Consider the following 57,671-nt stretch of genomic DNA (forward strand, 5'->3'; position numbering starts at 1 on the left):
TAGGAAATAGCTCCGTGCCGTCTTCACCGCAGCAAGGCGGCGGAAGCGGCGGCTCAACGCCCTCACAAATAACCATTACCGTTGCGGGGGATGAACACGTTACGCTTAAAGCGGAAAAAACGTTTACGGCGGATAAGGGAAAAACATGGCACCAGTTAAAAGCTGTTGCGGAAGACAAAATCAACCAGTACGAGGCGGGGCACGAACTCGACGAATGGAAGCTTACCAATGCCGAAGGTCAATCTTTAATAGATGACTATGTTTTTGATACAAACGCAACGGTTTTTATTGTAACAAAACAGCTTCCTTCTCCTCCTTCGCCGCCTCCTCTGGCTAAAATTACAATAACGGTTACAGGCGACACAGGGGTTGCATTAAAAACACCTCCTACATTTGAAGTGGCTCCGGGTAAACGTTGGGATGAAATTGAAGAGCTTGCAAAAAAGAAAATACAAAACTATAAGCCCCATTATGAGCTTAAAAACTGGCGCCTTAACAACGCTTCGGGTGCAGTCTTAGATGACAGCTATATAACACCGTTTAATGCCAATGCAACCGTCTTTATTGAAACAAAACCGGTAGATATAAAGCTTACCATTGAAGGAGATCATGTTGATATAACTTCTCCTGCCGAAATGTATGTACCCAGAGGAACAAAGTGGAGCGAAATAAAAACTGAAGTTATGGGTAAAGTTAATCCAAAATTCGGTTTTGTCATACTTGCATGGAAAAAAGGCAGTAAAACCGGTATCGAATTTTATGATGACTTTCAATTTAGAGGTAAAACGAAGATATATGTCGAAACAAGACCGATAAATGTTACCATCACGGTAAAAGGCGACAGTCATGTTCAGATCGGTGCGTCTCCTACAATCACAAAGCCGTACGGAGTAACGTGGGGCGAAATAAAAGACGAGGCAAAAACGAAGATAACCTGCGAGCAAGGCTATGTGTTTGCCGCATGGAAAAAAGGCAGCATAACCGGAAAAGAGTTGTTTGACATCGACGAGTTTGAAGAAGACACCGAAGTCTATGCGACAACACAACAAGTTCCCGTTCCTGCCGGCGTAAAGGTAACGCCCCCTGCAGGAGGCATTATCGGACATGCCGTTTCGTATACCTTGCCCGGTACCGATACTTCATGGAAGGGTGTATTTATTAACGGGCGTACGGTTAATTTAACTGATTACACTATAGGTAAACACGAAGTTACCGTAAAACTATGGAATGAAGTATGCGAATGGGCAAAAAAGAACGGTTATTTGTTTGAATTTGAACCGGATAACCCCGATACTCCTACGGAAGAGAATCAACCGATGGCAAACATAAGCTGGACCGACTGCATAGCGTGGTGTAACGCGTATACCGAGATGACATTCGGAAACACGGAACAGTGCGTATACCGCACCGGATCGGCATCGGGGAAGGTCATAAAACATGCTTTCCACGGTGATAAAGCGTATTGCGACTTTTCAAAAAAAGGCTATCGTTTGCCGACGGAAGCCGAGTGGGAGTATGCTGCACGTTATCAGGGTAATGACAGCACCAATGCCGAACAATACGGCACTGTCTATCTGACCAATTTGAATTCAGCAAGCGGAGCGGCAAAACCTGTCGGCTTTGAGAATATGACAGTGCCGTCAGGTGAAAGTTACGAAACCTTACGCGCAGAAACCGCTCGTGTTGCAGTTTTCAATAAATGGTGGAACGGCACGGCATTTGCAACACAAACTCCGCCCGTAACCGGTAGAGCAAATGTTGGAAGCAAACCTGCAAACAAACTTGGGCTCTGCGACATGAGCGGCAACGTTGCCGAATGGTGTTGGGACTTATATACTGCAACCGTAAATGCAAGTACGAATGCCTATCCTACCGGTCCTTTCCCTGACTACGAAACAAAACGGGTGGTACGCGGCGGCAACTGGTCTGAAAATACCGAACAAGCCGTGTACGATTGCATGACCGGTAAGCGGAAATGGAAAGGTTCCAGCGGAGCCGATCCTATCAGAGGCTTCCGCTTAGTGTGGCAGGAATAGTGCATTTTTATTAATATTACCGTAAAGAAACTATAGAAACATACGGTACGGATTCCAATTGTGGCATAGAAGTTTATATGTTGACTTTTTACATTCTATTATGGTAAACTCACATAACTTATAGTTATAATATATGAGGAATGTAAATGATGAAAAATAGAATTTTTGTTATACTGTTTATATTTTTTGGGCTGTCTACTTTTTCTCAAGCTGCAGTGGATATCTTTGATCCGTTGTATGAGGATATAAAAATATGGGAAAAGATAGGTTTACTTAATGACTTGTCTTCACTACGGCCTTACCCATTACAAGAAATAAAAAGAATCTTAGATATCGTTATCGAAAAGGGAACCGGCAAACAAATAAAAAAAGCGGAACAATATAAAAAACGCTTATTTGGTAAAATCTTCCATTTTGGAGGAATGACCGAATTCGGCGTTAAAGCACCTAAGGGAAATAAAGACTTTGCTTTGGCCCCATTGATGGAAATAAATTTTTCATTGAATGAAATACTTACAGCTTCTGCTCATGTAAATTTTAGCTTATTAAACAGATTGCCAAAAGATGAATCCCTGCCGGCCTTTAAATTTTCAAAAAAAGACATATTTCCGGATGATAGCGTTGTAGGTTCTTTTACCTTATTGCCTATGTTTAACTCAGGAGTTGCAATAGGCACACCTGAATACTATTTTAGTGCGGGGATGGCTAGAACATCCTTCGGCCCCTTTGATGAAAATAATATCCTGATAGGAGAACAAGCTTTTCATTCGGGACAGTTTATATTTGTCGTCAATAAAGAAAAGTTTACATATAATCAAACTTTACTTGCGATATCAGCATCAGATGACCGAGGTGAATCTTTTTTTCCCAAGAAATTTACGGCAGCACACTCCATAACATATCGCCCCCTTCCATGGATATCGGTAGGACTTGTTGATATAATTACATATGGAGGCAGATTCGAGCCTATTTATCTTCTACCATTTTCAGTATTTTTTATAGGGCAAAGTATATACAACTTTGCTGATGCCAGTATGTTAGGCCTGACACTAGGAGTCAAACCTATCAAAGGCTTAAAAATCGATGCCGTACTCTTGGCTGATGACATAGGCTTTAATGAGATAGTAAAATTCAAAAAAGATGCAAGATGGAGGATGGCTGGTCAATTCGGAGTTTCTTATGCAATGCCTAAAGATCATTGGTTCAGCTTTGCAGATATAAACTATACTCTGGTAACACCCTACTGCTATACCAGCATCCACAATAACAACAGAAAAGAACCTAACTATGAAAATTATACACATAATGGAGAACCTTTAGGCAGCAACCTGCCTCCAAACTCTGATCGAATAAAAGTTAAAGCCCAATTCACCCCGCTGGAAGGTCTTGCAATAAATGTATCAAATACCTTTATCCGCCATGCCAATGTTACGGAAAGTGTATATGATCCTGTAATATTAAAAGAGTATCTTAAAGAAGGAAATTATTCAACTGACGGCTCGATTTTCAATCATTCAGCTGTAGTAGATAAAAATTCAAAAAGAATACACGCTTTCCGTTACTCCACACCCTTCCTAACACAGCAGACAATTCAATATGTCAATCAGCTTGGATTAGAGGGCGTAATTAATCTGCCAATTTTAAAATCAGGCGGTTCAATGCAGTTTAAAATAGGCTATACCTTTGAAACAAATATAAATCCCGGAGTTAATAAGAATATTTATGCAAAGGATCCATCAATCCATGATGGCTCAAGTCCACAGCAAGTATTGGAAGCAGCTGATGAACAGTTAAAAACTTGGAGAGAAAAAGCAGTCGGAAAAGAGTTTAATCATTACTTTAACATAGGCGTAAAAATCTCTTATTAAGAATCATTTAGCGGTCTTTTGCCAGACTTTATTTTTAATTTCCCATGTGCATAGGCCGCTTTTTTCTTCTTTAAATTCAACATCGGCATAGTACCAGCTGCGGCAGCTCAAAATTGAAAAAACAGGCAAGTTTGTTTTTTGTTTTAAGCTCTCAAGTTTTAAAAATATTATTCTTGCCTTTTCACGTGCATCACCTAAGATAAAGCCGCCATTAGCTTCAAAAGAATCGGGAGAATTACAAGGTCTTACAATTAGAGATCCTGACAAAATCGGCGGATAAATTGTAATAAAATCAAATTTTTTCTTTGTTTTAAAAAGAGGAATTGTCTTACGAAAAGGAAAAGGCAAAAGACTTTGAAGTAACTTTTGTTCCTCATAGAGAACGGCCATTAAATTATCAGGTAAAAAAAGACAAGTTTCCGTCATATTTAAAAAGGTTCATTTTCAAAATCTTGAAAAAAAGCATTGAATTTGCGCTCTACCCCTATGGAAGAAGGAGGTCCGTAAAAAGGCATAATAATAAGATTGTCATCCAAGCTCATAAGTTTTGTTTTTAAAATATTACGCAGAGTCCGCTCTGCGTACATATTTGAAGTTTGACCAATCATTCCTGCAGATAAGGATTTCCCGGTAAATATCATATTCTCAAGTTGAAATATATAAGAATATGATGAATGTGCAGGAATTGCAAAATATTTTAAAGGATAACCGGCTAAATTTATAGTTCCATCCCCTCTTAATGTATTTATTGTTGCAGTTTCAGAAAAACAGCTTCCGGCATAAACTTTTGGATTGTAAATTTTTAAAATCGTATTGAGTCCCGTTTCATAAGGGCTTTCAAGGTTATGAGTCAATAGAACGGCTTTAAGATTAAATTCGTTTCTTTCAATTTGATAGATTATCTTTTCGGTAATTTTTGCAGGGTCAATGATAACGGCTTCTTTTGTGATTTCATTTCCGATAAGATAGGTGTTTGCAAAAAGCTGGGACGAAAAGTGAAGATAAACTTTCATACAAATTCATCTCCTTCCGTAAAAACAGCCTCACGGGTATTTGATGATTTATAAGAAACGCCATCTTCTTTCGAATATAAAAACATGGTCTTTTTAAGGTTGCAGTTTTGAAAATAAACGTTTTTTAAAAACGAAAACATAAAACGTGAACTATAAAGATCCGAATCGTTAAAGAATACTTCTTCAGCCTTGATTCCGTTAAAATTATTTTGTAGAAGCTCGGAATTTTTAAAATCCGTGCGTATAATTTTTGCTCCGCCGAATGAGGAAAACTGAATATCTGAATTTTGAAAATCACAAGAGTCTATTTCACAAAAATCAAAAAAACACATTCGAAGATGCAGATTACTGCAATTACAGTTTTTAAATTTACTGTTTAAAAAACTACATCCGGTAAAAGATTTTTTTGAAAAGTCCAAGCCTTCAAATTCCATACCGGATAAATTTAAACTGTTCAAAGAATCAGATTTTTTTAAAAGTTCGAGAAAATCTTCATATTCAGTTTTTTTATCAAAATTAAACATCCGCCCCTTCTTGTTATCGTATTTTAATCTTAAAAAAATATATTTCAAGTAGTTTAAGGCCCAACTTCATATACCCTTATTCTATTATCCAAAAAATCGGATAGGACTATTTTTTTCCCGTCGAGAGAAACGTCCAAGCCTGTAGGCTGATTGCCGGCTTCAATACTTTCAATACGGGTAAAGGTTTTTGTATCGATTATATCGAGACGGCCGAAAACATAACCCTTATACAAATATCCCTTATCCGGATTATTCGGCCCCCTGCATGAAACATAGAGAAGGCTTTTATCAGGCGAAAGCTGAATAGTATTCGGATTAAAAAACACCTTGATACTTGCAACAAGCTCATCCTTATCCGTAGAATAAACTTCAACAATATCATTTCTCATATCCGAAACGTAGATTAGCTTACGCTCATAGTCGGTAACGATGTGCCGCTTTGCCCCCTTTACCCCGCCCTCGTAAACGGTTTTATAATCGGCTAAAGATTTTTTTATAAGTTTACATTGAGAATTACCGGCCGAGTCTTCAAATTGTGCACAGTAGATAAATTTTCCATCTTGAGAAAATGCCATACCTCTAGGAACGGCCTTAGTTTTTATCTTCTTTTCTTCCTTATAAGAAGAAGGATCGATAACGCTTATATCCTGTGAGGTCCAGTTACTCAAATAGACCTTATCAAGGCCGGCATTATAAGCCATTACCTTGCTCCATGTACCTGTAGATTTTATAGTCCTTTTATATTCAAAAGATGTAAGATCAAAGATATGAATTGAGGCTGTAGGCATTTGGCTAACCCATAATTCGTTTTTGTGTTTTAGAACAAGAGATTCTACAAAGCCGAATTTTTCGGCATATTCTTTTGGAGGAGAAATTCGCTTCGTCTCTCCGGTTTCAATATTTATTAGATCAAATCCCGAGCCGTCAAGAAGAGCTACAGCAACGGCTTTATCGTTTACGAAGGTAACGCTCTTAGGTTTTTTTCCTGTGGGAATAACTTTAACTACATCGTATTTTGAATCTGTGGGAGAAAGAACAACAAAGGCTTTTTTATGTTCTATCAGAGTTAAATCCAAAATATGAGTACGGAAGCCTTCTTTTTTTATCACAAGTGAAGTTGTCCTATCTTTTAAAGTAAAACTCAAATGCCCCAGAGTCTTATCGGAAGATATAAGTTTAGATTCAACTTTAAGTCCGTCAGCAAAAAATTCCGCATTTTTATAAGGCTGAAGATTAAGATCAAACGTAAAATCTGCAAAAAGTGATAGAGCAGAAATAATAAACAAAAACACAAACAATTTCTTTTTCATAAAAAATGAAGAATAAACCGAGAATCTCATAAATCCATTTTGCTTGTTTTATAAAACTTTGTCAATGGGATAAAATACTTTCTGCTGCTTTTTTAGCCTTATAAAATTTTTCTTTATTAAATTTATATTTTTCTATAGGCTTCAATAATTCATCAATAATACCCATTTTTATTTTTATTTTTAAAATATTAAATACCGCATCATCAATTCTTTTAAGAAAATCGGACTCGTTTTTCATTTTTTTTGAAATTGCTTCCACAAGCTCTTTAAACTTAGGCTCTGAACACATAACCATATCACAGCCTGCATCAAGAGCTAAAAGTACATTATCGGCTGTCGAGCGCCCATCCGTTTTAAGCGCCTTCATCGCCATATCATCAGTAATAATTAAACCCTTAAAATTTAATTCATTACGCAAAATTTTTTCTATTCCTTTTTTTGAAAAACAAAAAGGGGTTTTATCTATAAAAGAAACTTCTGCATGAGAAATTAACACAGCTTCATCGGTACCATAAAGAATTCGGCGAAAAGGAGCAATAAAATCCTTATAAAAAATATCTTCATTAACATCAATAATGCTTTTTGAAAGATGCGGATCTGTTTCTGCATTTCCGGGGAAGTGTTTAACGGTAGAAAGCACCCCACCCTTTTTCATTCCGGAAATAAAAGTATTGGAATATTTTACTAAAATATCTTCATCATCGGAAAAAATACGATCATCCAAGAAACCGGCATCTTTGGATCTTTCTTTTTCAACAATCGGAGCTAAGTTTAAATGTATACCCAATAGGTGTATTTGCTCTGCTGTATGAGTATATAGAGCTACAGCTTCTTCTTCCGTTAATGTTTCTGCTACCTCTCTAGGTGAAGGCAGGGGCGATCCTATTTTTCTGATTCGGTAAACACGCCCGCCTTCAAAGTCAGAAGCAAAAAAAGGCGGCACAAACATTTTTGATTTGGACAGACTTTGTATGGACTGTTTAACGGATTTTATATAAGAAGCACAAGCTTCAGGAGTATCCGAAAAATTGTAACCGAATAAAATAAAGGCACCTGGTGTATAAGAATCAAAATAAGAGCTTAAATAAGGAGGAAAAGTTTTTTTTCCTTCAATACTCATCATTAAAACTTGAGAAGCCTTGTCTTCTATACTCATCTTTGAAATATATGCTTTGATAGTTTCATCATCACTAAAAAGAGCCGAATAAACAAAAAAACAACAAAAAAAAATGGCGAAAAAACGTTTCATAAATATTCCAAGATTAAATAAGTTTTTGACTTTTTGCAACCTTAAAAAGTCTGGAATTCCATAAATTATTTTGCATATACTTGTCACGTATATCGTTCTCACCTATCGCCAATACGTTTTTTTGCATTGACTTAAAAGCCTTGCTTAGATAGGCAATGCTTTGAGAAGAAGTTTCCCCGTATAATTTAACGGATAAATCATAACACAGATACATATATAAAGATGAGTAAGGATCATTTTGATATAAGGATTCAACAGCCGAGGCTTCCAAATCCGATAAAAAAATCTTACACTCTTCGATATCATACATCTTTGAAAAGTTAATTTTACAATTATAATAATTATAAAAAGCATCAAACATCTTTTTTCCAATAGACATATTATATATGTTTGACCAGATCAGATCTTCAGCAATACTGAAACCTGACTTTAAGTTTATAAAATCAGTTAGACCTGAATTATTATATGCACTATAAATAGAAGATATATCCAAATCCATTTTTTCAAAATCATTATTCAAAATAGGATAAAATAAAAAAGACTCCAACAAAAATAACAAAGCATCATCAGTATAATCTATATATTTCATTAAAAGTTCCTGACCGTTTTTTATTTGCCCCATATAAATTAAAGAACGGCCATACCAAGATTTACATAATGGTTCTATTTTATCAAAATATAAATCCGCAAAATCCGATGCCGTCTTAAAATTTTCTGCAGCCTTAGTAAATTCCCCTATTTGCAAATAAACACGCCCTCTCATAAAAAGATATGGAATTTTCCAATCCTGTTCAAAATATTCATCAACAGCAGCAGCTAAGCGATCTAAAAATGTTATGGATTGTTTTAAGTTATTTTGTAAGAAGTAAACAACACTAATATTAAATAATGCATCACAGATAAAAGATGTATCATGAGAATGTTCGGCATTATCAAGAGCATAAGAAAAATAAGTAATAGCATCGGATATTTTATTTTGCGTTAAATTAAAGAAAGCAAGCAACGAAAAAGCTCTATACTCTCCCGATTCCAATTTATTTTCTTGAAAAAAACCGATTGCAGTTTTTAGATATGCATATGATTTCGCCGTACTATCATCTATGTTTGCAATAATAGAATTTTGATAATATTTTAATGCATCATAAAAAATTTCATTTTTATATTTCTTTAAATCCAAACCTTCAATAGAAGAATCCGAATAATTATGAAATATTGAAGCAAGCAAAAAATCAGGCTTACATTTAAAATTTAAAGAATCAAATACTTTTTCAGTCTCCGAATTTGCATTTAAAATTCCTTTTTTATATTTAGCCCATAAATATTCAGTTATATTTGAATCTATCATATTTTTGCTAAGATTAATACGTCTTTCAATAATTTCAGGTAACCCATAAGGTACGGCATAAATATTATTCTCGACTAAAATAATCCCCATTGAATACATCCAAGCATAAACATCATCAAAAAAGGTCTTACTTTTATTCAATGAAACTAAAAAATCTGTAATTTCATCGTAAAAAAAGTATTTGCCTGAAGAAAGAATAATATATATCAGCTGTAATAAATCATCAGGAATATTATATATTGATGGCAAAGAAGAAGCTAAAGCCTCTATTTCTATATATTTATTAACTGCATATATTTTTTCCGCTTCTTCCAAATTTTTTTTATCGCTAAGATTATCTATTAAAACTTTTACAGACCTTCCAGCATTTTGTTTTTTTATGTAATTCTTCAAATGTATTGCAGAATTTGTCAAAAAAGCATCTATAAAGTATTGAGGCATATCTTTAGAAAATCTATGTTTTTTTAAATAAATGTAAACATTTTTTGTAGCTAAAAAAGAAACTCTATCTTCATTACTCATAGCTTTTAAACAGTCATTATCCAAGGGATTAGCCAAGATAAAATTATATAGAGACCAAAAATAATTATTATTCCGATGCAGTATTATATAAGCTTTTTTTTCAATACTTTTATTATAAGTTAAATTAATATTTTCAAAAAACTTAAATGTAGCGCATAATAAAATTGAAGAATCCGTTTTATTAAAATCAATATATTTTGAAAGTTTATCGGAAGCTTCTTTTGAAGCAAAAAGCCCCATCTCAGGTATTAATTGTTTTTTATACAATGATAAAGATTCAAATAAAGCATCGTGTGAAACATCTTCTTCATAATAGTCGGTAATACATCTCACTTCGGAAATTTTATCTTTATATGAAATTAATATTTTGTTTACATTATATAAAAATCTGGCAGTAGAAAAGACATAAGCAATCGACTTTTTTTTAAATAAAAAATAAAAACCGCCTTGAACCTGTATAAAGTCTGCTCCGTTTGATAAAGCTTCTTCTTTTATTAAGTTAATAAAATCGGTAAGGATTTTTAAATTAATTTTACGTAATTGTCTTTCATATATTATTTCTAAAAAAACACTTAACATGTACTCATCCTTGATTAATTATAGCTTTTAACTGCAATTGTTTTATTGTGACCGAATTTATAAGTTACAATATCATCGATATAGTTTTCTTCCGCCTTTATATTTTCCTTTTTCCATATTTCCCATTTTTTTTCTTTTAGTTTTGAAATTACTTTACGTTTTGATGCAGCCTCAATGTAAATCTTTCTTTTTTCTTCAATAATTTGCTCTGCAATAACCAATTTTTCTAATAAGTCATCCTTTTTTTTATCCAAGAGTATAATATAATTTTGAGCATTATGAAGATCGGTTATATCTATTTTATCTGAGTCAGGATTAAATTCAGATCCCGTTTTTACTTTTAACTTAGCAATTTGTTTTAATTGAATATCGATATAATCTTTATGAGCAATAGCCTGTGCTAACTCAATTTCTGCCTGATGCTCATAAAATTCGCGTAAGTTCAAAAGTTTTTCAAGCCGAAACTCAAACCTTTTCATTACTTAACCCTCAGAATTTGATTTATACAATGCAGAGCTTTCGGAACTTTGAGCATATTTTTTTATAGCTCCTACACCCAATCCGGCCTCATCAAATTCCTCCGAAGGAATATCAATACCTGTAATATCCGAAAGTTTTTGTAATGTATCTTTCAGCTTTGCAGGATCGTCAACCTCTTGAGTTAAAAAATCATAAATACGCGGATAATGTTCTATAGCATCATCGATTGCTGCACTGCTTCCTTTTTGATAAGCGCCAAGGTTTATCATATCTTCGGATTCGGTGTAGTCTTTTAATAATGTACGCATTCGTTTTGATGCACCCTTTGTGTTCGGCCCCGATACTCTGTTGGATAATCTGGAAATACTTTTTAAAACATTAACGGCAGGATATTGTCCTCTCTCGGCAAGATTTCTATCCAAAACAATATGACCGTCTAAAATACCTCGCACAGCATCCGAAATCGGCTCATTCATATCGTCGCCTTCTACTAGTACGGTATAAAATCCTGTAATGGAACCTTTTTCGGAGGTACCGCTTCTTTCAAGCAGTTTAGGAAGGGAGCTAAAAACGCTGGGAGTATAACCGCGAGTTGCAGGAGGCTCTCCTATGGCAAGACCTATCTCTCTTTGTGCCATAGCAAAGCGTGTTACGGAATCAAAAAGAAGCATAACATCTTTTCCTTGATCTCTAAAATATTCTGCAATGGCCGTAGCAGTATATGCCCCTCTTATTCTTGCAAGAGCACTTTGATCTGAAGTTGCACTTACAATAACAGAATGCTTTAAACCTTCAGGCCCTAGATCGTGTTCGATAAAATCTAAAACTTCTCGTCCGCGCTCTCCTATAAGAGCTATAACATTTACATCGGCATTTGTGTTTCTGGCTATCATTCCAAGCAAGGTAGATTTTCCGATTCCCGTACCGGCGAAAATACCAAGACGTTGTCCGCGCCCAACTGCCAAAAGACTATCGATAGCTCGAATACCGGTAACAATTCTTTGTCTTATAGGTTTACGGGTCATAGCATCCGGAGGCGGAGCTACAACAGGATATCTTCTTGCTGAATAAGGTTCAGGTTTACCGTCAGCAGATTTACATAAGGCATCTACAACACGGCCTAGCAAAACATTTCCGACGGGGACGGATAGAATTTCTCCGCTTGCAATAACGAGGTCGCCTATTTTTACACCTTGAACATCGGTATAGCTCATCAGCTGAACGATAGTTCCGTTTAAACCTACAACCTCAGCCTTTAATCCATCAGGATTATCATCCGTAATAATTTGGCAAAGCTCTCCTACGGAAGCAACAGGTCCTTCACTTTCAATTAATTTATCATGAACACGGACAACACGTCCCGTAAATTTTATCGGATCGGTTTCTGAGACAGCATCGGTATATTTATCAAACAGATCTACCATATCGGCACCTTAAATATTTCCGGTTTTTATCTTTGTCTTAATGGGAGATATTTCCAAAATCTTTTGTTCAAGTTCGTTAAGCTGACTTGCTATGCGTGCATCTACTGCTCCGAAATCGGTTTCAATGATACATCCGCCTTGATCAACAGTAGAATCTTCAACTACCGTAATATTTTTAATATTTTCTGCAGCAGATATAAAGTTTTGGATGTGCTCTGTAGTCATCTTAACATCAGCAAGATTAACACGGATGACCACATCACCCCTACCCTTTACTTTACGCAAAGCATGAACAACGTTGGACACTACAACATTTCTCTGATTTTCGGAAATAACTTTAACAACCTTTCTTGTCATCAAAAGAACAAGATCCACTATTTGCTGCTCGGTTTCCGAAAGAATTTCTTGGCGTCTATCCATCGTCTTATTTATTATTGTATGAAGACGATCGGTTAAGCGTTGTACTTCAAGATTTCCTTCTTTAAAACCTTCTTCACGGCCGCGGTTAAAACCTTCTTTATAAGCATCACGGTTTACGGAATCTTTGTTTTTTTCGGAATCGGCTATTATATCTCTGGCTTTTTGCTCGGCTTCGGCTATAATATCCTCGGCATCTTTTTTTGCATTTTGAGCAATAACTTGAGCTTCATCTGTTTGCCTTCTTACCTCATCAAAAGCTGCATTTTGAGCATCTTCAATAATTTTATCGGCTTCAGCTTTAGCATCGGAAAGCATTTTTTCTTTTTGCTCTTCCCATTCGAGTTTAAAATCGTCAGCTTCTTTTTTTAAATCTTCAACAGTAGGACCTTCATAAACCGGAACTTCTTCTTCAATAATTTCTTCAGGTTCTTCTTGAAAAGTTTTATTGAGTTGTAAAAATACTACATCGCTATTGTTTTTATTTACCTCAAAGCCTCTAAAAATAGTCTTAGCCATAAGCAATTCTCCGTTTTATTTTATACCAATTCATCCTCTTCGGATCTGGCGATAACAATTTCACCCTTATCCTCCAAGTGTCTGATAATCGAAACAATTTTCTGCTGAGCTTCTTCAACATCTTTAACACGTATCGGTCCCATGTATTCCATTTCATCGCGGAGCATAGCACCTGCACGTTTAGACATATTCCTAAATATCTTATCTTGAACCTCAGCATCAACCTGTTTAAGAGCCTTAGCCATTTCATCGTTATTAACTTCGCGCAGAACCTTACTGATGGATCTATCGTCAAGCATAACAATGTCTTCAAATACGAACATCTTCTTCTTGATTTCTTCTGCCAAGTCGGGATCTTCGTCTTCAAGAGATTCGATAATGGATTTTTCAGAAGATCGGTCAACAAGGTTAAGAATCTCAACGATGCTGTCGACACCGCCCGCTGCAGTATAATCTTCACTTGAAACAGTAGACAGTTTCTTTTCCAAAACGCGTTCAACTTCACGAAGAACATCGGGGGAAGTTGTATCCATGGTTGCGACACGTCTTGCTACATCACTTTGAATTTCATCGGGAAGATTTTGCAAAATTACCGATGCCTTTTGCGGCTCAAGGTAGGCAAGGATCAAAGCTATTGTCTGCGGATGCTCTTGTTGAATGAAGTTCAATAAGTGCGCAGGATCCGTTCTTCGAATAAAATCAAATGGACGAACTTGCAAAGAACTTGTAAGCCTGTTTATTATTTCGATAGCTTTTTGACTGCCGAAAGTTTTTTCCAGAACATCCCTTGCATAATCTATACCGCCTGTTGTTATAAAGTTTTGAGCAGTCATTAAATCCTGAAACTCTTGGAGAACGGCATCTTTTAATTCCGCTTCTACCGTTTCGGTTCTTGCAATCTCAAAAACTATTTTTTCAACTTCATCTTCACGAAGTCTTTCCATTATTTTAGCGGAGATTTCACCTCCGAGAGATACTAAAAATATAGCAGCCTTTTGTCTTCCGGTAAGAGAATTAATATCCTTACCTTTTTTTGAACTGCCTCTTTCTTTTGCAGGTGCTACAGCCATATTATTCCTCCATGAGCCAAGTTCTAATTAAGAGAGCAACATCTTCAGGATGTTCCCTAGCCATATTAATAGCATTTTCTTGAAGCTCCTGACGTCTTCGCTCTTCAACCGTCATTGAAACATCGGCATCAGCCATTTGCTGATCATACAACATTCTTTCACGCTCCAACTGTGCCTGACGCAGAAGTTCTTCTTCGCGGAGTCTTTTTCTTCTTTCAATCTCACGGCTTATAATTCTATACAATATAAAGAAGAGCAATATTAATGCGATTCCCGCCAGTGAAAGTAAGAAGATGGTTTGTCTTTGCAGAGCCTTAAAATATTCTTTATCTTCCAATTCAAATTGAGATGTTCTATCAACCTTAACATTTACGACACTTACGGAATCTTTTCGAGTTGCATCAAATCCTATGGCATCTTTAATTATTTTTTCGGCCTGTTTTATTTCTTCAGCTGAAAGAGGTTTATATTCTCTTTCGATCATACCGTTTTTAATAATATATTTTCCGTTTACGTCTTTTTTCTTTTCCCAAACACCATCGATGTTTACAGATACGGTTCTTCTTCCCATTTTTGGAAGAAAGACTTCCTTTATCTGGCTTGAACTTACAAGATGGTTTTCCTTTGTGATTGTCTGAGTCGAGCGTCCCACTAAATTTCTTGTATCCTGGTAAGAAGGAGGAGTTTGTCCCTCGGTTCCCACAGGCCCTTGGGGATTTATTCCGCTTCCTTCCCAGATAGTGGTTGCATTTTCCGAACTTACCGTAACCGATTGAACTACTTGAGAATCATCATAAGAAGTCTCGGGATTATCTTCTTTGATAACTGTAGGGCGTATTTCGGTTGTATCGGCAGAGCGTTCAGACATATCCATATCAATCTTAACGTTTATATCTCTAACTCTGTCTTCACCGTATATTTTTTGTAAAGGAGTTAATATATTTTCCCCGTATTGCCTTTCAAGTTTAGCAATAAATTTTTGCTGCTTTTCAATTAGAGTTAAACGGTCGGCATCTTTCATACCTTCAAAATCATTTAAGGTAATACCGGAAGCATCGCTTATAGTAATATCTTCATTTTTTAATCCGGGAACCGCAAGCCTAAGCATCTTTTGAATACCTTCTATTTTCTTTCGATTGGTCGAAATATCGCTTCCGGGTGCAGGATAAATAACTACGGTCGCAGTTGCAGGAAGTTGTTCCGATTCAAATAAAGCTTTTTCGGGTATTCGGACGACAACATTGGCATCATCAATATCGTCCAATGCTTTTAAGTGTCGCTTGACTTCCTCTGTAATTGCACGGCGTACATCAATCTCGCGCTCAAAATCTGTACGAGAATAACGCTCAACATCAAAGAATGCCCAAGGACTTGTATTCTTAGGTATTAAATCTTCACGCAGCAAGATAGCCCTCATCCTTCTGGCAGTTGCTTCATCGGCAACCGAGATTATCCCATCAGAAGAGATTTCAGTTTTTACATTTTCTTCATTAATGCGTAAGATAATTCTATCCCGCAGATCAACATCGGTTATCGCCATGTCTATCACTGGTACCGATGTCGGTTTTGAAGACCATCTACCGAGAACGACAACCAACACCAGCGCAAGTACAATTACCCCGATGATGATTCCTTTTTGGAGCTTTGTCCATTTTCCCCAAAGCGTCCCAAACTTTGTTTTTAGATTGTTAAACTTTTCGTTCATGTTTCCCCCCATGTACTGAACGAGCTTTGCAAGACTTTAAGTTAAAAGTCTTGCAGCCTATTTTTATCTCGTTGTAGTAATATCATTCCAAGTTTTTACTAAACGGTCGATTATGGTTTGCGCTAATTTAAGCGACAAACTTGCTTCGGCCATTCCCATCGTTATATCATGAACATCGACCGATTCGGGATCGACAATCATTTGTTCTCCCAATTTGTCCATGTTTGTTTGCTTTGCATTCATGCTGTCGAATGCTTTTAAAATTGTCTGCTCAAAACTTGCAGCTTCTTTATTTGCAGCAAGCTCAATCATGTCGGTATTTGAAACCATTTTGGCTCTAAAATTATCGGTAACAACAGCATTAATTTTCGGAACATCCAAAAGTCCCGGTACCGAATTTACATTTGCAACATTTACAGCGTTTATCATTTTTTCCTCCCACTAAAATAATCTATCGTTCATTTTATCTTGCAATATCCAAGGCTCTTTGGAACATATCCTTTGCACCGTTTACAACGGCAAGGTTTGCCTCATAAGCCCTTGAAGCCGAAATTAAATCTACCATTTCAGTAACTATGTTTACATTCGGATACTCTACATATCCTTCCTTAGGGCCGTACTTTAAGGCCTTAGGATGTGTCGGATCATAAACCCAACGGGTATCGGAAGTATCTTTTTCTATCGAAAGAACCTTAACGCCCTCACCTACTCCTCTTTCTACATTTTGAGGAGTAAAAGGAGTTTGCCAGTCGATACCGCTTTTCTTTTGGCCGACTATTACACGGCTTCTTTTAAAAGGGCCTCCTTCTTGGGTTTCCAAGCTTGAAGCGTTTGCAATATTGTTTGATATTACATCGGTTCTAAGACGCTCTACACCCATTCCCGTAGCTGCAATATTTATACTCGTAAACAATCCCATATTTTTTCCTCCGATTCCTTATTCTACTTTAAAACCGATTGTACCTGATTGTACTGAAAACCTGCCATCATACTTAAAAGTTGATACTGCATTTGAATCTTCAATACCTTCATAGCTTCATCTTCAGGGTTTACATTATTTCCGTTTGCTTTTTCGGCAGTCAAATAATCCAAAACACGCACAGGCTCAACCGTTTTATAATCTATAGGCTCATTTGATTTTATGTGCAAGGGATGAGTTGTTGCAAGCTGAAAAGCCCCTTTTGCATTTTTTTCAGAATCAAAGGCTCTTTTTAACTCCGATTCAAAATTTACCTCAGTCCTCTTAAAATTAGGAACATCAGAATTCGCAAGGTTATTTGATGTAACGGTATAGCGTAAAGAGTTTACATCCAAGGCTCTGTGCAGTATATCCGTTGTTCTTAAAAAACTATTAAAACCCATAATTCACTCCTAAGGATATTTTCGGCAAATTTTAAATACCCCTTAACCATATTATAGAATATATCGGGATAAATCCTGATCCTGTACTATATCTTTTAACCTTTCATCCACATAGGCTACATCGATTTTTACCGTTTCGCCTCCCATTTCGCTTGCATTAAACGAAATATCTTCTAAAAGCATTTCCATAATCGTATGGAGCCTTCTTGCCCCAATGTTTTCGTTTTTGCTGTTTACATCGGCAGCCAAAAAACTCATCCTATCAATGGCTTCATCTAAAAATTCTATTTTTACACCTTCGGTTTCCAAAAGCTCTGCATACTGTTTGGTCAAAGCATTTTTAGGTTCAAGAAGAATGCGTTTAAAATCTTCTGCATGCAAGGCTTCGAGCTCTACGCGCAAGGGAAAGCGTCCTTGAAATTCAGGGATTAAATCGCTCGGCTTTGATACGCTGAAAGCTCCCGCTGCTATAAAAAGAATGTGACGGGTATCGACGACGCCGTACTTAGTGGAAACCTTAGAGCCTTCAACTATGGGAAGGATATCGCGCTGAACACCCTCTCTTGAAACATCGGGCCCGCCTCCTCGATCCGAACGGGAAGCCACCTTATCGATTTCATCAATAAATATAATTCCCATCTGCTCGACCCTTTGCTTTGCCTCATCCGTTACCTTATCGTGATCTACCATTCGGTCAAGCTGTTCGGCCATTATAATTTCGCGGGCTTCTTTTACACTTACATTTTTGCGTTTCGATTTTGCTCCGCCCATAAGCATACTGGAAATATTCGACATTGCAGATTCAATATCTTCCATATTTGAACCGCCTGCAAAAAATTCGAATGTGGGCGTTCCCATGGAGGGAGAAATAGTAACCTCAACCATCTTATCTTCAAGTTTATTTTCGCGGAGCATTACGCGGAATTTTTCCCTCGTACCGCTCATATCGTTTTCATTTTGAGCCTTATGCTCTTCCGCAAGAGCCGTAGCACTCACACTCGGAAGAGTTACCGGTGTTCCGGCAGAGGCTTGAGAAACATCTTGCGGTTGAGCGGCAGCTGCAGTTTTCTTTTTATTTGAGCCGGGCAAAAGCAAATCCAATAAAGATTCTTCGGTATTTTTTTCTGCTTGCTCTTTTAGTTTTTCCTGCATTTCACTTTTCACCATTGTGTAGCCCACAGCCATTAAATCCCTGATCATAGATTCTACATCACGGCCTACATAGCCCACTTCAGTATACTTTGTAGCCTCTACTTTTAAAAATGGAGCGCCCGACAACTTTGCAAGCCGTCTTGCAATTTCGGTTTTACCTACACCCGTAGGACCTATCATCAAAATATTTTTAGGAGCTATTTCATCTCTGATTTCTTCGGGAAGTTTGAGCCGGCGCATTCTGTTACGAAGAGCAATAGCAACAGCCCTCTTCGCTTTGTTTTGTCCTATGATATATTTATCCAATTCTGCAACCGTTTGTTTAGGCGTCAAATCTTTTAATTCTTCATTCATTATATTTCCTCCGTAACTATCTTTCCGTTTGTGTAAATACATATTTTTCCTGCAATCTGTAAACTCTTTTCTGCAATTTCATGGGCGGAAAGGTTTGTGTTTTGCATCAAAGCCAAAGCCGAAGCATAAGCATAATTGCCTCCTGAGCCTATTGCAAGCACATCTTCTTCCGGCTCTATAACATCTCCGTTTCCTGAAATTAAAAGAGTAGTCTTTGAGTCGGCTACAAGTAAGAGGGCCTGTAAATTTTTAAGCATCTTATCGGTGCGCCAATCTTTTGCAAGCTCTACCGCAGCTCTGGTAAGATCTCCTGAAAATTCTTTTACCCTGATTTCAAATTTTTCCAAAAGAGTAAAGGCATCGGCCGTTGCTCCGGCAAAGCCCGTTATAATTTTTCCGTCATAAATTTTTCTTACCTTTCGGGCATTTCCTTTCATAACTGTTTCACCCATGGTTACCTGCCCGTCTCCGGCCATAACAATTTTTCCGTCTTTCCTTACGGCAATCACCGTAGTGCTTCTTATTTTTTGACTCATCTAAAACTCCTATTCCGATAAACAGTGAGGCTGAATTTCTGCCGAACTGTTTATCATAACTCCTATTTATGAATGAGGATGAGCAGCCTTGTATAAATTTTGAAGCTGCTCAGCCGTAATATGCGTATATCTTTGCGTGGTCGAAACGCTTTCGTGACCAAGCAATTCCTGTACAACCCTTATATCCGCACCGCGTGTAATTAATGTCGATGCAAAACTATGTCTAAAAGCGTGGGGTGAAAGATGTTTTAATTCGGGAGATAACTCAACATATCTGTTTATTATATACCGAATTCCCCTGCTTGTTAAGGGTTGAGCCTTTTGGTTTATAAAAAGAGCATCTCTAATTTTTCCCTTATCGTCTTTTTGAACTTGGCCTTTAAACTTTTCAACCAAGTCTGCTCTTTCTTTTAAATACTCCCTCAAATACTCTTTTGCAAATTCCGCAAAAAACACCTTTCTTTCTTTTTTGCCTTTTCCGAAAACGATGGCATAAGAAAGAGTTTTATCCAAATCTTTTATATCGAGTCCGGCTAATTCCGAAACACGGCAGCCTGTGGAATAAAGAGAAGCAAATAAGGCAGCATCCCTTGTTTCCCAAAGAATATCGGCATTTGAAGGCAGCTTACAAAACTCTTGTGCCTGTTTTGGAAACATAAACACAGGAAGTTTTTGAGCAAGTTTTAAATTCCTTACAGAGGATATAGGACTTATTTTTGTCAAATTGAACCTTAAAGCATATTTATAAAAACCTCTTAAGGTAGACATCATTCTGTTAATTGAAGCCGGAGCAATTTTTTTATCTGCAAGTTCTGCAATAAAAATCCTGATGTCCGAAGCCTTTAACTCAAAAACATTTAAGTCAAGTTCTTTTAACCATTCTTCAAAAATAATCAAATCGTTTTTATAAGAATCTATTGTTGCTTTTGTAAATTGCCTTACTCCCGCACTGTAAGTGAGGTAGTTTTCAAATACTTCATTCATTGTTTCTGTCTACCTCCACATCTTCTACACCTTCAACTACACTGTGTAAATAATCGCAATTAGGATTAATACAAGCCTTATAGTTTCCGTTTTTCTTATCATACTTTTCTACCATGAACCAGCCGCATTTCGGGCAAGAAGCATTTATAGGTTTAAAGTGTGAAATAAAATCACATTCGGGAAAATGAGTACATCCGTAAAATTCTTTTCCTCTCTTTTTGGATTTACGTGCGATTATATCTCCTCCGCAGCCTTCACGCGGACATTTTGCCAAAGGAATCGATTTTGTATTTTTACATTCAGGGAAAGCACTGCAAGCCAAAAATACCCCGAAGCGGCCAAGTTTTTTTACCATTTTGTTTCCGCATTTTTCGCAGACTATATCCGTAACTTCATCCAAAGACCCCTTAATGCTTTCTACATTTTCCAAAGCGGTATCTACTTTTTCTTTAAATGAGCCGTAAAAACTTTCCATCAGCTTAGGCCATTCTACCTTATTTTCCGCGACCTCGTCCAAGCGGTTTTCCATTCCGGCAGTAAAGTTCACATCTATTATTTCGGAAAAATTTTTTACTAAAAGGCTGTTTATAATTCTTCCCAGCTGGGTCGGAACAAGCTGTTTATTAGATCTTGTTACATAATAACGGTCGAGCAAAACGGAAATAATAGGCGCATAGGTTGAAGGCCTTCCGATACCTTTTTCTTCAAGCATCTTTACGATACTTGCATCCGTATAACGGGCAGGGCCTTGAGTAAAATGCTGCTCCGGTCTTAAATCTTCAATACTGATTTCATCTCCTACCTTCATAGGAGGAAGAGAAGTTCCTTTTTCATCTTTTGAAATCAAGGTTTTTGTAACCGTGTAAAAACCTTTTTCTGTTATCTTTGTAGAAGCTGCACGGAAAACTGCATCCCCTACTTTTATTTCATAACTAGATGTTTTTGTTTTTGCATTTTTCATTTGACTTGAAACAAAACGTTCCCAAATCAAAGAATAAAGTCTTAACTGATCACGGGTTAAGAATTCTTTTAAATAAGAAGGAGTATACTCAATGTATGTAGGACGAATTGCTTCGTGTGCATCCTGTGCTTTTTTTCCTGCTGCGTATACATTCGGCCCATCAGGTAATTCTTTAGGATGATTTTCATTAATCCATTTACGGACAGCATCTATTGCCGTATCGGAAATTCTTACCGAATCGGTACGCATATAGGTAATCAAACCGACTCTGCCGGAACCTACAGCGACACCTTCATAAAGCTGCTGGGCTACCTGCATCGTCTTTTTTGATGTAAAGCCTATCCTGTTTGCCGCTACCTGTTGTAATGTAGAAGTAGTAAACGGAGGGCGAGGCTTAATACTTTTCTCCGTTGTTTTAATATCCGAAACCGAAGCCGGCAAAGAGCTTAATTCTTTTATAATAGCATCAACCTCTTTTTGATTTTTTAATTCAGGCTTATTATCCTTGTATTTTACAAGTTGAGCTTCAAAAGAAGTTTTATTGTATTTAAAATCGCCGTCAAGAGTCCAGTACTCATCAGGAATAAAATTTTCAACTTCTTCTTCCCGTTCACAAATTAAACGCAATGCAACTGATTGAACTCGGCCTGCCGACAATCCGTTTTTTACTTTTTGCCAAAGAAGAGGAGATAGGTTATAACCGACCAGTCTATCCAAAACTCTTCTGGATTTTTGAGCATTAACTTTTCCCATATCTATATCCATAGGATTTTTTACAGCTTCTTGAATTGCATTAGGAGTAATTTCGTTAAAAACTATTCTTTTTATCGGAGAAGAACATTCAGGAAGCAAGGCTTCGTGTAAATGAAAGGCGATGGCCTCCCCTTCTCTATCATTATCACTTGCAAGAAATACGCCTGAAGATTTTTTTGCTTCTTTTTTTAATTCTTTTAAAATTTTAGCACGTCCCCGAACCGTTATATATTCGGGAGTAAAATTATGTTCTATATCAATTGCCAATCTGGATTTAGGCAAATCTATCAGATGTCCCATCGAAGCTCTTACGATATAATCGCTTCCTAAATATTTTTCAATCGTCTTAGCCTTTGCAGGTGACTCGACTATAACCAAGCAATGCTGTTTTGTTTTTTTTGCAGTACGTTTAGTTTTTTTTGTTTCATTCATCGTGTTTTCCATAAATCAATACCTCATAATCTATAAATTAGTAAACAGCATATTTTGCTGATTGTTTTTTAAATTATTTTCCGTAGGATATTTCCAGTCATGTAAAATATCATCTATGGATTTTATAGCAAATGCACCTTGTTCGTAAAGGGCTTTACCGCCCTCATTCTGTAAAGAATTAAGAAGAAGATTGCATACATAAACATCCCTGCCCTGCTCCAAGGCAAAATCAGCAGTAATAAGGGCTCCCGATTTTTTTGGAGCTTCTACAATTAAAACGGAACGAGAAAGTCCCGAAATAATTCTATTTCGTTCAGGGAAGCGGTAGGATAACGGTTCTGTTCCCGGAGCATATTCACTTAAAATACAGCCTCCCGATTCCAAAATATTTGCAGCAAGCTTTTTATTTGAACGGGGATAAATCATTTCAGGCCCGCAGGCCAATACGGCCAAGGTTTTACCTTCACCTTCAAGACAGCCCTTATGAGAAAAACAATCTATACCGAAAGCCAATCCCGACACGACAGGAATATTTTTTTCGGCACATTCTTTTCCCAAATTCAAAGCTTGTTCAATTCCGTCCCCTGTAGGCCGCCTTGTTCCTACCATTGCAAGCATAGGCTGTTCACTTGACGGGAGTATTCCGCGATAAAAGACGGTAAATGGATGATCGGGAATCTCCCTAAGCTGCGGAGGAAAATCCGAATCATAAAAATAAAGCATTTTTATATCGTATGAGCTCATAAGTTTTATACTTGAATCCGTAAGGGATTTAAGTAAATCTTTATCCCATTTTTTGGGTCTTACCTGCCGGCCGATAATTTCCGAAATATCCTTTATAGAAAGCGATACAAAAGAAGATAAGGAATCAAGCTTTTCCGACAGAACAAGCTTTTCCCTTCCTTTGAGAAAATAGCAATGAGATAATCCTATATACAAACTTTCTTTTTCGGATATCTTCACTTTTTATCTTCCTCCCGAACCCCTAATATCCCTAATATTACTTTCAGCTTGTGCTTTTTTTTCTGCACTGCTTGAAATTTCGATAATGCGCTCATAAACGGCAATAGCTTTTTCATTTTCACCCGTCATATAATAAGCGGCCCCAAGTAAAAATAAATGATCTATAGGTTTCTTTTCCCATTCGGTAATTTTTTCTAAAATAGGAATTGCTTCAGCAGGACGATTTAATTCGAATATGTACAATACCGATAGGGCATAAACAGCCTTTGCATGTTTAGGATCTATTTCAAGTGCACGCGTATAAGCGGAAACGGCAAGAGCAAAATATCTTTTTTTCTCGATGTCGGTTCCTGTCAATTCAAAATCTAAAGAATTTTTTGCCGTTAAACTTGCAGCAAGGCCTGCTTGATAAAATAAATTCGGATTTTCAGGATAATATTCCAATGCAGATTGAAAAGCTTTTAATGCTTTCTTATACATCTTTTGATCCATATACCTTGAGCCGAGTATTTTATACCAAATACCTATCCTTTCTTCTGCAATAATTATATCGTCAACTCTTTTTTCATATTTTCTTATAGCATCTTTTAATTCGGCCTCTGTATTCGGATTGCTGACTCCTTCTTCCAATTCTTGAAGTCTTCGAATACTTGTAACCTTGTTACAGCTTCCCAATATAAGAATTAACAACAAAGTAATTATTACAAAACAAAATCTTTTTTTCATTTTATACCTCGTTCTAACTTTTTAGTATCAAAAAATTTATTATGATACATTTGCAAAGACTTATCCTCGATATGTGTATAAACTTGAGTTGTAGAAATATCGGAATGCCCTAAAAGACATTGCACGGATCTCAAATCCGCTCCTCCGGCAAGTAAATGCGTAGCATAAGAATGTCTTAAAGTATGAACCTTTGTTTCAATACCGGAAAAATTTGAAAGCTCATTTATTCTTTTCCAAATTCCCTTTCTGGTTAAAACAGCTCCTCTATTATTTAAAAATACGGAACCTGAAGTCAATGTATTTTCAGGATGTTTAGGTTTTAATAGTTCGGTACGGGCTTCAAGTATATATTGTTTTAACCAATACTTTGCAGCACTTCCAAAAGGAACAATCCGCTCTTTATTGCCTTTCCCCGTAACCTTAATTAAATCTTCATCATAGAAAATATCTTCCATTTTTAAATTAACAATCTCGCTGACTCTAAGACCTGCCGAATAAATAAGCTCAAACAAAGCCCTGTCTCTTATATTATTAGGAGAATCCAAAGGAATTGCAGCAAAAAGGCTGTCAACTTCATCCGGAGATAAAACTCTGGGCAAGGTCTTTTCCCTTTTAGGTCTTTCAATACTCTCACTCGGATTATCTTTTCTAACTCCTTCGATAATTAAAAATCTAAAAAAGGAATTAAGAGCTGCAATATCCTTGGCTATGGTTTTAGCCATAATTCCTGATTCGGATCTATGCAAAATAAAATCAATACAGTCGGCTTCCGTTGCATTTTCAATTAAACTATCTGACTTATGCTCTTGAAATAATTGCAAGGTATTAATATAGGTTTGAGCTGTTGCTTTGGAATGAGATTCTGCTGAAATTAAAAATCCGTAAAAAGCCCGAAGCTGTATCTTTGTCAGTTTATTTTCCTCCTATCTTAAAACATTTTGATTTCTGTAATATGCAGGAGTATCCAAATCACTTTCCATAGGCGGAACTATAGAGCTAAAAGAAGGTTTCCTTTCTGCAACATAACTCTCTTCATAATGTTTTTCAGAAGAAGTCTCGCTCCTATTTCTTAATCCAAGCCCGGAAAGAGTAGGAGGTGTTGTTTTATTAACCTTAGTCCACTCTCTTGAGGTCATAAAAGAATCATCTGTAAATACCAAATTTTCTGCGTTCTCACGAACAGGCTTTCTGTTAGACGCTGCATCATCAATAGGAAACTTATCGTTTGATCTAAAACCTGTTGCAATAAGTGTAACAACAACTTTGTTTTCTACGGAAGGATCTATGGTTGCACCGAAAAAAGTAGCCACATCAGGATCTGCTCCGGCATTAATAATATTCATGATTTCCGAAAGTTCATGCATGGTTAATTTTTCGCTTCCGCAAATATTTACCAAAAGATTTTTAGCCCCTTCAACTCTGGCTTCTTCAAGTAAAGGATTGTTAAGTGCATTTGTTGCAGCATCAACGGCTCTATTTTGTCCTTCGCCTATACCTACGCCCATATGAGCATTACCCTGAGCTTTCATTACGGCTTTAACATCGGCTAAATCAACATTGATTTCTCCATGTTGATAAATTAAATCCGATATACCTTGAACAGCTTGACGTAAAACATCATCAGCCTTTTTAAAAGCTTCCACAACAGGCGTCGAAGGATCTACCATATTCAACAAGTGCTGATTCGGAATAGTAATCACAGTGTCTACGGATTCTCGTAATTTCTTTATCCCTTCTTCTGCAAGACTCATTCTTTTACGGCCTTCAAATGCAAACGGCTTTGTAACTACTGCAACAGTTAATATCCCCTGCTCCTTAGCAATTTCGGCAATAATCGGAGCCGAACCGGTACCGGTACCTCCGCCCATGCCTGCCGTTATAAAAAGCATATCTGCATCTTTTATTGCATTTGCAATTACCTCGCGATCTTCGATAGCAGCCTGCTCTCCTATTTCAGGATCCCCTCCTGAACCCAAACCTTTGGTAATCTTTGTTCCTATAGGTAATTTTAAAGGAGCATTTGAATGACGCAACGCCTGTAAATCGGTATTTGCAACTATAAAGTCAACATACCTCATACTGCTGGACATCATTCTGTTTACAGCATTTGAACCGCCTCCTCCGGCGCCTATAACTTTTATTATAGCCGGAGTACCTGCATCGACAACTTCATCATTTACCTTGTCTTCCATTACTTCATATAACATACCAATAACCCTCCCGTATGCAATTTTAAAATAATTCTTTTATAAAATTTTTTATTTTTGAAACAACAAGCCCGGAATTTTCTTTTCTGGAACTTGAAACCTTACCTATCTTATTTTGATCATCTAATTTATGCAATATTAATCCCAACACTGTAGCGAACTCAGGGCTTCGATATTGCCCTACAACTCCTCCTATAGTTGAAGGAATTCCCAGCCTGGCAGATTGCATACCGAATATTTCATCAGCTAATTCCGTTGTACCGTTTAACAAGGCTCCGCCTCCGCATATTATAACGGAACCGCCAAGGCGGGAACCTTGCGTAAGACCATCAACCTTATTTTTTACCATTACAAAAATTTCAGCCATGCGGGCTTGCAATATTTCGCAAATCTCACTTCTATAAATTTCTTCAGGGCCCCTACCTCCAAAAGCCGGAATTAAAACCTGCTCATCTCTTTCAACAAAGGGAAGCCAGCAGCATCCGCTTGATATTTTTATTTTTTCCGCCGTATCAAACGGAATACTTTTTACTATTGCAAGATCATTGGTAACCTGTATTCCGCCTACAGGTAAAGAAGCCGTAATTATAGGCCCTCCGTTTTGCATAACAACTATATCGGTGGTACCCGCTCCGATATCGATTAAAATTGAACCAAGCTCTTGTTCATCATTTGTCATAACGGCTCTTACATCCGCCAAACCGTTATGCATTAAGCCGTCTATATTTAAATCGGCTCTTTGAACGCAATTGGGAATATTTTTCATCGAGGTCGCTACACCTGTTATTAAATGAACCTCAGCTTCAAGTCTTGTACCTATCATATTTAGCGGATCTTTGATTCCATGCTGCCTATCTACCGTATAAGACTGAGGCACAACATGAATTATTTCTCTATCTCCTGTAAACTCAACAGCCTGCGCAGAATTAATTACGGCATCTATATCGGAGCGGTCTATTTCCTTATTATTTTTACCCTTGTCTCTTATAGGGAAAACACCCTTAGAGTTTACTCCCTCTATATGAACTCCACCCAAGCCGACAGTACAATGTGAAATATCTACGCCGGACATAACCGCTGCCTCATCAACAGCCTTATTTATACCCCGAACAGTATTCTCTATGTTAGTGACAATACCTCGATGTATACCCGTCGATTCACTTATGCCGATACCTGTAATCTGTAAATGCCCTTCATCATTTTTTTCGGCAACAACAACTCGAATATTTTTACTTCCTATATCCAAACCTACGATTATATCATCACTCATTTTTAGCCTCTCTTTTTATGTAAACGGCATTGGCACCACGTAGATCAATTCCAATAATATTTTTTTCTAAATTTATATCCTTAATTACATCTAGAATAAGAATCATATATTGTAAAGATTCTTCCGTCAAAAATTTATTGGTTATAACCGATAATCTGCTCTTTACAGGATAAAGAATCAAGTCATAACCTCCGTATTTTTTAGGTTGAATTTTTATCTCCGATATTTCATTTAATAAAACCGGATATTTTTTTTGTAAAATATCCAACTGAACAAAAAGCTGAGAAAGTTTTTCGTTAACCTGCATACCTTCGCGAGGATTTTTAAATGTAAGCCCTGTAATAATAGGCAAGTTTGATTGAATAATAGGAGAACCTATCCTAAAAATCACACCGTAGCCGTCAATTTCCATTGGAACGGTTCTTCCTTCAACTTCCGTAAAAGCCAAAGCAACAGCCTTTCTTTCAACTATCTTAATTGCAACCTTATCGGGGAATTTTTTTTCTACGGTAACGGATGCAATTCCGGGACATAATACAAGTTTTTTAGAAATCTCAGAAGAATCTATTGAAAGCCATTTAGTATTACTTTCGATTCCTGCGAGTTTTTTTACTTCTATAGAACTTAGATCGGAACACCCCGAAATATTTATTGCTGCTATAGAACTATAGGGCAAAATTATTGCATAATAAATGACCTCTCCCAATAAAAGCAAGATAAAACTAATAATAAGAAATCTAATTATAGCCGACTTAAGCTTTGATGATTTATTATCATTAATAATCTTCTCTTTAGCATATGCATCATTCAAATATTCATCTTTTTTCCAAGTATACAAAATATCAGCCATCTATTTCTCCTTCTTATTCACATATCCTGATGCATTTAAAATTAGACCACATAAAGAAAACGTAACTACCAATGACGATCCTCCCGATGAAAAAAAAGGAAGCGGTATTCCCGTGGCAGGAATCATTTTTGAAACAACAGCACAATTTACCAGTGACTGAGATACGATACAACTTACAGCCCCAAAAGCAACATAAGCACCGAATCTACTCTTACAGCCGAAAGCTATTCTATAGCCGAAAAATGCAAAGAAGGCAAGTAATGCAATATAAAACACCACACCAATAAATCCCATTTCTTCAGCCCATACAACAAATATAAAATCGGAATATATCTCAGGTACACTTGCTATTTTACGTAAACCGTTTCCTAATCCTTGCCCCCAAACCCCTCCGCTTGTCAATGCATTAAGAGCTGCCTGTATTTGAAAACTTGAATCCAAAGGACTCCTTGAAGGATCTAAAAAAGATAAAACGCGCTCCATTCTATATTCTTTTGTTATAACCATTAAAATAAAGATTGGTGCAAAACTTACAAACCCTTTAATAAACCATAATATCGGCACACCTGCTATAAAGAACATCAACCCGGCTATAAAAAAGATAAACATCGAAGAAGAAAAGTCATTTTCCAAGTACACCAAAAAAGCAAACAAAGATATTATAACAAAAGGCGTAATAATCGAAACCAAAGGCTGATCATAGTTACCGTTTTTTTTATCGAAAAAATTAGCTAAAAATAAAATTAAAGAAAGTTTTAAAAGCTCCGAAGGTTGAAACATAAAACCTGCAATATTTATCCATCGAGAAGCACCGTTTCTTTCTTCTCCAATTCCGGGAATAAACGGAAGCAGGCAAAAAATAAAAGTCACAAGCATAATAAAAGGCAGCATTTTTCTTATTGTAGAAAAATCTACAAAGAGAAAAAACGTCATTGCAATGATACCTGCAATAAAATGCTTTATTTGCTTACCGACAAAATAAAGATGATTGTCAAAAAAACGTTGAGCATAATGAATAGAACCGGAATACAAAGTCGCAAAGCCAACACCGAAAAGGAGAAGAACCGACATTGCAAAAACAAAGTCATACTTTTCAGAGTGAATATTTTTCTTTGCAATAATATGCTTCATCATTTAAATCTCCCCTTCTTTTAAAACGGATTCCAATCTTTCAAGCTCCATTGACCTTGAACCTTTTAATAAAACAAAATCATCTTTAGACAAATTCTCTTTAAGCTGTTTTTTTAACGCATCGAATTGATTTGTTTTAAACTTATATATTTTTTTTGAAGAAGCAACTTCCAAACCTTCAAAAGCGGAACAAATATCATCTCCAAAAAAATATAAATTATCGGCATTAGAGTTTATTGCTTCTTCAATTATTTTTTTATGTTCATAATCTGACTCAGACCCTAACTCAAGCATAGATGCCAAAACATAATGTTTTGCACATTCGGTATTTATAGAATCGCAAAACTCTATTGCACTTTTCATCGACTCGGGATTTGCATTATAACAATCCAAAAAATAGGTTACAAAGCCGTGCAAGACCTGCGATCTACCAAACAGAGGCCGCACGGCTTCTAAACCCGATTTAATTTCCTTAGCCGAAAACCCCTTCTTTTCCACCAAGGCTATACATAAAAGAGCATTTTTTACATTATATACTCCGGGTAATGGAAATAAAATTTCTTCTCCTCTATAAAAAATTTTAGAACCTGATACACCGGCATCTTCAACCTTTTGTACCAATGAAGAATCATTATCTGACACGCTAAAAACCGAACCATGAGAAACATCTTTTAAAAAATCCGTAAACTCACAGTCAGGAATAAAACCTAAAGAATCATCTTTAAAAAAAGAAAAAATTTCTTTTTTTTCCTCAGCAATCGCCTGCTTTGTACCGAGAATACCGATATGGGCAGTTCCTATGTTTGTAATTATAGCGGCGTTTGGTAAAAGAACACTTGTTATTTCGGCTATCTCCCCCTTACGGTTCATACCAAGCTCAAATATTCCGGCTTCATGTTCGGGACGCACTTCAAAAACGGAAAGAGGTAAACCCGTTTCGGAATTTAAATTTCCCTTTGTCGATACGGTATTATATTTTTTAGAATATATAGAAGCCAAAATTTCTTTTGTAGTTGTTTTACCGCTTGACCCCGTAATACCTATCTTATAAAGATTGGGAAATTTCGACAAATAATATCTTGCAGCATCCTGCAAAGCTTTTAAATTATTTTTTACGGCAACGCATGAAGCATCATAGTTTTTACACAATGACAATAATGTAGTTTCATTTTCATCAAGATAATCAAAGTCAACAACAAAAAATTTAGCTCCATTCTTTAAAGCAGGCTCTATGTAAACATGCCCGTCCTGATTTTCACCTCGTAAAGGAATAAAAAGAGAATTATTTTTTACATTACGGCTGTCCATGACTACGGAAGAAAACGCTTTAGATGAACTTGATTCATAAACAAGCCATGCACCGGTACTTGTAAGCAATTCATCAAGAGTCATAAGAGAATAGTCTAAATCCTTGCTTAAGTTTTCTCTAACCATCCTTATTCTCCTTTGAAATTGAAACCCTCAAAATCTCGGCCGACAAAGCTTTTCTCATTTTTAATTCTTCAACGGCAATTCTTTCGATACGCTCAGGCTTCGATAAAATAGAAATACCGGAAATTTTCTTTTTATTTTCATCAATAATTTTAGATTGTTCCTTATTATAATCAGCCAAATCCCTTTCAACACTTGTATAACGCGAAGACTGCAAAACCACCGCAAACAAAAAAAGAGGAATAAACAATGTTAAAAGCACCGCAAGTATTTTTTTCATTTTAACTCTCCCGATAATCAATTTTACGCACAACCCTAAGGCGTGCACTCCTCGACGGAGGATTAAGCCTTATTTCCTCATCAGAAGCCTTAACGGCTTTTTTTGTTAAAACCTCAGCTCTAGGCCTGCCCCCGCACTTACATATCGGCATATTTTCGGGACAGGTACAGCTTTTCCCTAATTCTTTAAAATAGAACTTTACAATTCTATCCTCAAGAGAATGAAAAGTAATAAGCCCAAGCCGTCCGTTAGGAGCCAAAACCGAAAAAGCTGCTTCCAAAAGACGGGGCAGTCTATCAAGCTCTCCGTTCACGGCAATTCTAAGAGCTTGAAACGTTTTTGTTGCAGGATGAATTTTTCCATGCCTGTAATTTTGAGGAACAGCCTTGTAAATACAATCAGCCAATTCTTTTGCATTACTAAAAGCCGCCGCAGCTCTTTGCTCAACTATACGGTAAGCTATCTTTCTTGAATAGCGCTCTTCACCGTAATTAAAAATTAAATCCGCCAAATCTTTTTCATTATAAGAATTAACAATATCGGCGGCACTTAATCTAAGCTCAAGATTAAGCCTCATATCCAAAGGTTCGTCAGAAGAAAAAGAAAAACCCCTTCCCGATTTTACATAATGAAACATGGATATTCCCAAATCCAAAAGAATTAAATTTGGAGGAGCAGAATCTTTAGGATAGTTTTTAAAAAACTCATCGGACCAGCCTAAGTGAAATCGGATGCGTTCACCGAAAGGTTTTAACCTTTCTTTTGCCCGTTCTTGAATAGAAACATCAGCATCAAGGCCTATCGCATTCAGTTGAGGATATCTTTTTAAAAAAGCTTCAGTATGTCCGCCTTCTCCCAATGTTCCGTCTACAAAAAGATTATCGGAAACATCGGGTTTTAAGAATTCGAGACATTCTTCAAGCAAGACCGATGTATGTACTGGCTGCATAAGACCTAAAAACCTATTTCACCCAAAGCTTCGGCAGCTTCAGAAAAATCCGGCTCACTCTCCTTTAAATATTTTTCATATTGTTTTAGATCCCATAATTCACAACATTTACCGAGACCTAAAATAATGCAGTCTTTTTCGAGCCCTGCACACTCGCGGAGGCTCTGGGGAATAGATATACGGCCGTTTTTATCAACCTCAATTTCTTGGGCAGGGGCAATTAAGCGCCTCATAACCAACAAAGATTGTGCTTTAAACAAAGAAGTTTTCTTCATAATCTCATCAGAAAACTTTTTCCACTTATCCGCAGTAAAAATCCAAAGACAGTTACCTACACCTCTTGTAATAACCAAATTTGAATCGGGTAATTCTGCACGAATTTTAGCCGGAAACATAATTCTTCCTTTTTCGTCAAGAGTATTCTTATATTCTCCGGTCATTGCAAAATTACCCACTTTTTACTACTTTCTCCCACTTACTCCCATTTTATCACAAAAATTTAGAATGTCAAGCGGTTTACATAAAAAAAGTGCATTTTTTTTAGATTTTTTTAATATTTTTTTTAACTACTTGAATAAAAACGCAGTTTCTTCTATTATTTATCAAGATTTTAAAGTTTTTATAGGAGATATGATAAACAGTTCGGTAGAAATTCAACCTCACTGTTTATCTTCGAGTTTTGTGCTTCGCACAAAACATCACATTATTATATGCGGTTTGTAAACAAACCGCTTGAAAAAACTTTTTTCAGGATTTGATTCGCTATCCGCTTTAGCGGATACGATGAAAAAGTTCCTTGCAGAACATAGCCGCAAGGCTCTGATAATCCTTGCAAAAAGTTTTTATAGGAGAAGCTGATGCAACACAAGAAATCCGATATTTCCGACAATTATTTTGGAACCATCGTTCCTGACCCGTACCGATGGCTTGAAGACGATAATGCACCCGAAGTCATAGCTTGGGTAAAAGAACAAAACAAAAAAACCGAAGATTTTTTGTCAAAGATTCCTTTTAGAGCAGAATTAAAAAAACGGCTTGAAGAAATTTGGGATTATGAAAAACGCTCAGGTCTTTTTAAGGCAGGAAATTTCTATTATTTTTTTAGAACGGAAGGCTTACAAAATCAAAGCATTATGTACCGCCAAAGCGGAAACACAAAGGCGGAAAGCTCTCCTGAAGTTTTTTTCGATCCGAATAAGCTAAGCTCGGACGGAACTACGGCCTTAAAAAATATTGCCTTTTCCAAGGATGGAAAATATATGGCCTACTCCGTATCGGGAAGCGGCTCCGATTGGGAAGAAATCTTTGTCTTTGATGCCGAAAAAAAAGCCGATACGGGAGAACACATCCACTGGGTAAAATTTTCCAATATTGCATGGTATAAGGACGGCTTTTTTTACAGCTCATACGATGCTCCCGATAAAGGAAAATCTTTAACCGAAAAAAATGAATTTCAAAAGCTAAAATACCATAAACTTGGAACAAAAGAAAGCGATGACCTTCTCATTTTTGAGGACAAGGATCATCCCTTGCGCTCTTTTTCCGCAAGTACAACTGAAGACGAGAAAACCCTCCTTCTTACAGCTTTTGAAGCCGGAAGCGAGGGCAATATGCTCTTTGTTGCAGATCTAAGCGAAGGCCTTCCTAAATGTTCAAGCTGCTTTAAACAATACAACACTCATTTTAATGACAGTGTCTGGCCCCTTGAAACGGAAAACGGCTTTTTATATTTATTAACAAATAAACAAGCTCCATTTTACCGAGTTGTAAAGACATCTTTAAACAATATAAGTGAAGAGTCCATCGATGAAGTGATCCCCCAAAAAGACTGCCTTTTATCAAGCGCGGCCCTTTGCGGAGGAAAACTTCTTACGGTTTACTTGAGGGATGTTCAGGATGAGGCCTTTATCTGCGGCCTTGACGGAAAAAATAGCATAAAAATAAATCTGCCTGCAAATGGAAGTATTTCTTTTTCAGGAACACGAAAAAATGAAGACTCTTTATTTTTCAACTTTACCTCTTATACAACTCCCAACAAAATCATACGCTATGATATAAAAACAAACAGTTTAACAGACTTTTTTGTCCCTGCCATTCCAATCAACACGGAAGACTTTAAATGCGAACAGGTCTTTTTTAAGAGCAAGGACGGAACAAAGATTCCTATGCACATTGTTTCAAAAAAAGACATTAAACTCGATGGAAATAATCCGACGATTATGTATGGGTACGGAGGCTTTGCTATTTCCCTTCCGCCCGCCTTTTCTGCAGCCAGAATGGCCTTTTTGGAAAAAGGAGGTATCTTTGCCTGCGTGAATTTACGCGGCGGTCTTGAATACGGAGAAGCATGGCACTCAGCCGGAAAAAAGATGAAAAAACAAAACGTCTTCGACGATTTTATTGCAGCAGGAGAATATTTGATAGAACACAAATATACTTCAAGCAAAAAACTTGCAATTCAAGGAGGCTCAAACGGAGGCCTTTTAATAGGAGCCGTAACAAACCAACGCCCTGATCTTTTTGCCGTTGCAATCCCTCAGGTTGGAGTCTTGGATATGCTCCGCTACCAGCATTTTACCATAGGCTGGGCTTGGGTCGATGAATACGGAAGCAGCGAGGACAGTAAGGAGATGTTTGAATATCTTTATGCTTACTCTCCCCTCCATAACGTAAAAGAAGGCATCAATTATCCTTCCATTATGGTATGTACGGGAGACCATGATGACAGGGTTGTTCCTGCACATTCCTTTAAGTATGCCCAAGCTCTGCATGACACTTACAAGGGAGAAAACCCGATCCTTATCCGTATAACCGAAAAAGCAGGCCACGGAGCCGGCAAACCTACAGCAAAAATAATAGAAGAAACGGCGGATATCTACGCCTTTATCTTTAAGCAAACCGGTCATAAAATCTAAACCGATCAAGAGAGCCTTTAAAATTTTTTAAAAGGCTCTCTAACTTTCTTCGGTTTTTTCAATTTCAGTTTTCCCAAACTTTTTCAACATGGGCTGAATTGCATAACTCAGCAAAAGAAGGGCAACGCCAAAAACCAAGGAAGTGATAACCTTCGATAAAATATTCAAAGTATTTAAGTCAAGAATAATCAGCTTTGCCGCAACAAAGATTATTAACCCAAGCGAAATATAAACCATCCTAGCTCTTCCCTTCCGCAAATAATAAACAAAAGAAGCTATAGAATAAAAAGCCCAAAGAAGGGTTAAAATGCCGCCGTTTTTTATGGGGAGATAAATATCCACAAAGCTCAAAAAAACAAAGATAAGACTGATAACTGCAAAGTAAAGAATTTGCGGCATGTTTAGTATCTTAAAAAAAGCAATCAATATAAGGGCATTTAAAATATTTATTACAACCGAAAGAACATCTATATTCCAAATTTTAATGAGGATTGCATCCTGATACGGCATATGGCTGTAAATAAATATGTAATAAAAAAATGCAACGGTAATCAAAAATATACGGCCGACATTTAAACTTGCCTTATCTTTATTAAACTTATTTTTATAAAATTTATCCAAGGCTAAAATAAAAAGTCCCGAAAGTAAAATTCCATATCTAAATTGATCTACTGTAATAGAAAAATCGAAGAGCATAATTTTCAACATTAAAATAAAAAAGCAAAGCCTGTAAAAAAATCTGGCATTTTCAGTTTTTTCTTTTATTAGAGAAAGACTGTAAACTGCAAAACTTAGAGCCGCTTCAATTCCAAGAAAAAGATATACATAAGAGCGGTTCCATTTAAAAAAACAATTTAAAGTGTCTGCAAACGAAAATAAAAATAAAATAAAAATTCCCGCATCTACAGCCCGCTCATAGAACCATTCTTTTTTAAGTTTATGATGCATAAGGTTATAAACAACTATGAGGACGAGCACAAAGCCTTGAGCAAAAATTTCCGTCCTCTTTATATCAAGTTTATACAAACTTAAGATCAAAAATATAAAAATATAGGCTTGAAAAACAAATCCTTGATAAGCCTTTTTAAATTTTTCTTTTTGTACAAAAACCGATAAGCCCATCGGAACAAGGTAAAACGCTCCTTGAAGGAAAAAGAACAGCGGCGTAAGATTGTCAAAATCTCGCCCAAGTGAAATTATCGCCATTATATAAGCTGCAGCAAAAAGAAGGTGAAGTAAAACAAAAACTTTTAATTCTTCTTTTTTGCGGAAAAGCCAAAATCCTAAAAAGGCCATACTTAATATAAGGACGGGCTGAATATCGTATGTAAACCTATCCACTACCGTTACATAAAGAGAAAGCAAAGCCCCCGCAAGGTAAATAAGCCCCAAATTATCCATTCTTTTTTTTCGGAAAGCAAGATAGGCTAAAATTATGTAAAAAAATGAAAAAATAAGATAGACGCTGCTTTGAGGCGCAAATTTATAAATAGAAAGCTTATATGTTAAAAATAAGGAAAAGCCTAAATTTAAAACGCCAAAAGCAGGAGAGAGAATTTTATCCCTTTTCTTTTCATCATCTTTTAAATAAAAATAAAGATCCGGAATGATATGAACGGCCATCAATAAAAGCACAAGGCCGAAAAACAGAACCGCATCATCAACATTCAAAGCCGTAGTAAGTAAAAGACGGGTTAAAATTCCTAAAAAGGAAATCAGCGAGATAAACTGCAAAAGCCTCCATCGCTTAAAAAAATAAACCGCTGATGAAAGGGTTGAAACTGCAAATACATAGAGCCCGAAGCCTGTCAAACCTAAAAAGCCTAAATCTACAGCAAAGGGTATTATAAGGGAACCAAGCAAGCCGATTATTGAGATTGATGAAGACACGGTCATAATTGAAAGGGTGTAAGAAAGAGCCGTAATCAAGCTTAAAAATATAAAGGCGGAAAAATCCCCTAAAATACCGTACCTTAAATAGGCTGCGTAAGCAGTAAGATAAAAAACGGCTATACCTCCCCCAAATAGAACCTGACTTAATACAAGCCTCGATTTAGCCGAACTCCTAAAGCCGAAAAAGCAAAGAGCAACTCCTATCAAGCCGCCTATAATCAAGGCGACCTCTTGCGTTATATATCCCTTGTCATAGCTTAGCTTGAAGATAAAGCCTACCCCTATCAAAAGAAGGATAATCCCCAGCTTACTGATAATGGATTCTATTGAAAATAATTTCTTAAAATACGGAGAAAGAGCATCATGTTTTTCTTTAATTCCTTTTTGTTTTAAGTTTTCTTTTACCTCATCTTTTGAAAGAGTCTCATCATTAGAAGATTCCTTAACAAACGGATTAGTTGTATTATCTTCATTCGTAGAACTTTCTCCGGCCTTAATCCATACTTGAGCCTCAGTTTCAGAAGAAACATTAGAATTGCCCTGAAATTTAAATTCCAAATCCGAAAGCTTACTTTTTAAACGAATAATTTCTTCTTCTTGCTTTTTTATTTTAAAAGCATTTTTGATAGGAAATATAAGAATATATAATATAAGAGCAATTACAATTACAAGAACTAATACCATAACCTAACTCCTGTCTTAAAAGACATAAGAGCTAGATAATATCATTTTTTAAAAAATAATGCAAGGAATAAAAAAAGCCAGGCAGCATCCTACTTTCCCACTTGATCAGCAGTATCATCGGCGTAAGAGAGCTTGACTTCCGTGTTCGGGATGGGAACGGGTATTACCTCTCCACTATGGCCACCTGGCAATAAAAAACAAATTAAGGACTTAAAACTTAAAATAAGTTTTAAGTGTACTAAAAAAGAGAATGAAGAAGAAAGTTAATCTTTTATGTATAGAAAAAAGAAACAATAATATGGTCAAGCCTCACGACTTATTAGTATTGGTCGGCTGAACACATTACTGTGCTTAGACCTCCAACCTATCAACCTTGTAGTGTGCAAGGAGTCTTTAGGAGGGTTAAACCCTCAGGGATACGTAGTCTTGAGGCGGGCTTCCCACTTAGATGCCTTCAGCGGTTATCCCTTCCGAACTTAGCTACCCGGCAATTACCCTTGGCAGGATAACCGGTACACCAGAGGTTCGTCCATTTCGGTCCTCTCGTACTAAAAACAGCTCCTCTCACGTATCCAACGCCCATAGCAGATAGGGACCGAACTGTCTCGCGACGTTCTGAACCCAGCTCACGTACCGCTTTAATTGGCGAACAGCCAAACCCTTGGGACCTGCTTCAGCCCCAGGATGCGATGAGCCGACATCGAGGTGCCAAACATTCCCGTCGATGTGAACTCTTGGGGAATATCAGCCTGTTATCCCCGGAGTACCTTTTATCCGTTAAGTGACGGCGCTTCCACTCGCTACCGCCAGATCATTAAGACCTACTTTCGTATCTGCTTGAGCTGTCACTCTCGCAGTTAAGCCTCCTTGTGCCTTTACACTCGCTGCGCCGATTTCCAACCGGCGTGAGGAGACCTTCGCGCACCTCCGTTACTCTTTAGGAGGCGACCGCCCCAGTCAAACCGCCTGCCTATCACTGTCCCTATCCCGGTTTCACGGGACAGGTTAGAAACCTGATTTATCAAGGGTGGTATTTCACTTTTCGGCTCCACCCAACCTAACGGTCAAGCTTCATAGCCTCCCACCTATTCTACACATGATAAACCAAGTCCCAATAATAAGTTGCGGTGAAGGTTCACGGGGTCTTTCCGTCTAACTATGGGTAACCGGCTTCTTTACCGGTATATAAATTTCACCGAGTCTCGCGTTGAGACAGTGCCCAGAATCGTTACACCATTCGTGCGGGTCGGAACTTACCCGACAAGGAATTTCGCTACCTTAGGACCGTTATAGTTACGGCCGCCGTTTACCGGGGCTTCAATTCAAAGCTTCACATTGCTGTTAACCTCTCCTCTTAACCTTCCGGCACCGGGCAGGTGTCACCACCTATACGTCCCATTGCTGGTTCGCAGATGGCTGTGTTTTTGATAAACAGTCGCCTGGGCCTGCTTTCTGCCACCCCCTCATCTTTAAAAAAAAGGAGGTCACACTTTTTCCGAAGTTACGTGTGCATTTTGCCGAATTCCTTAACGCGAGTTCTCTCGAGCGCCTTAGATTTCTCATCCCATCTACCTGTGTCGGTTTACGGTACGGTCTTTTATAACCTTAACCTTAGACAGTATTTCCCGGCACCTTGATTACGCCCGCTTCGCTCCACCGTAGTTTCACTCGCTGTCGCAGCTTACCTTGGACGACGGATTTGCCTATCATCCTTTATAACGGCTCGCTTACTTTGACCGGCATCCGTTAGCCGGCCGGGTTTCACCTCATGCGTCCTGCCATCGAAATTATAAAAGGTATCGGAATATGAACCGATTTCCCATCGACTACGACCTTCGTCCTCGCCTTAGGGGCCGACTTACCCTGGGAAGATTACCTTTACCCAGGAAACCTTAGATTTTCGGCGGGGAGGGATCTCACCTCCCTTTTCGTTACTTATACCTGCATTCTCTCTTCCATCTCCTCCAGCACCTCTCGCGAGTATGCCTTCATCAGTTAATGGAATGCTCCCCTACCGCCTTATGCTCAAAAATGCATAAGACCCGTAGCTTCGGTATACTGCTTAGCCCCGTTACATTATCTGCGCATGGACACTCGACCAGTGAGCTGTTACGCACTCTTTAAAGGAATTGCTGCTTCTAAGCCAACCTCCTGGCTGTCTTTGTATCCACACTTCATTTCACACTCAAGCAGTATTTGGGGACCTTAGCTGACGGTCTGGGCTGTTTCCCTTTTGACTTGCGAACCTTAGCGCACGCAGTCTCACTCCCATACGTTGATTATCGGCATTCAGAGTTTAACTGGGTTTGGTAGGCTTTGACGCCCCCTAGTCCAACTAGTGCTTTACCTCCGATAATTTTGTATGAGGCTGTCCCTAAAGGCATTTCGGGGAGAACCAGCTATTTCCGGGTTTGATTAGCCTTTCACTCCTAGTCACAAGTCATCCATACCTTTTTTAACAGATTATAGTTCGGTCCTCCACAAGGTTTTACCCTTGCTTCAACCTGCTCATGACTAGATCACTCCGGCTTCGGGTCTACGACATGCAACTATTCGCCCTATTAAGACTCGGTTTCCCTTAGGCTCCGGAACTTCTATTCCTTAACCTCGCTGCATATCGTAACTCGCAGGCTCATTCTACAAAAGGCACGCTACCACCCTTAAAAGGGCTGTAACATCTTGTTGGTTTACGGTTTCAGGTTCTATTTCACTCCCCTTACTGGGGTTCTTTTCACCTTTCCCTCACGGTACTTGTTCACTATCGGTAGCTAAGTAGTATTTAGCCTTGGATCGTGGTCGACCCGGCTTCCGACAGGGTTTCTCGTGCCCCGCCGTACTCAGGTACTGCATCAACAAGTCCGATTTATTTCGCTTACGGGGGTTTCACCCTCTGCGCCAGGCTTTCCCAAAACCTTTCTGCTATAAATCGAATTTGTAACTTGTCGGTCCTACGCCGATGCAGCCCTTCAACTCCCTTTAAAGGGTTTAGGCTCCTCCAATTTCGCTCGCCGCTACTTTCGGAATCTCACTTGATTTCTTTTCCTTGAGTTACTTAGATGGTTCAGTTCACTCAGTATCGCTTTACCTCTCTATTTTATTCAAGAGCGTAATGTTAGTATCACTACTAACGGGTTACCCCATTCGGCTATTTCCGTATCACAGGATGTGTGCTCCTACACGGAACTTTTCGCAGCTTACCACGGCCTTCTTCGCCTCTTAGCTCCATAGGCATTCGCCATAAACCTATTCTCGCTTGACCATATTATTGTCCCTTCTTTCTTTTATCTTTCGCTAAAATAAAAAGAAGTTTTGTATTTTTTTAAGTTTTCTTTTACACTGTAATGTTTTAACCACTACAGCGTCTTCATTCCCTTCCCTAGTTATGTCAAATATCTGTTCGCTCAGTTCTTTAAAAGAACCAAGTTATTGAGCCGATTTTTCAATCGGTATGGGCCTGATTAGAGTTGAACTAATGACCCCTTCCTTATCAGAGAAGTGCTCTAACCGACTGAGCTACAGGCCCTATAAAAAAAGAGTTTCAGGAAAGAACGAAAAGGAAGTATCGATTTGTCTTGTGTACTTCAAGACTAATATACATTGTATATTATTTAGAAGGTTAAAAAACCTTCAAATTACCCTTTCTCTTAGAAAGGAGGTGATCCAGCCGCACCTTCCGGTACGGCTACCTTGTTACGACTTCACCCTCCTTACCAAACGTACCTTCGGCACCGTCCTCCCTTACGGGTTAGACTAGCGACTTCGGGTACCCTCGACTCGGATGGTGTGACGGGCGGTGTGTACAAGGCCCAGGAACGTATTCACCGCACCGTGCTGATGTGCGATTACTAGCGATTCCAACTTCATGAAGTCGAGTTTCAGACTTCAATCCGGACTACGATTGCTTTTTTGCGTTTTGCTTGACCTCGCGGTGTCGCTTCGATTTGTAGCAACCATTGTAGCACGTGTGTAGCCCTGGACGTAAGGGCCATGATGACTTGACGTCATCCCCACCTTCCTCCGATTTGTCATCGGCAGTTCCGCCAGAGTCCTCAGCTTTACCTGTTAGTAACTGGCAGTAGGGGTTGCGCTCGTTGCGGGACTTAACCCAACACCTCACGGCACGAGCTGACGACAGCCATGCAGCACCTGTCAAGAGCCGTATTGCTACGCTGCCATATCTCTATGTCATTGCTCTTGATGTCAAACCCAGGTAAGGTTTCTCGCGTATCATCGAATTAAACCACATGCTCCACCGCTTGTGTGGGCCCCCGTCAATTCCTTTGAGTTTCACCCTTGCGGGCATACTTCCCAGGCGGTACACTTAATGCGTTTGCGTCGGCACCGAAGCTCTTGCCCCGACACCTAGTGTACATCGTTTACTGTGCGGACTACCAGGGTATCTAATCCTGTTTGCTCCCCGCACCTTCGTATATCAGCGTCAATCATCGGCCAGAAACCCGCCTTCGCCACCGGTGTTCTTCCAAATATCTACAGATTCCACCCCTACACTTGGAATTCCGGTTTCCCCTCCGTGATTCAAGTCAAGCAGTACCCAATGCAGTTTACGAGTTGAGCTCGTAGATTTCACACCAGGCTTACCTAACCGCCTACATACCCTTTACGCCCAATAATTCCGAACAACGCTCGCCCCTTACGTGTTACCGCGGCTGCTGGCACGTAATTAGCCGGGGCTTATTCGCATGATTACCGTCATCTCACAGGCATTCCCTCCTATGTTTATTCTTCATCTGCAAAAGAATTTTACAACCTTTCGGCCTTCTTCATTCACACGGCGTCGCTCCGTCAGACTTTCGTCCATTGCGGAAGATTCTTAGCTGCTGCCTCCCGTAGGAGTTTGGGCCGTATCTCAGTCCCAATGTGTCCGTTCACCCTCTCAGGCCGGATACCCATCGTTGCCTTGGTGAGCCTTTACCTCACCAACTAGCTAATGGGACGCGGGCCCATCCTAAAGCGGAGCCGTAGCTCCTTTCCTCATTTACCTTTATGTAAATGAGCACATTCGGTATTATCTAATATTTCTACTAGCTATCCCCATCTTCAGGGCAGGTCACCCACGCGTTACTCACCAGTCCGCCACTCTAGGGGAGAGCAAGCTCTCCCTTACCGTTCGACTTGCATGCTTAAGACGCGCCGCCAGCGTTCGTTCTGAGCCAGGATCAAACTCTCCATCATTATTATTTCAAGCCGCCCTTAAAGAGCGGTTGATTTCTAATTTTAGTTTGTCCCTTATGTTTAAGGAATTTGGTAAAGGTTAATCAGCTTAATCCTTACCGGTTTTTGATACTTTCCTTACCAAAAGCTTTACGCTTTGGCTATTTTTGTTCTTTCCCTTCCCTCTTAATTTCAAATATCATTCGCTAAAAACCGGTAAAAGTTATATAGCGAGCAAAAGTGAGTATACAGTATTTTCTCACTTTTTGTCAAGTGCTTTTTAAAAGTTTTTTTTATTTTTTAACATTTTTTGCAGCGTTTAAACTGCCAAACTTAAGAAGCCTTGTCTTCATCAAAACTGCAAGACTTGCAAAACTTTTCTAGTGTTTTCTTTGCTTTTCTAGGCACACCGTCTTAGCTGACGGTGAGTGCGAATATACCCCTTTCCGCAACTTTTGTCAAGGGGGGGGTGTAAGGTTTTTGCTAAAAAATAATTTTTTTAGATTTTTTAAGATTGCATATTAAAAATCGGCTTAACTCTATTTTAGTACTCCCCACTATTGAGCACAACAGTAAAAAGGTGTTCTTTATTTTTGTCATTGTAAACAAAGCTCATATTAAGCTTATCCTTTCTAAATTGCTCAACATAAGTTTGGGACTTAAATTCCGTGATAAGAGCTTCTCTGGTACCGGCTTCAATCATATTCCACACCTCAGGTGTATTATTTTCTTTAACCCTTTTGGTAAAAGAATACACATATTGAAGAGTATGAATGTTTTCAATATATTCTACTGCATCAAGCTGAATATCATCCCCTATCTTTGTAGGGCACTGTTTATTCAGGGCTTCTGCCATACTTTTGTACTTTTTGAATTCACTCTTTCCATTCTCTTTGGTACAAGCAGAAAAAAATAAAAAACAAACCATTATTGCCGTTAAAATACTTAATTTTTTGGTTACTTTCATCTTAAATATCCTATGAAAGTCATTTTATCACAATTAAAAAAAATATATAAGAGGTATGATAAACAGTTCGGCAGGAATTCTGCCTCACTGTTTATCTGTCGAGTTTTGTGCAAAGCACAAAACGTCGCATTATTATATGTGCTTTTTCACTTCGTTGCAAAAGCACGGAAAAAACTTTTTTCAGGATTTGATAATCCTTGCAAAAAGTTTTTATGGGAGCTTAAAATAAATTAGATGTAAACAAATTTCCGGAAGCTATAACACTAAAACTGAACCTTGACGGCAATGTATTACTATGGTATAATCGATTGAAATTAAGAGTCCAGAGATATAAAAACTGTACTCTATAGGAGGATTTTATGATTATTGGTATTCCTAAGGAAATCATGCATGGAGAAGACCGTGTTGCCGCTACCCCGGAAACATGCGAGCTTTTGATTAAGGACGGACATAAGGTTTTAGTAGAAAAAGGGGCCGGAGAGGGCGCCTATTTCCACGATCCGGAATATGAAAAGGCCGGAGCAGAGGTAGTTTCCGATGTTAAAAAACTTTTTTCCGATTCGGAAATCATTTTAAAGGTAAAAGAACCCCTTTATAATGACGCAATGGGCTGCCACGAAATAGATATGATGCATCAAGGACAGTATCTTATCACATTTATTCATCCGGCAGCTCCGGTTAACCATGAAATGGTTAAAAACATGGCAAAAAAAGGCGTTATTTCTTTAACGCTCGACGGAGTTCCTCGAATTTCAAGAGCACAAAACATGGATGCTCTTACTTCGATGAGTACCTGTGCAGGTTACAAAGGAATCTTAATTGCCGCAAATCTCTTGCCGAGATTTATCCCTCAAATTTTCTGTGCTGTCGGTATGATTAAACCTATGAACGTTTTAATCGTCGGAACAGGTGTAGGCGGCTTACAGGCCCTTGCAACTGCCAAAAGACTTGGAGCCGTAACTTATGCAGCAGATATCCGGCCTGCAGCCCGTGAACAGGCTCAGTCCCTCGGTGCAAAGATTATCGACTTAGGCGTTCCCGAAAATGAGGCCATCGGAGAAGGAGGCTACGCCCTTCATCTTAAAAAAGAAACCCTCGAAAACGAAAGAAAGCTGCTCGCTCCTCACATTAAGGACATGGACATAATCTTCCTTTCAGCCCTTGTTCCCGGAAAACTTGCTCCGGTTATCATCACAGAAGAAATGGTAAAAACCATGAAACCCGGCTCGGTAATAGTTGATATTTCAATCGACCAAGGCGGAAACTGTGAGTTAACACCTCCGGGCGAAGTTCTCAAAAAGCACAATGTTCACCTTGTAGGTATTAAAAACATCCCCGGACTTCTTCCTTCAAGCTCTACATGGATGTTTGCTCAAAATATTTGCAACCTTACCCGCTATCTTATCAAGGACGGAAAAATCGAGCTTGACCGAAATGATGACATTGTCAAAGGTATTCTTACCACTATTGACGGTGAAATCGTTCATAAGGGAGCCAGGGAGGCAATGGGCATATGAGTTTGGAATTGATACTGGTTCTTGTCTTTGTTGTAACGACCCTTATAGGCTACAAACTGATCAAGAACGTACCAAGCCTTTTACATACCCCCCTTATGTCGGGTATGAATGCCTTATCCGGCATTACTATTTTGGCTACAATGACCGCTACGGCCGCTGCAATTACAACAGGCAGCAAGATTTTCGGCTGTATAGGCATCATTTGTGCAACAATAAACGTAGTTGCCGGCTTCGGTCTTACGGACAGAATGCTTAAAATGTTTAAAACGGGCAATGAATCTAAAGAGGGTACAAAATGACGGATACGGTTTATTATATTATTTGCGGAGTACTCAGCATTGGGGTTCTTTTAGGAATCAATATGATGAGTAAGGTTAAATCGGCAGTTAAGGGAAACCGTTTAAGTGCCCTTTGTATGCTTGCAGCCGTATGCGTAACCCTGTATAAATATCAAATTTTTTCTGCAGGAATGATGTGGGCTGGGCTTGCAATAGGAGCGGCAATCGGTATTTACCTCACAATAAAGGTAGAAATGATTACCATGCCCCAAACGGTTGCCTTACTCAACGGCTTAGGCGGAGCAGCTTCGGCTGTTGCTGCCCTCTTAACTCTGGCAGCGGTTAATACTCAAACAGGAATCTTTGCTATCGTTACGGGAGGAATAGCCTTAGCAGTAGGAGCCCTAACCTTTTCGGGAAGCTTAATTGCCGCAGGAAAGCTTCACAAGCTTCTTCCTCAAAAGCCTACGGTTCTGCCTGCTCATCAGGCTTTGACCACAGTCAGCTTTTTAGGAATGATAGCCTTCATCGTTCTTCTTCCTATTAAGCCTGAACTAATGATGAGCATTTCAGTTGCAGGGCTTGTAATAAGCCTTCTTTTCGGTATCTTCTTTGCGATACGTGTAGGCGGAGCGGACATGCCGATTACGATTTCTCTTTTAAACTCAACATCGGGTGTTGCAGCCTCAATTGCAGGTATGGCAATAGGAGATATTCTCTTGGTATCGGTCGGAGGCATAGTCGGAGCTTCAGGGCTCCTGCTTACCCAGATTATGTGCAGGGCAATGAATAGAAGCCTCGCTTCAATTCTTTTTAGCAAGGCGGCTTCTCCGGCTAAATCGGCACAGCCGGCAAAACCTGCGGGCACTTCAGCATCTTCATCAAAAGAAGCATTAGAGGCAAAAACTCAGCAAACGGGAGAAGCAAAACCTGCTCAACAGGAGCTTACGGCAACAGGACATGCCGATAAATCGCAGCTTCCCTCATGGTTCAGCGATGCTAAAGAAATAATTTTTATCCCCGGCTACGGCATGGCTCTTTCACAGGCACAAGGCTTGGTAAAACAGCTGGCAGATAAACTTGAATCTATGGGAAAAAATGTGCGTTTTGCCATTCACCCCGTTGCAGGAAGAATGCCCGGCCACATGAACGTACTCTTGTGCGAAGTTGACATTCCTTATGACAAGCTTTACGAAATGGAAACAATAAATCCCGACTTTGATAAGACGGATTTGGCGATCATAATCGGAGCAAGCGATGTTGTAAACCCTGCTGCAAATACGGCGGAAGGCACGCCCATCTACGGAATGCCGGTCTTGGCTGCAGAAAAAGCTAAAAAGCTCATTATCTGTAACTATGACCTACAGCCAGGCTATGCGGGAGTTCCAAACCCCTTGTATGAGCCTAATCCCAATACCATGATGCTTTTAGGCGATGCAAAGGAAAGCATAAACACCATGCTCGATTCTCTTAGAACTAAAGGAGGTACCGCAGGAAGCGCTTTAGGCGGAATATCCGGCAGCACAGGAGCGGAAGCAAGCCAAGAACAAGCGGGAACGGAAGCTCCTCAAATAGGCCCCTGGTTTAAGGAAGCAAAGGAAATCATCGTTATCCCCGGCTACGGCATGGCTCTTTCACAGGCACAAGGCTTGGTAAAACAGCTCGCAGATAAACTCGAAGCTATGGGAAAAAATGTGCGTTTTGCCATTCACCCCGTCGCAGGAAGAATGCCCGGCCACATGAACGTACTCTTGTGCGAAGTTGATATTCCCTATGACAAGCTCTACGAAATGGAAGCTATAAATCCCGACTTTGATAAGACGGATTTGGCGATCATAATCGGTGCAAGCGATGTTGTAAACCCGGCCGCAAACACGGCAGAAGGCACGCCCATCTACGGAATGCCTGTCTTGGCTGCAGAAAAAGCTAAAAAGCTAATTATCTGTAACTATGACCTCCAACCCGGCTATGCGGGAGTTCCAAACCCCTTGTATGAACCTAATCCCAATACCATGATGCTCTTAGGCGATGCAAAGGATAGTTTAAACAAGATATTGGAAAATCTATAACAAAATTTTAAGGGGCTTTTAAAAGCCCCTTTTTTCAGCTTGACTATTTATTTCTTTCCACAAAATATTATTTTCATGCGGTACACAGTCTTGCACCCAATACCACCAAAAATAACCTCCTATAAAATTCTTTGTATATTTAGGCATACCATAATAATGGCGTATCATGCTAAGTTTTGTTTTTTCATCGGCGTTTTCATCAGTGCTTCCGCATTCCCCTATACCCAGTTTTGAGTTTGGAAAGATATTTTCCAAAACAGCAAAAATTTTCCACCAGTCAGGCTGAAAACCTTCATTATCGTCTTCGTAATAGCTTACCAAAAGATAATCTACATTATTTTTTACACGGGGAGGAAGATATGTTTTAAGCCAATCAATCATCACAATTTTTTGCATTCCGGGAGCAAAAGCATAAGCGGTTAAAACCGTGATACCGTCCTTTGATTTGATAAAGTCATAGGCTGCCGCTACCTTATCCGCAATCAGTTTAGGATTTTTGCCGAGCCAATCCTCTCCGTTAATTTCGTTTCCGATCTCCCACATATCGGTGTATTTTCCAAGTGCCTCATATGCCGTCTTAAAACGCTTTTTATACGAATAAACCGTTTTGTAAGATTCCATGTCATAAGAATCCACGGGACATGCCAATATATGGGCTACCTTGCCGATTTTTTCAAAAATAGGAATATACATGGAAACGGGTTCATCCTTAGACATAACAATACGAACTGTGGGTTTTGTTTTCATATTTTTAAGGGCATTTACCACAGCTTCAAGCTTAACGGTTTCGTACCACGAGTCATCTATAGTAATACCTAAAATAGAGTCTTGGTTTTGAAACCGGACTTTTGAACCTTGTTCTTGAGCGAACAGCATACCTGCAAAAATACAGCTTAAAAAAAACAGGCAAAACTCTTTATATTTCAACTTCATATCTTTTACCATCCGGCAACGTGTTATAAATTCTTCCATACAAACTGACTTACATTATATTACTTATTTAAATTTTTTTCACCTGCGCCGGCTTTTTTAAATTCTCTTAATCTTTTTTTTGGAATACCGATAATCTATCACGAGGACTATTATGTTAAAAAAATACATAAACTGTATATTATTTTTTATTTTTTTCGGCTTAGCCTTTGCGGATACTGCGGCCTTTGCCTGTTTCCAAAATAAAGATGCTCACGAAAAATGCAAAAATATCACCGAAATTTTTGAAGACAATCTTTTTGACAAGTTTTTTGACGAAGGTTTTATTACTACCAGCGTTCCTATCAGCGAAATAAAATCGGAAAAAGATATTTCGCTTGCAGAAATAAAATCTTTTTTTGAAGAAGAACCTAATTATCTGATTATTTTTTACATGAAATACGAAAAGGAACTTATATTTAACAAAAAAACCGAGTCAAAGGAACCTGATTGGCAAGTGATGAACATCAGAGTAATAAATTGTAAAAAAGAAAAAGAAATATATAAAAAAACTATAGATATAACTAAGGTAAAAGAAAAAGACATAGAAAAAAAGGCCGAAAAACTTGCCGGTCAAATAGCAAAAGAAATATTCGAGGCAATCAGCAAGAGATAAGGAGAGGGATTATGAACAAAAAAGTTTTATTTTCATTGATATTCATTATATCGTTTTCATGTATATGGGCGGTTTGGGAAGGAAATGGAGGCATCGGCTCTTCTACCGATTTTCCGGCTGAAGGCTTGTTTGTCAGAAGCGATATGTTTCCTAAACACACCCTTTTGGAAATAACCAACCTTGAAAAAAGCATTAAGGCTAGAGCCGTTGTTATAGGCCCCTCCGGAATACCCGGTCTTCTACTCAGCCTATCCCCCGAATTGGGAGAAAAACTTAAGGTTCCTAAGGGAAAGGTTATCAGAATAAGGGTCATTACACCGAGTCCGGTAAATGAAGAAGGGGATGACGGTAAAAGCATTTCGGCAGCCGGTCCTGAATCTCAAGACCTAGATACCAACCCTGCCCTTTTTGTAGCATCTCATTCGGATTTGCCGGATGCAAATCTAAAAAAAGAAGAAGCAAAACCCGTATCCGAAAATACGGCAGGAGATACAATTCTATATGATGAGATTAAAAACCCTGTTGACGATACTCCCCCTGAACCGGTTGAAGAAGTTCCTGCAACAGAAGAAGTTCCTAGTGTAGAGGCTATAGTTGAACCTGCAGCCGAAGAACCGACAGAACCGGTATCTATAGTACCTGAGGAAGAGGTAAAAGAACCTGAACCTAAAGTAGAACCAATTAAAGAGGTTGAAAAGGTTGAAGAGAAACCTGCCGAAGATTCATCTTTGATGTATGCACCTGAAACCGTAGCTCCCATAACCGAAACCTATATGGAACCGGCAAAGGAAAATCCGCCTGTAACCGTAGACCCTATAATTGAACCTGCAGCAAAACCGGAAGATGCCCCTGCTCCTGTAACCGAAATATCGGAACCTCAAGAGCCTGAACAAGCTAAAGAAGAAATAAAGGATGTTGAAGTTGTAGATCCTGTAGTAGAACCTGTTAATGAAACTCCGGCTGAAAAAAAGGTTGACACAGTTGCCTCCGTTACCCCAAAAAATGAGCCTGTTGCAGATAAAAAAGAAGACCTTCCGGCTCCTGGTGGGGAGACATCGGTTGAAGAAACTCCGGCCGAAGAAGCCGAAGATTCAGGCACGTATGAAGAAACCGATTCGGATATATATACTGCAGCCGAAGAAGAATCCGCAGTTCCTGTAAATGAGATTAAGCCTATTTCAAGCAAACTGGAAAAAGGCAAAACCTATGTTCAGATAGTAATCTATGACGATAAATACAACCGCGATGATGTTCTAAAAAAATACGGGAAAAAATATCCTATGGTAGTGGAAGAAAGGCTTGTAAAAAACAACACAAGATATACCATATTTGTAGGACCTTTAAAGCCTGATGAAACCGGTGCTGTTCTTGAGCGCTTTAAGCAGCTGGGCTTTAAAGATGCCTTTTTAAAGAAGGGAAGATAAAGTCCGGGAATTGATAGTACCCTGTCATTAAAGTGTGTAGTCGGTAATTAAACCGATTACACATTTTTTTTGCGAAGAACCGCATGCCATATTTTACCGGTTGGGCTATTCCAAAAAATCCATACGTATAATACTCATCTTCATAATCCCATCTCCATCCTTTGCAAGGAATCGATGCATTCCGCGGATACCGGGATTTTTCATGTCATCCAAGGATATATCCCTTGAGAGAGAATTTTTCTATATCATCAAAAACAATAAATTTAATCCTTCTAAAGTTTTACTACAAATGTTTTAAAACTTTGTCCCTCATGCAAAACGGGTAGCACAAAAACATCGGAGTTAAAAAATGTTTTTATGTTTTCATTTGTAATAAGCAAATCAATGCTGCCGAACAAAAAGTGGCCTTCCGAAAGCAATAAGCCCTTATCGGCAATGATCAGCATATTTTGTATGTGATGAGAATTTATGATTATTGTAGTTTTATTTTGGCGTGAAAGTTTTTTTAACGTTTTTAATACCCGGCCTTGATTGTAAAAATCCAAATTGGATTCCGGCTCATCAAGAATCAAAATACGGGGCTTACAAACAAGAGCCTTTGCAATGTAGGCAAGTTGTAATTCTCCTCCGCTTATTTCATTACAAAAACGATTTTTTAAGAAGGCTATATCGAGTTCTTCCATAACGGCAAGGGATGCCTCATAATCTTTTTTTGACGGAGAAGCAAAGTACCCGTTTACGGAACTTCTTCCGAACGAAACAAAATCAAGGACCGTGTACGAAAAAGAAGGCACCTTTGCCTGAGGAACATAGCCTAAAAAGTTTGTCCGTTTTTCTACAGGCTTTCCCATGATTAAAGAACTCCCTGATGACCATGTAAGAATTCCCGCAAGACATTTTATAAAGGTGGTTTTTCCGATGCCGTTGCGTCCCATAACGGCAAGGATTTCACCCTCCTTTAAATAAAAAGAAACCGATTTAAAGACCGATTTTTTATTCTTGTAACTAAAAGATACATTTTTAACATCTATCATTCTTCATTCATTCCTTGTTTTTTAAAAATCCACAATAGAGCAAAAAGGGGAGCACCCAATAGGGCTGTGATAATTCCTATGGGTACTTCCGCAGCACTTACCGAACGGGCAAGATCATCGCAGATAAGCATAAAAAAAGCCCCGGACAATCCTGAAAGCGGAATGACATAACCATGATTAGCACCTATTATTTTCCGTGTAAAATGAGGAATAACTAAACCTACCCAGCCTATAATACCGCTTACCGTTACTGAAGATGAAATTAAAATTGTTGAAGCGATGATGATTGTTTTACGCAAGCGGAAAGGATTTATTCCGCTTGTTTTTGCCTCATCATCACCTAATGAAGCAATGTTTAATTTCCAGCGTAATAAAAATAAAACGAATGTACCCAGCACAAACGGAATAAAAATAAATTGAATATTCCGATAGGAACTTGAAGTAAAGCTGCCCATAAGCCAAAAGGTTATTGCAGGAAGGGTATCGTTCGGGTCAGCCGTAAATTTAAGGATCGAAATAAAGGATATAAACAATGAAGAAACGATAATACCGCTTAAAATTATCGACAACACGGATACATCTTTTTTGATTTTACAAAGAGCAAATACCAACAAGATACTTCCTAAACCTGCCAGGAAAGAAAGGCCGAAAACTCCTGCAACGGTTTTTCCGAACACAATAATGCCCAAAGCTGAACCAAACCCAGAAGCGGATGCCGTTCCCAAAACATCGGGACTTGCAAGCGGATTTTTCAGTACTGCCTGTAGACCTGTTCCCGCCATTGCAAGCGAAGAACCTACAATCATTGACAATAAGATACGGGGAATGCGGATGTCAAATAAAATATGCCGTTTCAAATCGATGGTTTCAATACGTTTATCCCCTATACAAATTGCATATATATCCTTGAAATCTATATTAAAACGTCCAATTAAACACGAAAAAAGGGCAGCAGTTATTATCATTAAAATAAGGACAATAACCGCCTGCCTATATTTAAGACCATGATCTTCCATTTTATTTTACGGGAGAAAGCATTTCATCAATGACCGCATCCTCAAGCTCCGTATCATAAACTTCTTTATAATAGGTTTTTATTTTTTTCTTAAATTCAAACTCACTATATTTTTCGGGTGTTATCTTTGTGAGCATCCATAAGGGCATTAGAGGAGAATCGGCACAAGGCATTCCCCAGCTAAAAGTGCCTTGCGGAATATCAAAAACTTTTTTATCTTTTACAGCCTTTATAAACGACCAATTCCTTGTATCCGTATTTTCTAAAATCGTTTTTGCACTCGTATTGTTTTTACCGATTCTGATACTGTTGATAAAAATAATATCCGGATTCCACTCATTTATTTGCTCCATTGACACTTCAACTTGTCCTGCACCCTCGGCAAAACCGTCAAGTTCCGCAACATTTTCAATACCGGCCTTGCGTAAAAAATTTCCACCGTAACTTTTATTTCCGCTTACCATAATTTTACCGCCGACAGTGCTGAAAATAAATAGCCCGCGTATGTTTTTTCCGTCTTTTAAAGTTGCCGAAAGAATTTCATTTGTTTTCTTCCATTGCTTTTCCATTTTATTGCCGTTATCGGTTTTAAAAATATCAGCTATCATTTTTTCCCATTTTTGCGTAAGGCTTTCACTATCCATGTCATTGATTTGCATATTAACCATAGGGATGCTTAAATTATCTAGGCCTTTTTTTTCAAATTCTCCATAATAGAGAATAATCGTAGGTTCCAAGGCAGCAAGGCTTTCGGCATTAACGGAAAAATCATTGTTCAAAAAAGAGCTGTTTAAGTTTTTAGCATTCGGATTTACTGCCGCTAAAACTTTAGGATTTGAGGTTGAAAAAGTTCTCGGGTTTACACCTGCAACCGAATCCTTTAAGCCGGGAAAGGTTTGAAGCATTGAATAAACCGGCGGCGATAAGTTTACAATTATTACCTCGCCTTGCTTCTTTACATGAACCGTTTCCGTTTTATCCTTTGTTCCTCCGGCAAAAATACCGGCAGCCAAAACGGTATAGAAAACCGTCAACATAATTTTTTTATTCATATATACCTCCATGTATATGCAATTAAAAATGATGCTCAATCATTTCATTTGCCCTTATTAAAAATTGTTCTATTATGTGTCGTTTATCGGCATTAAGTGAAGATAAAAAATCGAAAAAAGCTTTGTCGTGTTCATCATGATACTGTTCATGAGCCTTAGCTGCTGCAAGACCTTTTTCGGTTAAAAAAAGTTTTTTAATTTTTTTATCCTTTTCACAATCTTCTTTTTTTATAAGATTCCGCTTCTCAAGTTTTAAAAGCGTTTTATGAATGACCGCCCGTGTTATTCCCATACTGCGTGCAATTTCGGAACTGAAAATACCGGGACTGTCCCCTATTTTTTTTATAATATGAATTTCACCTCGGTAAAAGCTCATGTCTTCTCCTTCAAAATTAAGTATTTTAGATTTACCGTTTGCTATTTTTTCTACAAGTGAAATATAAAGATCAATAAGGTTTTCGGTATTTTTCAATTTAGATTACTCCTTACATTTTTGATAAATAAAAAGAGGATAAAGATCATCGGCAGTTTTTTTTATTAAGCTGAAACCGACTTTTTGTAAAACGGCATCTAAATTTATATCTTTCTTTATAGGCCGCCCTGCTTTTAAATTTCCTAATAACCACCGTTTTTCAAATACGAGTCTTCGGCCTTTTTCGGCAAAAGAAGTATCGTAAACAAAAAGAAAGCCGTCTTTTTGCGTTGCCGTATATATTTTTTCTGCAAGGCTTTCAAGAGCATTTCCGGCAAAAGGAAAGATGCCGGAAGCGATTATTAAATCGTAATCATTCCGTATGTCGTCTTTTAGAAAATCGCCTTCTATTATTTTAACCGTATTTTTTAAGGAAATCTGTTTTATGTAATCATAGGCAATTTTTGCAACAACGGGACTTTCAAATAAGGTATAGGAAGCACAGGGGTATTGCTTCGCAATTACACCGAGCATGGCACCGGCTCCTCCGCCAAGGTCAAGTACGTTTTTAGGTCCTTTTTTACATGATGAGTTTACGGCGGCCAGCAATGTTTGTTTTCTAAAAGTTAGAATTTCTTGGATATTAATTTGTGCCATTTCCGCAAAATCAAAAAACTTATTTTGAGAGAGCTTTTCAGTATTTTTTTCTTGATTAGAATCTATAAGTTCTTTTATGTTTACAAGGGCGGATAGCTTTTTCCTAAAAAGTAAAACTTCTCCTATGTATTCGGAACTTTTTTTAGATAAAAACCGAGCACTTTCTTCTGCAGGGAAAAACACTCTTCCTTCTTTGTATAAAAGCCCCTCGCCTAGCAAAACGTTCAAAAAATACTGCAAGGCAGTGCTGTTACAGCCGAGAACTTCGGAAAGAACTTCTACGGTTTTACCTCCCTCCAGCTTGGTGTAAATATCCAATTCTAGTGCCGAAAAGAAAATCTGAGCATCAAGTAGTGTATCCAATTTTGAATAAAATTTTAACGTCGTATTTTGTATGCCTAGCATACAACCAGTATAGCAAGTTTTAGTGTTTTTGTCAAGTTTTCAGATAAATTTTTATCAATAACCATTTTTTTTTCATTTCCTATTGACAGAAAAAATAAATAATGTTATCCTGTGCAAACTTAGCTATGGCTAACATCTTTCTTTTATAAGAAATATGGTTAAAACTTTTGTTTTGGAGGTTTTTATGAAAAACAAATTATTTATTATTTTGGGTTTCCTTTGTATGAGTACCCTGCTGTTTGCAGGAGGAAGCAAGGAAGGCAGTACGAAACAGGAAAAAGGCCGTGAAATGTACGGCTATATGGTTCCTGCATCCGTTCCTCAAAGGACTGCTGTAGGACAGGTTGTTTTATTACAGATGCTTGACATGCTTGATGTCGATATAGTTGCAAGACCTTCGACAAAACGGGAAATAAGTGCAAGGTATAAGGATAAAACGGAAATCGGTATGCCGATGCGCGTTGATCTTGAAAAGCTTAAGGAAGTAAACCCCGACTTTTATTTGGCAACCGGTGATAGGGGTGCACCTATTGCAGAACAATTAAAGGCTTTAAATATTCCTGCGGAGTTTTTGCAGACTACAACCTACACCGATATTTTAAATTCGATGAAGTACTTAGGTGAGGTTTACAACAAGCAAAAAGAAGCCGCAGCTTATGTAAAAGAAGTGGAAGATGTGGTTGCAAAGGTTAAAGCTGCCAATAAAAATAAAAAGCCCCTTAAAGTTTTGATTATTGCAGGTTTTCCCAACAGTATGAGTATACATACGGAAGGTTCTTTTGTCGGCAGTTTAATAAAGGTCTTAGGTGCGGAAAATATCTGGAAGGACAATACGGTTAAAAATACTACGGTTCCTATGAATCTGGAGCTGGTAAAGGCTTCCAATCCAGATATTATTTTGCTTACCAGCCACGGTGATGCAAAAGATACTGCAAAAATGTACGAAAAAGAATTTCAAAGTGATTTTTGGCAAAAAATTGACGCCGTTAAAAATAAGAGATATTATAGTTTGGATACCAAAATATTCTTTATTGCAGGTTCCCCTTATATACCGGAAGCTCTGGAAACTTTAGGCAACTACTTTTATGGAAGTAAGTAGGTGGTAATACAGGTGAAAAAAGCAGGCGTTTTTATTGTTTTGTCTCTATTACTTATAGTTTTGTTTTTTTCATCTGTTGCATCGGGTTCGCTCAAATTTTCGTTTGCACAAATTTGGGCGACCCTGCTCGGCAGAGGGGAGCAGCTCGTTACCGATGTAATCTTTGATTTGAGGCTTCCGCGTGTCCTTGTTGCACTCGTCATCGGAATGAATCTTGCATCTGCCGGAGCTTTGATGCAGGCGGTTATGCAAAATCCCTTGGCGGATCCCGGTATTATCGGCGTTTCTGCAGGGGCCAGTGTCGCCGGGGTTATATTGATGCTCGCTCTTCCTCAGTATGCATACTTGGTTCCGCCTGCAGCTTTTGTCGGGGCGATATTTGCAGCCTTTTTAATATATCTTTTAGCATGGAAAGACGGGTTTACTCCCGTACGGATTATTCTATCGGGAGTTGCAATCAATGCTCTTTTGGGAAGCCTTACCGGTTTGGTTACCATTTTATTTAGCGACAGGCTTCAAGGTGCGTTGATGTGGCTTAACGGAAGTTTGTCTGGAAAAACATGGCGGCATTTTCAAGTGCTTATTGTATACAGTATTCCTGCCCTGATACTTGCTCTTCTTTGTATTAGGGCAGCGAATGTCTTATTGCTGGGAGATGAAAAAGCAAAAAGTCTTGGGGTAAGTGTCAACCGCTGCCGTGTATTTCTTTCGATTATCGGGGCTTTTTTGGCAGGGATATCGACTTCGACTGTCGGAATCATCGGTTTTATAGGTTTAGTTATCCCCCATATCATGAGGATGCTGGTCGGCTCGGATTATAAGAGCCTATTACCGTTTTCAATGTTCGGCGGAGCGGTTTTGCTGCTCGGGGCGGATACTTTTGCTCGCACTATTGCTTCACCGATTGAATTGCCTGTAGGAATTGTAATGTCGATATTCGGAGCACCGTTTTTCCTATACCTACTGAGAAGTTCCGGTAAAAGGAGATAAGGAGGTACTTTTGTTATGACAGCTGTTTCTGCAAAAGATATTTCGTTAAGATACGATAAAAAAGATGTAGTAAAAAGTTTTTCTGCGGATTTTACACAAGG

At 38.3% G+C, this 57,671-nt stretch carries 48 protein-coding genes, 1 tRNA gene and 3 rRNA genes (2 of these 52 cut by a window edge); 11 read left to right on the forward strand and 41 right to left on the reverse strand.

From position 1 onward, the window contains the following. Both E4N80_RS06725 and E4N80_RS06730 read left to right on the forward strand, forming a co-directional pair. On the forward strand, nucleotides 1–2,036 hold the 3' portion of the coding sequence (locus E4N80_RS06725; RefSeq protein ID WP_253698399.1) for a formylglycine-generating enzyme family protein. Its footprint begins 64 nt before the window's first position; the window shows 2,036 of its 2,100 coding nt (coding positions 65–2,100); the start codon falls outside the window, past its left edge; the stop codon is at nucleotides 2,034–2,036. A gap of 146 nt (nucleotides 2,037–2,182) precedes the next feature. Next, nucleotides 2,183–3,904, forward strand: coding sequence for a hypothetical protein (locus E4N80_RS06730; RefSeq protein ID WP_436411309.1), 1,722 nt, complete (start codon nucleotides 2,183–2,185; stop codon nucleotides 3,902–3,904). A 3-nt stretch (nucleotides 3,905–3,907) separates the two neighbouring features. On the opposite strand, the gene E4N80_RS06735 is transcribed toward E4N80_RS06730, so the two are convergent. The 29 genes from E4N80_RS06735 to mraZ form a co-directional block, all read right to left on the reverse strand. Beyond that, a complete protein-coding gene (locus tag E4N80_RS06735) occupies nucleotides 3,908–4,330 on the reverse strand; it encodes a hypothetical protein (protein ID WP_253698400.1) in 423 nt (140 codons plus the stop codon). Nucleotides 4,331–4,332: 2 nt separating this feature from the next. Continuing rightward, nucleotides 4,333–4,917 (reverse strand): MBL fold metallo-hydrolase, encoded by a 585-nt coding sequence (locus E4N80_RS06740; protein WP_253698401.1) that lies wholly within the window; start codon nucleotides 4,915–4,917, stop codon nucleotides 4,333–4,335. After that, nucleotides 4,914–5,441 carry a pentapeptide repeat-containing protein gene (locus tag E4N80_RS06745; RefSeq protein WP_253698402.1) on the reverse strand — a complete coding sequence of 176 codons (528 nt, stop codon included), beginning with the start codon at nucleotides 5,439–5,441 and terminating at the stop codon, nucleotides 4,914–4,916. The genes E4N80_RS06740 and E4N80_RS06745 overlap by 4 nt, the downstream gene beginning before the upstream one ends. Nucleotides 5,442–5,494: 53 nt before the next feature. Next, nucleotides 5,495–6,751 carry a YncE family protein gene (locus E4N80_RS06750; protein WP_253698403.1) on the reverse strand — a complete coding sequence of 419 codons (1,257 nt, stop codon included), beginning with the start codon at nucleotides 6,749–6,751 and terminating at the stop codon, nucleotides 5,495–5,497. Between the two features lie 61 nt (nucleotides 6,752–6,812). Then, nucleotides 6,813–8,000 (reverse strand): glycoside hydrolase family 3 N-terminal domain-containing protein, encoded by a 1,188-nt coding sequence (locus E4N80_RS06755; protein WP_253698404.1) that lies wholly within the window; start codon nucleotides 7,998–8,000, stop codon nucleotides 6,813–6,815. Nucleotides 8,001–8,013: 13 nt separating this feature from the next. Next, nucleotides 8,014–10,446 carry a tetratricopeptide repeat protein gene (locus E4N80_RS06760; RefSeq protein WP_253698405.1) on the reverse strand — a complete coding sequence of 811 codons (2,433 nt, stop codon included), beginning with the start codon at nucleotides 10,444–10,446 and terminating at the stop codon, nucleotides 8,014–8,016. 14 nt (nucleotides 10,447–10,460) lie between these two features. Beyond that, entirely contained in the window at nucleotides 10,461–10,925 is a 465-nt protein-coding gene (fliJ, locus tag E4N80_RS06765) for a flagellar export protein FliJ (protein WP_253698406.1), read from the reverse strand. 3 nt (nucleotides 10,926–10,928) lie between these two features. Further along, the gene (fliI, locus tag E4N80_RS06770) at nucleotides 10,929–12,350 is read right to left on the reverse strand and encodes a flagellar protein export ATPase FliI (RefSeq protein WP_253698407.1); all 1,422 of its coding nucleotides are present in this window, start codon (nucleotides 12,348–12,350) and stop codon (nucleotides 10,929–10,931) included. A 9-nt stretch (nucleotides 12,351–12,359) separates the two neighbouring features. Further along, the gene (gene fliH / locus E4N80_RS06775) at nucleotides 12,360–13,286 is read right to left on the reverse strand and encodes a flagellar assembly protein FliH (RefSeq protein ID WP_253698408.1); all 927 of its coding nucleotides are present in this window, start codon (nucleotides 13,284–13,286) and stop codon (nucleotides 12,360–12,362) included. A 20-nt stretch (nucleotides 13,287–13,306) separates the two neighbouring features. Then, entirely contained in the window at nucleotides 13,307–14,356 is a 1,050-nt protein-coding gene (fliG, locus tag E4N80_RS06780) for a flagellar motor switch protein FliG (protein ID WP_002668469.1), read from the reverse strand. Between the two features lies 1 nt (nucleotide 14,357). Further along, complete coding sequence (fliF, locus tag E4N80_RS06785) at nucleotides 14,358–16,061, reverse strand: flagellar basal-body MS-ring/collar protein FliF (protein WP_253698409.1); 1,704 nt, start codon at nucleotides 16,059–16,061, stop codon at nucleotides 14,358–14,360. A 63-nt stretch (nucleotides 16,062–16,124) separates the two neighbouring features. Further along, the gene (gene fliE, locus E4N80_RS06790; RefSeq protein ID WP_002668464.1) at nucleotides 16,125–16,490 is read right to left on the reverse strand and encodes a flagellar hook-basal body complex protein FliE; all 366 of its coding nucleotides are present in this window, start codon (nucleotides 16,488–16,490) and stop codon (nucleotides 16,125–16,127) included. Between the two features lie 34 nt (nucleotides 16,491–16,524). Continuing rightward, nucleotides 16,525–16,980, reverse strand: coding sequence for a flagellar basal body rod protein FlgC (flgC, locus tag E4N80_RS06795; RefSeq protein WP_002671661.1), 456 nt, complete (start codon nucleotides 16,978–16,980; stop codon nucleotides 16,525–16,527). Nucleotides 16,981–17,003: 23 nt separating this feature from the next. Then, the gene (gene flgB / locus E4N80_RS06800) at nucleotides 17,004–17,423 is read right to left on the reverse strand and encodes a flagellar basal body rod protein FlgB (RefSeq protein WP_002668460.1); all 420 of its coding nucleotides are present in this window, start codon (nucleotides 17,421–17,423) and stop codon (nucleotides 17,004–17,006) included. A 51-nt stretch (nucleotides 17,424–17,474) separates the two neighbouring features. Beyond that, a complete protein-coding gene (gene hslU, locus E4N80_RS06805) occupies nucleotides 17,475–18,929 on the reverse strand; it encodes an ATP-dependent protease ATPase subunit HslU (RefSeq protein WP_253698410.1) in 1,455 nt (484 codons plus the stop codon). Continuing rightward, complete coding sequence (gene hslV, locus E4N80_RS06810; RefSeq protein WP_253689854.1) at nucleotides 18,929–19,465, reverse strand: ATP-dependent protease subunit HslV; 537 nt, start codon at nucleotides 19,463–19,465, stop codon at nucleotides 18,929–18,931. Before hslV ends, hslU begins: the two co-directional genes overlap by 1 nt. Before the next feature lie 66 nt (nucleotides 19,466–19,531). Next, entirely contained in the window at nucleotides 19,532–20,449 is a 918-nt protein-coding gene (locus E4N80_RS06815; protein ID WP_253698411.1) for a tyrosine recombinase XerC, read from the reverse strand. Continuing rightward, nucleotides 20,442–22,607, reverse strand: a complete 2,166-nt coding sequence (gene topA / locus E4N80_RS06820) for a type I DNA topoisomerase (protein ID WP_253698412.1) — start codon at nucleotides 22,605–22,607, stop codon at nucleotides 20,442–20,444. The genes E4N80_RS06815 and topA overlap by 8 nt, the downstream gene beginning before the upstream one ends. A gap of 18 nt (nucleotides 22,608–22,625) precedes the next feature. After that, nucleotides 22,626–23,558: a DNA-processing protein DprA gene (gene dprA, locus E4N80_RS06825; protein WP_253698413.1), complete on the reverse strand. Its 933-nt coding sequence runs from the start codon at nucleotides 23,556–23,558 to the stop codon at nucleotides 22,626–22,628. Nucleotides 23,559–23,561: 3 nt separating this feature from the next. Beyond that, a complete protein-coding gene (locus E4N80_RS06830; RefSeq protein WP_253698414.1) occupies nucleotides 23,562–24,284 on the reverse strand; it encodes a tetratricopeptide repeat protein in 723 nt (240 codons plus the stop codon). Beyond that, on the reverse strand, nucleotides 24,281–25,195 hold the full coding sequence (locus tag E4N80_RS06835) for a site-specific tyrosine recombinase (protein WP_253701050.1): 915 nt from the start codon (nucleotides 25,193–25,195) through the stop codon (nucleotides 24,281–24,283). The genes E4N80_RS06830 and E4N80_RS06835 overlap by 4 nt, the downstream gene beginning before the upstream one ends. A gap of 12 nt (nucleotides 25,196–25,207) precedes the next feature. Continuing rightward, the gene (gene ftsZ, locus E4N80_RS06840; protein WP_253698415.1) at nucleotides 25,208–26,491 is read right to left on the reverse strand and encodes a cell division protein FtsZ; all 1,284 of its coding nucleotides are present in this window, start codon (nucleotides 26,489–26,491) and stop codon (nucleotides 25,208–25,210) included. Nucleotides 26,492–26,516: 25 nt separating this feature from the next. Next, entirely contained in the window at nucleotides 26,517–27,761 is a 1,245-nt protein-coding gene (gene ftsA / locus E4N80_RS06845; RefSeq protein ID WP_253698416.1) for a cell division protein FtsA, read from the reverse strand. Then, on the reverse strand, nucleotides 27,754–28,611 hold the full coding sequence (locus tag E4N80_RS06850) for a cell division protein FtsQ/DivIB (protein WP_253698417.1): 858 nt from the start codon (nucleotides 28,609–28,611) through the stop codon (nucleotides 27,754–27,756). Before E4N80_RS06850 ends, ftsA begins: the two co-directional genes overlap by 8 nt. Next, nucleotides 28,612–29,745 carry a putative lipid II flippase FtsW gene (ftsW, locus tag E4N80_RS06855; protein WP_253698418.1) on the reverse strand — a complete coding sequence of 378 codons (1,134 nt, stop codon included), beginning with the start codon at nucleotides 29,743–29,745 and terminating at the stop codon, nucleotides 28,612–28,614. Continuing rightward, nucleotides 29,746–31,176: a UDP-N-acetylmuramoyl-tripeptide--D-alanyl-D-alanine ligase gene (locus tag E4N80_RS06860; RefSeq protein ID WP_253698419.1), complete on the reverse strand. Its 1,431-nt coding sequence runs from the start codon at nucleotides 31,174–31,176 to the stop codon at nucleotides 29,746–29,748. Next, nucleotides 31,169–31,453, reverse strand: a complete 285-nt coding sequence (locus E4N80_RS06865) for an FtsB/FtsL family cell division protein (RefSeq protein ID WP_253698420.1) — start codon at nucleotides 31,451–31,453, stop codon at nucleotides 31,169–31,171. Before E4N80_RS06865 ends, E4N80_RS06860 begins: the two co-directional genes overlap by 8 nt. A 1-nt stretch (nucleotide 31,454) precedes the next feature. Further along, nucleotides 31,455–32,402, reverse strand: a complete 948-nt coding sequence (gene rsmH, locus E4N80_RS06870) for a 16S rRNA (cytosine(1402)-N(4))-methyltransferase RsmH (protein WP_253698421.1) — start codon at nucleotides 32,400–32,402, stop codon at nucleotides 31,455–31,457. Nucleotides 32,403–32,407: 5 nt separating this feature from the next. Continuing rightward, on the reverse strand, nucleotides 32,408–32,842 hold the full coding sequence (gene mraZ / locus E4N80_RS06875; protein ID WP_044979874.1) for a division/cell wall cluster transcriptional repressor MraZ: 435 nt from the start codon (nucleotides 32,840–32,842) through the stop codon (nucleotides 32,408–32,410). A gap of 417 nt (nucleotides 32,843–33,259) precedes the next feature. On the opposite strand from mraZ, the gene E4N80_RS06880 reads away from it, so the two are divergent. Next, the gene (locus E4N80_RS06880; protein WP_253698422.1) at nucleotides 33,260–35,317 is read left to right on the forward strand and encodes a prolyl oligopeptidase family serine peptidase; all 2,058 of its coding nucleotides are present in this window, start codon (nucleotides 33,260–33,262) and stop codon (nucleotides 35,315–35,317) included. A gap of 39 nt (nucleotides 35,318–35,356) precedes the next feature. Here E4N80_RS06880 and E4N80_RS06885 read toward each other — a convergent pair whose 3' ends face one another. The 6 genes from E4N80_RS06885 to E4N80_RS06910 form a co-directional block, all read right to left on the reverse strand. Continuing rightward, a complete protein-coding gene (locus tag E4N80_RS06885; RefSeq protein ID WP_253698423.1) occupies nucleotides 35,357–37,894 on the reverse strand; it encodes a DUF2339 domain-containing protein in 2,538 nt (845 codons plus the stop codon). A 76-nt stretch (nucleotides 37,895–37,970) separates the two neighbouring features. Then, nucleotides 37,971–38,082: ribosomal RNA gene (gene rrf / locus E4N80_RS06890) — 5S ribosomal RNA — on the reverse strand. 110 nt (nucleotides 38,083–38,192) lie between these two features. Then, nucleotides 38,193–41,153 (reverse strand): 23S ribosomal RNA (locus tag E4N80_RS06895). Between the two features lie 190 nt (nucleotides 41,154–41,343). After that, a tRNA-Ile gene (locus E4N80_RS06900) sits at nucleotides 41,344–41,417 on the reverse strand. A gap of 125 nt (nucleotides 41,418–41,542) precedes the next feature. After that, nucleotides 41,543–43,087 (reverse strand): 16S ribosomal RNA (locus E4N80_RS06905). The 16S, 23S and 5S rRNA genes sit together here with 1 tRNA gene alongside, the layout of an rRNA operon. Before the next feature lie 523 nt (nucleotides 43,088–43,610). Beyond that, a complete protein-coding gene (locus E4N80_RS06910; protein ID WP_253698424.1) occupies nucleotides 43,611–44,033 on the reverse strand; it encodes a DUF8479 domain-containing protein in 423 nt (140 codons plus the stop codon). Nucleotides 44,034–44,392: 359 nt separating this feature from the next. On the opposite strand from E4N80_RS06910, the gene E4N80_RS06915 reads away from it, so the two are divergent. From E4N80_RS06915 to E4N80_RS06925, 3 genes are read left to right on the forward strand one after another with little or no spacing between them, the layout of a single operon-like run. Further along, nucleotides 44,393–45,550 carry an NAD(P) transhydrogenase subunit alpha gene (locus tag E4N80_RS06915; RefSeq protein ID WP_253698425.1) on the forward strand — a complete coding sequence of 386 codons (1,158 nt, stop codon included), beginning with the start codon at nucleotides 44,393–44,395 and terminating at the stop codon, nucleotides 45,548–45,550. Then, complete coding sequence (locus tag E4N80_RS06920) at nucleotides 45,547–45,849, forward strand: NAD(P) transhydrogenase subunit alpha part 2 (protein ID WP_010696748.1); 303 nt, start codon at nucleotides 45,547–45,549, stop codon at nucleotides 45,847–45,849. The genes E4N80_RS06915 and E4N80_RS06920 overlap by 4 nt, the downstream gene beginning before the upstream one ends. After that, entirely contained in the window at nucleotides 45,846–47,897 is a 2,052-nt protein-coding gene (locus E4N80_RS06925) for an NAD(P)(+) transhydrogenase (Re/Si-specific) subunit beta (RefSeq protein ID WP_253698426.1), read from the forward strand. Before E4N80_RS06920 ends, E4N80_RS06925 begins: the two co-directional genes overlap by 4 nt. An 18-nt stretch (nucleotides 47,898–47,915) precedes the next feature. On the opposite strand, the gene E4N80_RS06930 is transcribed toward E4N80_RS06925, so the two are convergent. Continuing rightward, a complete protein-coding gene (locus tag E4N80_RS06930) occupies nucleotides 47,916–48,869 on the reverse strand; it encodes a hypothetical protein (RefSeq protein ID WP_253698427.1) in 954 nt (317 codons plus the stop codon). Between the two features lie 112 nt (nucleotides 48,870–48,981). Here E4N80_RS06930 and E4N80_RS06935 point away from each other — a divergent pair, with 112 nt between their 5' ends. After that, entirely contained in the window at nucleotides 48,982–49,482 is a 501-nt protein-coding gene (locus E4N80_RS06935) for a hypothetical protein (protein ID WP_253698428.1), read from the forward strand. An 11-nt stretch (nucleotides 49,483–49,493) separates the two neighbouring features. Beyond that, a complete protein-coding gene (locus E4N80_RS06940; protein WP_253698429.1) occupies nucleotides 49,494–50,906 on the forward strand; it encodes an SPOR domain-containing protein in 1,413 nt (470 codons plus the stop codon). A 272-nt stretch (nucleotides 50,907–51,178) separates the two neighbouring features. Here the strand turns inward: E4N80_RS06940 and E4N80_RS06945 are convergent, their stop codons facing one another. Genes E4N80_RS06945 through E4N80_RS06965 form a run of 5 tightly spaced genes read right to left on the reverse strand, consistent with a single transcriptional unit; the run spans nucleotide 51,179 to nucleotide 55,439 of the window. Next, a complete protein-coding gene (locus E4N80_RS06945) occupies nucleotides 51,179–51,940 on the reverse strand; it encodes an ABC transporter ATP-binding protein (RefSeq protein WP_002670732.1) in 762 nt (253 codons plus the stop codon). Continuing rightward, nucleotides 51,937–52,956 (reverse strand): FecCD family ABC transporter permease, encoded by a 1,020-nt coding sequence (locus E4N80_RS06950; protein ID WP_002677664.1) that lies wholly within the window; start codon nucleotides 52,954–52,956, stop codon nucleotides 51,937–51,939. The genes E4N80_RS06945 and E4N80_RS06950 overlap by 4 nt, the downstream gene beginning before the upstream one ends. A gap of 1 nt (nucleotide 52,957) precedes the next feature. Further along, nucleotides 52,958–54,007, reverse strand: a complete 1,050-nt coding sequence (locus E4N80_RS06955) for an ABC transporter substrate-binding protein (protein ID WP_253698430.1) — start codon at nucleotides 54,005–54,007, stop codon at nucleotides 52,958–52,960. A 22-nt stretch (nucleotides 54,008–54,029) separates the two neighbouring features. Beyond that, nucleotides 54,030–54,479 carry a MarR family transcriptional regulator gene (locus tag E4N80_RS06960; RefSeq protein WP_002670729.1) on the reverse strand — a complete coding sequence of 150 codons (450 nt, stop codon included), beginning with the start codon at nucleotides 54,477–54,479 and terminating at the stop codon, nucleotides 54,030–54,032. 6 nt (nucleotides 54,480–54,485) lie between these two features. Then, complete coding sequence (locus tag E4N80_RS06965; protein ID WP_253698431.1) at nucleotides 54,486–55,439, reverse strand: methyltransferase; 954 nt, start codon at nucleotides 55,437–55,439, stop codon at nucleotides 54,486–54,488. A gap of 226 nt (nucleotides 55,440–55,665) precedes the next feature. Between E4N80_RS06965 and E4N80_RS06970 the strand changes: the two genes are divergently transcribed. The 3 genes in view from E4N80_RS06970 to E4N80_RS06980 are tightly spaced (at most 15 nt apart) and all read left to right on the forward strand, a layout consistent with a single transcriptional unit that may run on beyond the window. Beyond that, the gene (locus E4N80_RS06970) at nucleotides 55,666–56,580 is read left to right on the forward strand and encodes an ABC transporter substrate-binding protein (RefSeq protein ID WP_253698432.1); all 915 of its coding nucleotides are present in this window, start codon (nucleotides 55,666–55,668) and stop codon (nucleotides 56,578–56,580) included. Then, nucleotides 56,581–57,570 carry a FecCD family ABC transporter permease gene (locus E4N80_RS06975; RefSeq protein WP_038133965.1) on the forward strand — a complete coding sequence of 330 codons (990 nt, stop codon included), beginning with the start codon at nucleotides 56,581–56,583 and terminating at the stop codon, nucleotides 57,568–57,570. It abuts the gene before it with no gap. Between the two features lie 15 nt (nucleotides 57,571–57,585). After that, nucleotides 57,586–57,671, forward strand: partial view of an ABC transporter ATP-binding protein gene (locus E4N80_RS06980; protein WP_002670725.1) — the 5' end (the start) only. It continues 703 nt past the right edge of the window; the window shows 86 of its 789 coding nt (coding positions 1–86); the start codon lies at nucleotides 57,586–57,588; its stop codon lies beyond the right edge, outside the window.

Origin of the sequence: Treponema denticola, from assembly GCF_024181605.1 — a bacterium.
Taxonomy (GTDB): Bacteria; Spirochaetota; Spirochaetia; order Treponematales; family Treponemataceae; genus Treponema_B; species Treponema_B denticola_B.

Bases quoted from the DNA above. Each gene is read 5' to 3' on its own strand.
- fliI (WP_253698407.1), bottom strand. From the start codon at position 12,350: ATGGTAGATCTGTTTGATAAATATACCGATGCTGTCTCAGAAACCGAT.
- fliJ (WP_253698406.1), bottom strand. From the start codon at position 10,925: ATGAAAAGGTTTGAGTTTCGGCTTGAAAAACTTTTGAACTTACGCGAA.
- rsmH (WP_253698421.1), bottom strand. From the start codon at position 32,402: ATGCAGCCAGTACATACATCGGTCTTGCTTGAAGAATGTCTCGAATTC.
- flgC (WP_002671661.1), bottom strand. From the start codon at position 16,980: ATGGGATTGTTTACGAGTATAAATATTGCAGCTACGGGAATGGGTGTA.
- E4N80_RS06925 (WP_253698426.1), top strand. From the start codon at position 45,846: ATGACGGATACGGTTTATTATATTATTTGCGGAGTACTCAGCATTGGG.
- flgB (WP_002668460.1), bottom strand. From the start codon at position 17,423: ATGGGTTTTAATAGTTTTTTAAGAACAACGGATATACTGCACAGAGCC.
- E4N80_RS06850 (WP_253698417.1), bottom strand. From the start codon at position 28,611: ATGGCTGATATTTTGTATACTTGGAAAAAAGATGAATATTTGAATGAT.
- E4N80_RS06930 (WP_253698427.1), bottom strand. From the start codon at position 48,869: ATGGAAGAATTTATAACACGTTGCCGGATGGTAAAAGATATGAAGTTG.
- ftsZ (WP_253698415.1), bottom strand. From the start codon at position 26,491: ATGTTATATGAAGTAATGGAAGACAAGGTAAATGATGAAGTTGTCGAT.
- E4N80_RS06740 (WP_253698401.1), bottom strand. From the start codon at position 4,917: ATGAAAGTTTATCTTCACTTTTCGTCCCAGCTTTTTGCAAACACCTAT.
- E4N80_RS06760 (WP_253698405.1), bottom strand. From the start codon at position 10,446: ATGTTAAGTGTTTTTTTAGAAATAATATATGAAAGACAATTACGTAAA.
- E4N80_RS06750 (WP_253698403.1), bottom strand. From the start codon at position 6,751: ATGAAAAAGAAATTGTTTGTGTTTTTGTTTATTATTTCTGCTCTATCA.
- E4N80_RS06860 (WP_253698419.1), bottom strand. From the start codon at position 31,176: ATGGTTAGAGAAAACTTAAGCAAGGATTTAGACTATTCTCTTATGACT.
- E4N80_RS06830 (WP_253698414.1), bottom strand. From the start codon at position 24,284: ATGAAAAAAAGATTTTGTTTTGTAATAATTACTTTGTTGTTAATTCTT.
- E4N80_RS06915 (WP_253698425.1), top strand. From the start codon at position 44,393: ATGATTATTGGTATTCCTAAGGAAATCATGCATGGAGAAGACCGTGTT.
- fliG (WP_002668469.1), bottom strand. From the start codon at position 14,356: ATGGCTGTAGCACCTGCAAAAGAAAGAGGCAGTTCAAAAAAAGGTAAG.
- mraZ (WP_044979874.1), bottom strand. From the start codon at position 32,842: ATGACCGGAGAATATAAGAATACTCTTGACGAAAAAGGAAGAATTATG.
- E4N80_RS06935 (WP_253698428.1), top strand. From the start codon at position 48,982: ATGTTAAAAAAATACATAAACTGTATATTATTTTTTATTTTTTTCGGC.
- fliH (WP_253698408.1), bottom strand. From the start codon at position 13,286: ATGGCTAAGACTATTTTTAGAGGCTTTGAGGTAAATAAAAACAATAGC.
- E4N80_RS06910 (WP_253698424.1), bottom strand. From the start codon at position 44,033: ATGAAAGTAACCAAAAAATTAAGTATTTTAACGGCAATAATGGTTTGT.
- ftsA (WP_253698416.1), bottom strand. From the start codon at position 27,761: ATGAGTGATGATATAATCGTAGGTTTGGATATAGGAAGTAAAAATATT.
- E4N80_RS06955 (WP_253698430.1), bottom strand. From the start codon at position 54,007: ATGAATAAAAAAATTATGTTGACGGTTTTCTATACCGTTTTGGCTGCC.
- fliF (WP_253698409.1), bottom strand. From the start codon at position 16,061: ATGAACGAAAAGTTTAACAATCTAAAAACAAAGTTTGGGACGCTTTGG.
- E4N80_RS06885 (WP_253698423.1), bottom strand. From the start codon at position 37,894: ATGGTATTAGTTCTTGTAATTGTAATTGCTCTTATATTATATATTCTT.
- E4N80_RS06950 (WP_002677664.1), bottom strand. From the start codon at position 52,956: ATGGAAGATCATGGTCTTAAATATAGGCAGGCGGTTATTGTCCTTATT.
- E4N80_RS06735 (WP_253698400.1), bottom strand. From the start codon at position 4,330: ATGACGGAAACTTGTCTTTTTTTACCTGATAATTTAATGGCCGTTCTC.
- E4N80_RS06945 (WP_002670732.1), bottom strand. From the start codon at position 51,940: ATGATAGATGTTAAAAATGTATCTTTTAGTTACAAGAATAAAAAATCG.
- topA (WP_253698412.1), bottom strand. From the start codon at position 22,607: ATGGAAAACACGATGAATGAAACAAAAAAAACTAAACGTACTGCAAAA.
- E4N80_RS06745 (WP_253698402.1), bottom strand. From the start codon at position 5,441: ATGTTTAATTTTGATAAAAAAACTGAATATGAAGATTTTCTCGAACTT.
- fliE (WP_002668464.1), bottom strand. From the start codon at position 16,490: ATGATAAACGCTGTAAATGTTGCAAATGTAAATTCGGTACCGGGACTT.
- E4N80_RS06730 (WP_436411309.1), top strand. From the start codon at position 2,183: ATGATGAAAAATAGAATTTTTGTTATACTGTTTATATTTTTTGGGCTG.
- E4N80_RS06815 (WP_253698411.1), bottom strand. From the start codon at position 20,449: ATGAATGAAGTATTTGAAAACTACCTCACTTACAGTGCGGGAGTAAGG.
- E4N80_RS06865 (WP_253698420.1), bottom strand. From the start codon at position 31,453: ATGAAAAAAATACTTGCGGTGCTTTTAACATTGTTTATTCCTCTTTTT.
- E4N80_RS06920 (WP_010696748.1), top strand. From the start codon at position 45,547: ATGAGTTTGGAATTGATACTGGTTCTTGTCTTTGTTGTAACGACCCTT.
- E4N80_RS06880 (WP_253698422.1), top strand. From the start codon at position 33,260: ATGCAACACAAGAAATCCGATATTTCCGACAATTATTTTGGAACCATC.
- E4N80_RS06970 (WP_253698432.1), top strand. From the start codon at position 55,666: ATGAAAAACAAATTATTTATTATTTTGGGTTTCCTTTGTATGAGTACC.
- ftsW (WP_253698418.1), bottom strand. From the start codon at position 29,745: ATGATGAAGCATATTATTGCAAAGAAAAATATTCACTCTGAAAAGTAT.
- E4N80_RS06755 (WP_253698404.1), bottom strand. From the start codon at position 8,000: ATGAAACGTTTTTTCGCCATTTTTTTTTGTTGTTTTTTTGTTTATTCG.
- hslV (WP_253689854.1), bottom strand. From the start codon at position 19,465: ATGAGTCAAAAAATAAGAAGCACTACGGTGATTGCCGTAAGGAAAGAC.
- E4N80_RS06940 (WP_253698429.1), top strand. From the start codon at position 49,494: ATGAACAAAAAAGTTTTATTTTCATTGATATTCATTATATCGTTTTCA.
- hslU (WP_253698410.1), bottom strand. From the start codon at position 18,929: ATGAATGAAGAATTAAAAGATTTGACGCCTAAACAAACGGTTGCAGAA.